The 48,845-nt window shown below is 66.6% G+C and carries 41 protein-coding genes (1 of these 41 only partly in view); 24 read left to right on the top strand and 17 right to left on the bottom strand.

The window, feature by feature from the left end:
• Positions 1-83: 83 nt before the first annotated feature.
• Positions 84-1,325 (bottom strand): phosphoglycerate dehydrogenase, encoded by a 1,242-nt coding sequence (gene serA, locus AC13GA_RS19365; RefSeq protein WP_482998778.1) that lies wholly within the window; start codon positions 1,323-1,325, stop codon positions 84-86.
• 170 nt (positions 1,326-1,495) lie between these two features.
• On the opposite strand from serA, the gene AC13GA_RS19360 reads away from it, so the two are divergent.
• From AC13GA_RS19360 to AC13GA_RS19350, 3 genes are all read left to right on the top strand, one after another.
• Positions 1,496-2,884 carry an FAD-binding oxidoreductase gene (locus tag AC13GA_RS19360; protein WP_482998777.1) on the top strand — a complete coding sequence of 463 codons (1,389 nt, stop codon included), beginning with the start codon at positions 1,496-1,498 and terminating at the stop codon, positions 2,882-2,884.
• Between the two features lie 62 nt (positions 2,885-2,946).
• Positions 2,947-3,246 (top strand): DUF2388 domain-containing protein, encoded by a 300-nt coding sequence (locus tag AC13GA_RS19355; protein WP_046983720.1) that lies wholly within the window; start codon positions 2,947-2,949, stop codon positions 3,244-3,246.
• A gap of 10 nt (positions 3,247-3,256) precedes the next feature.
• Entirely contained in the window at positions 3,257-5,083 is a 1,827-nt protein-coding gene (locus AC13GA_RS19350; protein ID WP_482998776.1) for a DUF7844 domain-containing protein, read from the top strand.
• Here AC13GA_RS19350 and AC13GA_RS19345 read toward each other — a convergent pair.
• On the bottom strand, positions 5,061-6,137 hold the full coding sequence (locus AC13GA_RS19345) for an ATP-binding protein (protein WP_046983722.1): 1,077 nt from the start codon (positions 6,135-6,137) through the stop codon (positions 5,061-5,063). The genes AC13GA_RS19350 and AC13GA_RS19345 overlap by 23 nt on opposite strands.
• Positions 6,137-6,853 (bottom strand): response regulator, encoded by a 717-nt coding sequence (locus AC13GA_RS19340; protein ID WP_136639671.1) that lies wholly within the window; start codon positions 6,851-6,853, stop codon positions 6,137-6,139. Before AC13GA_RS19340 ends, AC13GA_RS19345 begins: the two co-directional genes overlap by 1 nt.
• Before the next feature lie 130 nt (positions 6,854-6,983).
• Between AC13GA_RS19340 and AC13GA_RS19335 the strand changes: the two genes are divergently transcribed.
• The 4 genes from AC13GA_RS19335 (at position 6,984) to AC13GA_RS19320 (ending at position 12,474) form a co-directional block, all read left to right on the top strand.
• Complete coding sequence (locus AC13GA_RS19335) at positions 6,984-8,132, top strand: efflux RND transporter periplasmic adaptor subunit (RefSeq protein WP_482998775.1); 1,149 nt, start codon at positions 6,984-6,986, stop codon at positions 8,130-8,132.
• A gap of 37 nt (positions 8,133-8,169) precedes the next feature.
• A complete protein-coding gene (locus AC13GA_RS19330) occupies positions 8,170-11,319 on the top strand; it encodes a multidrug efflux RND transporter permease subunit (RefSeq protein ID WP_482998774.1) in 3,150 nt (1,049 codons plus the stop codon).
• Positions 11,300-11,692, top strand: coding sequence for a nuclear transport factor 2 family protein (locus AC13GA_RS19325; protein WP_046985646.1), 393 nt, complete (start codon positions 11,300-11,302; stop codon positions 11,690-11,692). The genes AC13GA_RS19330 and AC13GA_RS19325 overlap by 20 nt, the downstream gene beginning before the upstream one ends.
• Before the next feature lie 83 nt (positions 11,693-11,775).
• Positions 11,776-12,474: a COG3650 family protein gene (locus tag AC13GA_RS19320; RefSeq protein ID WP_447781361.1), complete on the top strand. Its 699-nt coding sequence runs from the start codon at positions 11,776-11,778 to the stop codon at positions 12,472-12,474.
• Between the two features lie 36 nt (positions 12,475-12,510).
• On the opposite strand, the gene AC13GA_RS19315 is transcribed toward AC13GA_RS19320, so the two are convergent.
• The 6 genes from AC13GA_RS19315 to AC13GA_RS19290 form a co-directional block, all read right to left on the bottom strand.
• Positions 12,511-12,663 carry a hypothetical protein gene (locus AC13GA_RS19315; protein WP_482998773.1) on the bottom strand — a complete coding sequence of 51 codons (153 nt, stop codon included), beginning with the start codon at positions 12,661-12,663 and terminating at the stop codon, positions 12,511-12,513.
• 71 nt (positions 12,664-12,734) lie between these two features.
• Positions 12,735-13,301 (bottom strand): elongation factor P-like protein YeiP, encoded by a 567-nt coding sequence (gene yeiP / locus AC13GA_RS19310; protein WP_005409468.1) that lies wholly within the window; start codon positions 13,299-13,301, stop codon positions 12,735-12,737.
• A 49-nt stretch (positions 13,302-13,350) separates the two neighbouring features.
• A complete protein-coding gene (locus AC13GA_RS19305; RefSeq protein WP_136639666.1) occupies positions 13,351-14,121 on the bottom strand; it encodes an SDR family oxidoreductase in 771 nt (256 codons plus the stop codon).
• A gap of 100 nt (positions 14,122-14,221) precedes the next feature.
• Positions 14,222-15,118, bottom strand: coding sequence for a hydroxymethylglutaryl-CoA lyase (locus AC13GA_RS19300; RefSeq protein ID WP_482998772.1), 897 nt, complete (start codon positions 15,116-15,118; stop codon positions 14,222-14,224).
• A complete protein-coding gene (locus AC13GA_RS19295; protein WP_046985651.1) occupies positions 15,115-15,516 on the bottom strand; it encodes a VOC family protein in 402 nt (133 codons plus the stop codon). The genes AC13GA_RS19300 and AC13GA_RS19295 overlap by 4 nt, the downstream gene beginning before the upstream one ends.
• A 2-nt stretch (positions 15,517-15,518) precedes the next feature.
• Positions 15,519-16,307 carry an enoyl-CoA hydratase/isomerase family protein gene (locus AC13GA_RS19290; RefSeq protein ID WP_046985652.1) on the bottom strand — a complete coding sequence of 263 codons (789 nt, stop codon included), beginning with the start codon at positions 16,305-16,307 and terminating at the stop codon, positions 15,519-15,521.
• 119 nt (positions 16,308-16,426) lie between these two features.
• Between AC13GA_RS19290 and AC13GA_RS19285 the strand changes: the two genes are divergently transcribed.
• From AC13GA_RS19285 to AC13GA_RS19275, 3 genes are read left to right on the top strand one after another with little or no spacing between them, the layout of a single operon-like run.
• Positions 16,427-16,681 carry a FeoA family protein gene (locus tag AC13GA_RS19285; protein WP_046985653.1) on the top strand — a complete coding sequence of 85 codons (255 nt, stop codon included), beginning with the start codon at positions 16,427-16,429 and terminating at the stop codon, positions 16,679-16,681.
• On the top strand, positions 16,678-18,543 hold the full coding sequence (gene feoB, locus AC13GA_RS19280; RefSeq protein ID WP_136639664.1) for a ferrous iron transporter B: 1,866 nt from the start codon (positions 16,678-16,680) through the stop codon (positions 18,541-18,543). The genes AC13GA_RS19285 and feoB overlap by 4 nt, the downstream gene beginning before the upstream one ends.
• On the top strand, positions 18,543-18,797 hold the full coding sequence (locus tag AC13GA_RS19275; protein ID WP_482998771.1) for a DUF6587 family protein: 255 nt from the start codon (positions 18,543-18,545) through the stop codon (positions 18,795-18,797). The genes feoB and AC13GA_RS19275 overlap by 1 nt, the downstream gene beginning before the upstream one ends.
• Before the next feature lie 88 nt (positions 18,798-18,885).
• Here AC13GA_RS19275 and AC13GA_RS19270 read toward each other — a convergent pair whose 3' ends face one another.
• The 4 genes from AC13GA_RS19270 to AC13GA_RS19255 form a co-directional block, all read right to left on the bottom strand.
• Positions 18,886-19,347 (bottom strand): DUF4304 domain-containing protein, encoded by a 462-nt coding sequence (locus tag AC13GA_RS19270; RefSeq protein WP_482998770.1) that lies wholly within the window; start codon positions 19,345-19,347, stop codon positions 18,886-18,888.
• A gap of 157 nt (positions 19,348-19,504) precedes the next feature.
• Entirely contained in the window at positions 19,505-20,086 is a 582-nt protein-coding gene (locus tag AC13GA_RS19265) for an NAD(P)H-dependent oxidoreductase (RefSeq protein ID WP_136639662.1), read from the bottom strand.
• 55 nt (positions 20,087-20,141) lie between these two features.
• Positions 20,142-20,537, bottom strand: a complete 396-nt coding sequence (locus tag AC13GA_RS19260; protein ID WP_046985657.1) for a MerR family transcriptional regulator — start codon at positions 20,535-20,537, stop codon at positions 20,142-20,144.
• 4 nt (positions 20,538-20,541) lie between these two features.
• The gene (locus tag AC13GA_RS19255) at positions 20,542-21,303 is read right to left on the bottom strand and encodes a 3-oxoacyl-ACP reductase (protein ID WP_482998769.1); all 762 of its coding nucleotides are present in this window, start codon (positions 21,301-21,303) and stop codon (positions 20,542-20,544) included.
• Between the two features lie 90 nt (positions 21,304-21,393).
• On the opposite strand from AC13GA_RS19255, the gene dapB reads away from it, so the two are divergent.
• The 5 genes from dapB to AC13GA_RS19230 all read left to right on the top strand — a co-directional run bounded on the left by dapB (position 21,394) and on the right by AC13GA_RS19230 (position 28,366).
• Positions 21,394-22,113 (top strand): 4-hydroxy-tetrahydrodipicolinate reductase, encoded by a 720-nt coding sequence (gene dapB, locus AC13GA_RS19250; protein WP_253079143.1) that lies wholly within the window; start codon positions 21,394-21,396, stop codon positions 22,111-22,113.
• Between the two features lie 335 nt (positions 22,114-22,448).
• A complete protein-coding gene (gene carA / locus AC13GA_RS19245; protein ID WP_046985659.1) occupies positions 22,449-23,576 on the top strand; it encodes a glutamine-hydrolyzing carbamoyl-phosphate synthase small subunit in 1,128 nt (375 codons plus the stop codon).
• Between the two features lie 149 nt (positions 23,577-23,725).
• Positions 23,726-26,968, top strand: a complete 3,243-nt coding sequence (gene carB / locus AC13GA_RS19240) for a carbamoyl-phosphate synthase large subunit (RefSeq protein ID WP_046985660.1) — start codon at positions 23,726-23,728, stop codon at positions 26,966-26,968.
• An 8-nt stretch (positions 26,969-26,976) separates the two neighbouring features.
• Complete coding sequence (greA, locus tag AC13GA_RS19235; RefSeq protein WP_174238326.1) at positions 26,977-27,441, top strand: transcription elongation factor GreA; 465 nt, start codon at positions 26,977-26,979, stop codon at positions 27,439-27,441.
• Between the two features lie 4 nt (positions 27,442-27,445).
• Entirely contained in the window at positions 27,446-28,366 is a 921-nt protein-coding gene (locus AC13GA_RS19230) for a phosphoglycerate mutase (RefSeq protein WP_482998768.1), read from the top strand.
• Between the two features lie 228 nt (positions 28,367-28,594).
• Here AC13GA_RS19230 and AC13GA_RS19225 read toward each other — a convergent pair whose 3' ends face one another.
• Entirely contained in the window at positions 28,595-29,638 is a 1,044-nt protein-coding gene (locus AC13GA_RS19225; protein ID WP_482998767.1) for a DUF1176 domain-containing protein, read from the bottom strand.
• Between the two features lie 122 nt (positions 29,639-29,760).
• Between AC13GA_RS19225 and recJ the strand changes: the two genes are divergently transcribed.
• Entirely contained in the window at positions 29,761-31,518 is a 1,758-nt protein-coding gene (gene recJ / locus AC13GA_RS19220; RefSeq protein WP_136639657.1) for a single-stranded-DNA-specific exonuclease RecJ, read from the top strand.
• An 84-nt stretch (positions 31,519-31,602) separates the two neighbouring features.
• On the opposite strand, the gene AC13GA_RS19215 is transcribed toward recJ, so the two are convergent.
• Positions 31,603-32,652, bottom strand: a complete 1,050-nt coding sequence (locus AC13GA_RS19215; protein ID WP_482998766.1) for a DUF1176 domain-containing protein — start codon at positions 32,650-32,652, stop codon at positions 31,603-31,605.
• Between the two features lie 131 nt (positions 32,653-32,783).
• On the opposite strand from AC13GA_RS19215, the gene AC13GA_RS19210 reads away from it, so the two are divergent.
• A complete protein-coding gene (locus tag AC13GA_RS19210) occupies positions 32,784-35,696 on the top strand; it encodes a DUF2135 domain-containing protein (RefSeq protein WP_482998765.1) in 2,913 nt (970 codons plus the stop codon).
• A 100-nt stretch (positions 35,697-35,796) separates the two neighbouring features.
• Here AC13GA_RS19210 and AC13GA_RS19205 read toward each other — a convergent pair whose 3' ends face one another.
• Positions 35,797-36,042: a hypothetical protein gene (locus AC13GA_RS19205; RefSeq protein WP_248298502.1), complete on the bottom strand. Its 246-nt coding sequence runs from the start codon at positions 36,040-36,042 to the stop codon at positions 35,797-35,799.
• A gap of 839 nt (positions 36,043-36,881) precedes the next feature.
• On the bottom strand, positions 36,882-37,559 hold the full coding sequence (locus AC13GA_RS19200) for an RHS repeat-associated core domain-containing protein (protein ID WP_482998764.1): 678 nt from the start codon (positions 37,557-37,559) through the stop codon (positions 36,882-36,884).
• Between the two features lie 641 nt (positions 37,560-38,200).
• Here AC13GA_RS19200 and prfB point away from each other — a divergent pair.
• The 7 genes from prfB to AC13GA_RS19165 form a co-directional block, all read left to right on the top strand.
• A protein-coding gene (gene prfB / locus AC13GA_RS19195; RefSeq protein WP_097048047.1) for a peptide chain release factor 2 occupies positions 38,201-39,326 on the top strand; the annotation gives its coding sequence in 2 pieces (ribosomal slippage) (positions 38,201-38,275 and positions 38,277-39,326; 1,125 coding nt in all).
• A gap of 45 nt (positions 39,327-39,371) precedes the next feature.
• Positions 39,372-40,154, top strand: coding sequence for a helix-turn-helix transcriptional regulator (locus AC13GA_RS19190; RefSeq protein WP_046985666.1), 783 nt, complete (start codon positions 39,372-39,374; stop codon positions 40,152-40,154).
• A gap of 156 nt (positions 40,155-40,310) precedes the next feature.
• Positions 40,311-41,696 (top strand): NAD-dependent succinate-semialdehyde dehydrogenase, encoded by a 1,386-nt coding sequence (locus AC13GA_RS19185; protein ID WP_295381890.1) that lies wholly within the window; start codon positions 40,311-40,313, stop codon positions 41,694-41,696.
• 63 nt (positions 41,697-41,759) lie between these two features.
• Positions 41,760-43,400: an acetolactate synthase large subunit gene (locus tag AC13GA_RS19180; RefSeq protein ID WP_428709107.1), complete on the top strand. Its 1,641-nt coding sequence runs from the start codon at positions 41,760-41,762 to the stop codon at positions 43,398-43,400.
• A gap of 198 nt (positions 43,401-43,598) precedes the next feature.
• Positions 43,599-45,110 (top strand): lysine--tRNA ligase, encoded by a 1,512-nt coding sequence (lysS, locus tag AC13GA_RS19175; RefSeq protein WP_043398964.1) that lies wholly within the window; start codon positions 43,599-43,601, stop codon positions 45,108-45,110.
• A 205-nt stretch (positions 45,111-45,315) separates the two neighbouring features.
• Positions 45,316-46,455 carry a cyclic di-GMP phosphodiesterase response regulator RpfG gene (gene rpfG / locus AC13GA_RS19170; RefSeq protein ID WP_006364528.1) on the top strand — a complete coding sequence of 380 codons (1,140 nt, stop codon included), beginning with the start codon at positions 45,316-45,318 and terminating at the stop codon, positions 46,453-46,455.
• A 1-nt stretch (position 46,456) separates the two neighbouring features.
• On the top strand, positions 46,457-48,845 hold the 5' portion of the coding sequence (locus tag AC13GA_RS19165) for a response regulator (protein ID WP_136639728.1). Its footprint extends 335 nt past the window's final position; the window shows 2,389 of its 2,724 coding nt (coding positions 1-2,389); it begins with the start codon at positions 46,457-46,459; its stop codon lies off the right edge, out of view.

Here is a 48,845-nt window from a genome sequence, read left to right as displayed (position 1 = left end):
TCAACGCCCGCAAAAGGGATGCGGAGGCCCAGATGGCCTCCGCCTGACAAGACAGTTGCTACAAGTGCACGGCGGGATCCGCGTCAATACAGGATGCGCGTGCGCAGCGTACCCGGAATCGCGGCCAGCTCGTCGCGCACCGCAGCAGCCTGTTCCTCGCTGGCGGTGATATCGATCACCACGTAGCCCACCTTCGGGTCGGTGCGCAGGAACTGGCCGTCGATGTTGACGTTGTGGCGCGAGAAGATCTCGTTGACCTTGGACAGCACGCCCGGCACGTTCTGGTGGATGTGCAGCAGGCGCAGGCTATCGGCGTGCTCGGGCAGGGTCACTTCCGGGAAGTTGACCGCCGACAGGGTGCTGCCGTTGTCGCTGTAGCGCACCAGCTTGGCCGCTACTTCAATGCCGATGTTGTCCTGTGCTTCCAGCGTGCTGCCACCCACGTGCGGAGTCAGGATCACGTTGTCGTGGCGGGTCAGTGACGATTCGAAGATATCGCCATTGCCCTTCGGCTCGACCGGGAACACGTCCAGCGCTGCGCCGCCGAGGTGGCCGCTGGCCAGGGCTGCATCCAGCGCATCGATGTCGACCACGGTGCCGCGCGCGGCGTTGATCAGGTGCGTGCCCTTGCGCATCTTCGCCAGCTCGGTGCTGCCGATCATCCACTGTGTGGACGGGGTTTCCGGCACATGCAGGGTGACGATGTCGGCGCGTGCCAGCAGGTCGTCCAGGCTGGCGGCCGCACGGGCATTGCCCAGTGACAGCTTGGTTTCCACGTCGTGGAAGATCACCTGCATGCCCAGCGATTCGGCCAGCACACCCACCTGGGTGCCGATGTGGCCATAGCCGATGATGCCCAGTGTCTTGCCGCGCACCTCATGGCTGCCGCTGGCCGACTTCGACCAGCCGCCGCGATGGCATTCGGCGTTCTTCTGCGGAATGCCGCGGGTCAGCATGATCGCCTCGGCGATCACCAGTTCGGCCACGCTGCGGGTGTTGGAGTAGGGTGCGTTGAACACCGGGATGCCGGCCAGTTCGGCCGCGTCCAGGTCGACCTGGTTGGTGCCGATGCAGAAGCAGCCCACCGCGATCAGACGCTTGGCCTCGGCCAGCACTTCGGCGCTGAGCTGGGTGCGCGAGCGGATGCCGACGATGTGCGCCTCGGCGATGCGTGCCTTCAGTTCGTCCTCGGGCAGCGCCTTGGTGTGCGCTTCGATCTGGCTGTAGCCGGCGGCGCTGAACACCTCCACGGCGGTCTGGCTGACCCCCTCCAGCAACAGCACACGGATATCCTGCTTCGGGAACGAGGTCTTCTTCGGCGACATGGGGCAACACGGCCAGTGGGACAGGGGCTGACCACTATGCCAGATCGTGTCGCCCATGGTGCAGTGCGCAATTGGTTGCATCCGTAGCTATCTGCACGGCTGCGGGGGCTGGACGCTGGCGCGTGCCACTGGCACGCTTGCCCGTTCTTCACGCACCGCGCTGGACCGTCATGACCGATTCCCGCATTGCCTCGCTGCAGCAGGCCTGTCCCGGCCTGAAGCTGAAGACCGACCCGGCCGACCTGGAACATTACGGGCGCGACTGGACACGGCGCTGGACGCCGGCGCCGCTGGCTATCGCGCTGCCGGCCACGGTCGAGGAAGTGCGGGCGGTGATGCGTTGGAGTGCAGCCGAAGACGTGGCGGTGGTGCCGTCGGGTGGCCGCACCGGCCTGTCGGGCGGCGCGGTGGCCGCCAACGGCGAGCTGGTGCTCAGCCTGGAACGGATGAACAAGGCGCTGGCCTACGACGCGGTCGATCGCACCCTGGTAGTGCAGGCCGGCATGCCGCTGGAAGCCGTGCACAACGCCGCGCTGGACCACGGCCTGATCTACCCGGTGGATTTTGCCGCGCGCGGGTCCTGCACGATCGGCGGCAACATCGCCACCAATGCCGGCGGCATCCGCGTGATCCGCTACGGCAACACCCGCGAGTGGATCGCCGGGCTGAAGGTGGTCACGGCTGATGGCGAGTTGCTGGAGCTCAACAAGGGCCTGATCAAGAACTCCAGCGGCTATGACTTCCGCCAGCTGCTGATCGGCTCGGAAGGCACGCTGGGCGTGATCGTCGAGGCGACGGTGAAGCTGACCGACCCTCCGCCGGCCAGCAACGTGATGCTGTTGGCACTGCCCAGCTTCGACGTGCTGATGCAGGTATTTGCCGCGTTCCGCGCGCGCCTGCAGCTGCAGGCCTTCGAGTTCTTCACCGACCGGGCACTGGAGCACGTGCTGGCACATGGCGCACAGGCGCCGTTCGACCAAGTGCACCCGTATTACGTGGTGACCGAGTTCGCGGCCGGCGACGAGGCTCAGGAAGCGGCGGCGATGGCGGCCTTCGAGGACTGCATGGGTAATGGCTGGGTCAGCGACGGCGTGATCAGTGCCAGCGACGCCCAGGCCGCGCAGCTGTGGCGCCTGCGCGAGGGCATCACCGAATCGCTGGCGCGCTACAAACCCTACAAGAACGACGTTTCAGTGCGGATCTCGGCGATGCCGGCGTTCCTGGCCGAGACCCAGGCGCTGATCGGGCAGGCCTATCCGCATTTCGACGTGGTCTGGTTCGGCCATATCGGTGACGGCAATCTGCACATCAATGTGCTCAAACCCGACGACACCAGTGACGCTGATTTCGTGGCGCAATGCGAGCACGTAACCAAGCTGCTGGCACAGGTGCTGGCCCGCTTCGATGGCAGCATCTCGGCCGAGCACGGTATCGGTCTGGTCAAGAAGGGCTACCTGGACAGCACCCGCGGGCCGGCTGAGATCGCGCTGATGAAGGCGGTCAAACGCGCGTTCGATCCCCAAGCGCGGCTGAATCCCGGCAAGCTGTTCGGCGCCTGAGACGGGCAAATCCTTCACGTACCCGTTACGCTCCACGCATTCTCACAACCGGCTTCGAACCGATGACCCGTCCGCTTCTGCTGCTTGCCCTGCTGTCCCTGCCGCTGGCCGGCTTCGCTTCCAGCTTCGCTGGCACTTCGGCCGGCTCGGCCACCGGTGCGTCCTCCGGTTCGTCGGGCAGCAGCTCGGGCGATGACAAGGTGGTACTGGCTGCGCGCGACGATGCGGCTGCGTTCGTCGCCAGCGACGGCCAGATCCGTGGCGCCCGCCTGCAGGCGGCGCTGGTCCACCTGCGCGAGCAGAGCACCGCCGCACAGCAGCAGAGCGACCTGGAACTGGCCCGCACCCTGCTGGCGCGTTGATCCGGGCCGCATGACACCCGTGTTGAATGCCGCCGGGCATCGCCCGGCGCCACCGAAACGCGGGTGGCTTGTCGCATTGGCGTGGCTGGGCATTCCCGCGGCATATGCCGCTGACCGCCTGCAGCTGGACCCTGCCGGTCTCGACCCGGCGCAGCAGCAGCTCGCCCTCCAGACCCTGGCCGACGTGCAGTCGCTGTTGCCGCAAGGCCTGCTGCACGCCTTGCCTGCGCAGGTACGGGTGGCCTGGCGCGATGACCTGCCGGATGACGTGCACGGCCGAACCTTCGCCGGTCACATCGCGCTGCGCCGCGAGTTGCTGGATGACGGCATGCCCGGCGCCCGCCGTGCGCGCCGCAGTGCGCTGGTACACGAGCTGACCCATGTTGCCGACCGCAGTGGCGCGAACTGGTCGCGCAGTGCGCGTTGGCGGGACCTGGCGGGGTGGCAGCGCAAGCCGTGGCACCTCGGCCGTGGCGACAACGACTTCCGTGACCGTAGTCCGGATGTCTATGAACTGAAAAGTCCGGCCGAGTATCTGGCGGTGAACGCCGAGCATTTCGTGCTCGACAGTGAGTTCGCCTGCCGGCGACCGGCGCTGGCGCAGTGGTACCAGGCGCATTTTGGAGCGCCGCCTTCGCTGCCTCAGCCGCACTGCTCTACGACAATGCCGTTGCTGCAGGCCGAACCGGAAGAGGGCGCTGCATCGCTGCTGCAACTTGACCCGGCGCGCGTCTACGCGGTGGATTACCTGTTTGCCGAAGGCAGTGCCCAGCCGATGAGCCGCTGGGGCCACAGCATGCTTCGGTTGGTGATCTGCCGGCCTGACCGTGCGCCGGGGCCGGACTGTCGCCTGGACCTGGAGTACCACCGGGTACTGTCGTTCCGTGCGTTCGTCGGTGACGTGCAGATTTCCAACTGGCGTGGGCTGACCGGCGGTTATCCCTCGCGGCTGTTCGTGCTTCCGCTGCAGCAGGTTGTGGACGAGTACACCAAGGTCGAGCTGCGCGGGTTGCAATCGCTGCCGTTGCAGTTGGAGCGCAGCGAGATCGCCAGCCTGCTTGAGCGCACAGCACAGGTGCACTGGAGCTACGACGGGCGCTACTACTTCGTCAGCAACAACTGCGCGGTGGAAACCGCAAAGCTGTTGCAGGCCGGCGTGCCGAGGTTGGGCGAGGCAGGCCTGGCCCAGCTCAGCCCGCGTGGGTTGAAGCGGCGGCTGTCGCGGCTGCAGGTACTGGATGAGCAGGTGCTGGCTGATCGCGATTCAGCACAGGCGCAGGGTTACTACTTCGCCTCGGCACGCGACCACTACCAGCAGTTGTTCGGCGTGGCGGCAGCCCGGCTGGCATTGCCCGCACGTGATGTACGCGGCTGGTTGAAGCTGCCTGCACAGCAACGGGCACCGTGGTTGCTGAAGGGCGACCTGCGCGCCAGCGCCGGCCTGCTGCTGCTGGAACAGGCCGCACGGCGGCGTGCCGAGCTGCGCGCACGTGACGTGCTCAAGCGCCGGTTGCTGGCCGCGCCCGACAGCGCAGAAACCCGCAGCCTGCGTGGGTTGCTGGAGCAGAGCGGGCAATGGTTGCGCCCAGGAACGCTGCTGCGGGATGCCGGCTACGGGCTGCCGCTGGCCGACGAACAGGCGGTGCTGACCGAGGCCGTGTCCACCGCCAGCGCACAGGCGGTACCGGCGTGGCAGGCGCTGCGCGTGCAGCTGCGTCAGCAGCTGCCGGTGAAGCAACGCGATGAGATGGATGCGATCGATGCCAACCTGGCCAGGCTTGGCGCGCATCTGCGCGAACAGGCCGCTGCACCGGCTACTGGCGCGGCAGTTCGATGACGAAACGGCTGCCGCCGGCACTGCCCGGCGAGCAGTAGACGCGGCCGCCGTGCGCGTCTGCGATGGCCTTGACCACCGCCAGACCCAGCCCGCTGCCGCCGCCCTGGCGTGAGCGCGAGCCATCGGCGCGCATGAACGGGGTGAAGATATCGGCGTGCAAGGCCGGGTCGATGCCCGGGCCCTCGTCCTCGATCGCCACCTGCACATGGCCGGGCGTGTCGTGCACAGCAATCCGCACCTTGCCCGGGCTGGCGTAGCGGCGCGCGTTCTCCAGCAGTGCCAGCAATGCCTGGCGCAGCCGGGTCGGATCGCAATGGGCGGTGTGCTCCTCGCGGCTGGTTTCCAGTTCCAGCACGAAGCCGGCAGCGCGGAACTGGGGGTCGACCAGGGTCATCACCGAATGCACCTCGGCCACTACGTCGGTGCGCGCGCGGCGTACATCCAGCCGTGCATTGTCGGACAGGCTCAGCACGCGCAGATCTTCGATCAGGCGCGACAGGCCTTCGACCTGGGCAAGCAGGCTGCGGAACTGGGATTCGTCTGGCTGGAAGACTCCTTCGGCCAACCCTTGCAGGCGGCCGCGCAGGATCGTCACTGGTGTCCGCAGCTCATGGGCGATGGCCGCATGCCACATCGAACGTTCGCTCTCCATGTGCTGCAGGCGGCGCGCCATCGCATTGAAATCCTCGACCAGGGTGGCCACTTCGCCCGGCGAGTTTTCCTCGACGCTGGCGCGCGCGCCGAGGTCGCCGCCCGCGAGCGCGCGCACGCTGTCGACCAGTGAATTCAACGGTGACAGGATGCGGTGGGCAAGACGGAACGAGGCGGCGATGGCCAGTGCAAGGCCAGTCAGGATCACGCCGACCATCCATGCCAGTTCGGGGCCGGTCGGCAGCCAGCTTTCCGGCTCATCGGTAGTGCCGGGGAAGAATTCGACCAGCACTGCATACAGCAGCCAAGACGACAGGATCATCATCACGATGACGCCGATCACCATCAGCGACATCGAAACGATGATGTGGCGGCTGAGCCCGGAGCGGCGCAGTCGGGCCATCAGCGGTCGGCCATCAACCGGTAGCCGACACCGCGCACGCTGGCAGGAACGTTGACCATGCCAACTTCATCCAGCTTGCGGCGCAGCTTGCTGACATGGCTGTCGACCGTGCGCTCCAGCGCCTCGCTTTCCGGCAGGCATTCGTGCATCAATTCGCTGCGGCTGAAAATGCGGGTCGGCGCCAGCGCCATGCAGTGCAGCAGCTTGAACTCGGTGAGCGTGAGCAGCACCTCGTGGCTGTAGCCTTCGCCCTCGACGTGCACGGCATGGGTGGCCGAATCGATCAGCAGCGGGCCCACGCGCAGTGCGGTGGGCGCGTCCACGCGCGAGGTGCGCAGCGTACGCCGCAGCACGGCACGCACGCGCGCCGCCACTTCGGCGGGATTGAACGGCTTGACCACATAGTCGTCGGCGCCCATGCGCAGCGCGGTCAGCTTGTCCAGGTCCTGGTCCAGTGCAGTCAGCATTATCACTGGCGTCTCGCCGCGCTGGCGCAGCTGGGTCAACACGCTCCATCCATCCAGGCGCGGCAGCTGCACATCGAGCAGGACCAGGTCGGGGCGGGCGCTGCGATGCAGGTCCAGCGCACTGTGGCCATCGGCGGCACGGAGCGTGCGCAGTCCTTCGCGTTCGAGGTAGGCGGTGAGAATGTCGGCGATCTCGCCCTCATCCTCAACGATCAGGACGAGGGCGGCGAGGGCAGGGGAGGCTTGCATGCGGGGGGCGGGGCCTTAAGGTGCTTGCCTCCATCGTATCTCCACAGTTCCTCCATCGAAACCCCATCATCGCCACGCAGACTGCACGCTTCAGAACCTATCAGCCGCCTGCGCGGCATTGTGCACAACAATGAGAACCTTCAGGACTCCGGTCGCGTTGATCGCGGCCCTCGCCCTGGCCATGACGGCCTGTTCCTCTCCCGACGCCACGCCCGAAGCCGCACCGCGCGTCAGCGTGGTCACTGTCGGCCCGCAGGTGGTGCAGCGTGACGACGAGCTGCCCGGCCGCGTGGCCGCGGTACGTACCGCGCAGATCCGCGCCCAGGTGGGCGGCATCGTGCAACGCCGGCTGTTCGACCAGGGCGCGGAAGTCAGCGCCGGCGAGGCGCTGTTCCAGATCGATCCGGCCGCGTTCAAGGCCGACGTCGATTCGGCATTGGCCGCGCTGCAGCGCAGCGAGGCGGCACTGGGCCGCAGCCGCGTGCAGTCGCAGCGCCTGCAGGCACTGGCCGCCGCACAGGCCGTCAGCCAGCAGCACCGCGACGATGCCAGTGCCGAGTACGAACAGGCCCGTGCCGCCGTCAACGAAGCGCGCGCGATCCTCTCCCGCCGGCAGCTGGACCTGCGCTATGCGACGGTCAGCGCGCCGATTGCCGGCCGCATCGACCAGGCGCTGGTGACCGAAGGTGCGCTGGTCGGCGTGGCCGATGCCGAGCCGATGGCGGTGGTACAGCAGATCGACCAGGTCTACGTCGATGTGCGCCAGCCGGCGGCCCAGCTTGAATCGCTGCAGCGCAGCGCCGCCGGTGGCGGCGAGTTGCCGGTGACCATCATCGGCGCCGCCGGCAAGCCGATGCCTGAGCGCGGACAGCTGCTGTTCTCCGGCATAAACGTCGACGCGCGCACCGGTGACGTGATCCTCCGCATCCTGGTCGACAACCCGGATCGTCAGTTGCTGCCCGGGATGTATGTGCGTGCCCGGGTGCCGCGTGGCGCGCCGGCCAGTGCATTGACCGTGCCGCAGCAGGCGGTGTTGCGCAGTGCTGGCGGCCAGGCGTACGCCTGGGTGATCGGTGGCGATGGCAAGGCAGTGATCCGCACGCTGGAGGTCGACGGTAGCGTTGATCGCCAGTGGCTGGTGAGGCATGGCCTGAAGGCCGGCGAGAAGGTGGTGGTCGAGGGCCAGGAGCGCCTGCAGGAAGGCGTGGTGGTCGATGCGCGCGACTGGCGGATGCCGGTCGCCGGCGCCGGTGCGGTGCAGGCCGGCAGCAAGGGCTGAGCCTGTCCCGGGCCAGCCCCTCCAGGAAAAATCCAACATGGCACGTTTCTTCATCGATCGCCCGGTGTTCGCCTGGGTACTGGCGATCTTCATCATCCTGGCCGGTGTGCTGGCGATCCCGCGGCTGGCGGTGGAACGCTATCCGGCGGTTGCGCCGCCCAGCGTCAGCATCTACGCCAGCTACCCGGGTGCGAGCCCGCAGACGCTGAATGACGCGGTGGTCGGCCTGATCGAGCGCGAGCTGTCCAGCGTCAAGCACCTGCTGTACTTCGAATCGTCGGTGGATACCTCCGGTGAGGCCTCGATCACCGCCACGTTCAAGCCCGGCACCAATCCGGAGCTGGCGCAGGTGGACGTGCAGAACCGGATCAAGGCGATCGAGCCGCGCCTGCCGCGCAGCGTGCGACAGAACGGCCTGTTCGTGGAGGCTGCCGATTCCGGCTTCCTGATGCTGGTCGGCCTGCGTTCGCCGGATGCCAGCGTGAGTGAGGCAGCGCTGGGTGACTTCATGGCGCGCAACATCATCGAAGAGCTGCGGCGCATCGATGGCGTCGGCCGTGTGCAGCTGTTCGGTGCCGAGCAGGCGATGCGGGTGTGGCTGGACCCGACCCGGTTGACCGGCTACGGGCTGACCATGGGTGATGTGGCCAGCGCCATCGAGCAGCAGAACCTGGAGATCTCGCCAGGGCGCATCGGTGATTCGCCGGGCGTGCCAGGCCAGCGCATCACCGTGCCGCTCAGCGCCGACGGCCAGCTGTCCACGCCGGAACAGTTCGCGGCGATCGTGCTGCGTGCCGGCGCCGATGGTTCGCGAGTGCTGCTGGGTGACGTCGCCCGCATCGAGCTGGGTGCGCAGAGCTACGCCTGGGGCACCCGCGAGGACGGCCATCCGGCGACGGCGGTCGGCGTGCAGCTGCGCCCCGGAGCCAACGCAGTACGGACCGCCTCGGCGGTGCGCGAGCGCATGGCCGAGCTGGCGCCGCTGCTGCCGCGTGGCGTGCAGTCGAGCATTCCGTTCGACACCGCGCCGTTCGTCAAGATCTCGATCCAGAAGGTGGTGCAGACGCTGCTGGAAGCGATGCTGCTGGTGTTCGCGGTGATGTACCTGTTCCTGCAGAACTGGCGCTACACGCTGATCCCGGCGCTGGTCGCGCCGATCGCGCTGCTCGGCACCTTCGCGGTGATGCTGGCGCTGGGCTTCTCGATCAACGTGCTGACCATGTTCGGCATGGTGCTGGCGATCGGCATCATCGTCGACGACGCGATCGTGGTGGTCGAGGGCGTGGAGCGGATCATGGCCGAGGAAGGCCTGCCGCCGCGCGAGGCGACCATCAAGGCGATGCGCGAGCTGACCGGTGCGGTGATCGGCATCACCCTGGTGCTGACCGCCGTGTTCATCCCGATGGCCTTGGCCAGTGGCTCGGTGGGCGCGATCTACCGTCAGTTCACCGTGGCGATGGCGGTGTCGATCCTGTTCTCGGCGCTGCTCGCGTTGAGCCTGACGCCGGCGTTGTGCGCGACGCTGCTGCGCCCGAACACCCATGGCCACCATGGTCGTGGCGGGCTGTTTGGTGCCTTCAATCGTGGCTTCGAGAGAATGACCGGGCGCTACCAGCGTGGCGTGGCTTCGGTGCTGCAGCGCAGTGGGCGGGTGATGGGCGTGTTCGCCGCACTGGTGGTGGCACTGCTGCTGGGCCTGCACTGGTTGCCGGGTGCGTTCCTGCCAGAAGAAGACCAGGGCTATTTCATGACCTCGATCCAGCTGCCGGCCGAAGCCACCGCCGAGCGCACGCTGGCCGTGGTCGAAGCCTACGAACAGCATGTGGCGTCACGCCCGGGCATTGGCTCCAACCAGTCGATCCTCGGCTACAGCTTCTCCGGTTCCGGCCCGAGCGCGGCACTGACCTATACCATGCTGAAGGACTGGGGCGAGCGTGCAGGGGCCACCGCAGCCGGCGAAGTGGAGGCCGCGCAGAAGGCGATGGCGACGATTGCCGAGGGCGAGGTGATGAGCGTGATGCCGCCGGCCATCGACAGCCTGGGGCGTTCGTCCGGCTTCTCGCTGGCGCTGCAGGCGCGCACCGGGCAGGGCCAGGCAGAGCTGCGCGCGGCCCTGCAGCGGCTGCTGAAACTGGCCGAGGCCAGCCCGCTGCTGTCGGAGGTGCATGCCGATGGCCTGCCGGCCGGCACCAGCGTGCGGCTGGACATCGATCGGGCCAAGGCCGAGGCGATGGGCGTGGGTTTCGCCGATATCAGCAGCACGCTGTCGGCAGCGATGGGCTCGCAGTACGTCAACGACTTCCCCAACAAGGGACGGCTGCAGCAGGTGATCCTGCAGGCCGACGCCTCGCACCGGATGGAACTGGAGGACGTGCTGAAGCTCTATGTGCGCAACAGCGAAGGCGGCATGGTGGCGTTGTCCGAGCTGGTGACCCCGCACTGGACCGAGGCACCGCTGCAGCTGCAGCGCTATCTCGGTTTCCCGGCGCTGAACCTGTCCGGTGCACCGGCATCCGGTGTTTCCACCGGCCAGGCGATGGCGGAAATGGAGCGCCTGGCCAGGCAGCTGCCGTCCGGCTTCGCCCTGCAATGGACCAGCCAGTCGCTGCAGGAACGCGAATCCGGCGCACAGGCGCCGTGGCTGTTGCTGCTGTCGATGCTGGTGGTGTTCCTGGTGCTGGCGGCGCTGTACGAGAGCTGGTCGATTCCGCTGGCGGTGATGCTGGTGGTACCGCTGGGCCTGCTTGGTGCGGTCGTGGCGGTGTTGCTGCGCGACATGCCCAACGACGTGTTCTTCAAGGTCGGCATGATCACGGTGATCGGGCTGTCGGCGAAGAACGCGATCCTCATCGTCGAGTTCGCACGCCAGCTGCAGCAGCAGGGCCGGGGCCTGGTGGAAGCGGCGCTGGAGGCGGCACGGCTGCGCCTGCGGCCGATCGTGATGACCTCGCTGGCGTTCGCGCTGGGCGTGGTGCCGCTGATGCTGGCGCAGGGCGCATCGAAGGAAACCCAGCAGGCGATCGGGACCGGCGTGTTCGGCGGCATGGTCAGCGCGACCGTGCTGGCGGTGTTCTTCGTGCCGGTCTTCTATGTAGTGGTGCAGGGCGCGCGGCAGTGGATCGCGCAGCGCCTGCACAGACGCCGGCCGACGCCGGAAGGATCCGTGGATGGAACGGAACATCGTTGACGATCTGCATGAACTGCAATTGAGGGCGCTGGAGCAGCGCCTGTGCGAAGCGCTGTTGGGCGATGATCACGATGCGCTGACCGCGCTGGTATCGCCGGCCTTGTTCATGATGGACGGGCAGGGTGGGCGCATGCTCGACCTGCCGTGGTTGCGCGAGTGGCTGGGCGGCCGCCTGCAGGTGCATGGCCTGCAGTCCTGCGCGACGGAAACGCTGCTGTGTGGCCGCTTGGCGCTGCTGTCCAGCGACGTGCGCTTGTCGGTGCGTGAGCAGGGCCAGGAGCGCGAGCTGAAACTGCGCCTGCTGCGGGTCTGGACCTGCAGTTCCGGCGGCAGCGGCGCACAGTTGCTGTCGATGGCGGTGCTGGCCGCATGAACGCGGTCAGGCCGCTTTCAGGCCCCGCTCACCGGCAGGTGGTAGGGTCGAACATCTATGTAGTGTCGACAAGGAGTCGAGCCATGCGTGTAGTTCCCAGTCTGTTGGCAGCCTCCCTGGGGTTGGTGCTGGCCGCGTGCCAGCCGGCCCAGCCGCCCGTCGCGGGCAGCAGCAACCCCGAACCGGCTGCTCCTCAGCCAGGTGCCAGTACCGGCGCCAGTGTCGGTAGCGAGACCACCTATCGCTGTGGCGATCTGGACGTGCGCGCGACCTTCAATGGCGAGGATGCGGCCACGGTGGTGATCGGCGACCGTACCTTCGCCATGACCTCCGAGCGTGCGGCTTCCGGCGCCAAGTACGGTGATGGCCAGGGCAACACCTTCTGGACCAAGGGCAGCGATGACGGCCTGCTGAGCCTGAAGGGTGAGGCCGACCGCGAGTGCCATGCGGTGGAAGCCACCGAGGGCGATGGCAGCGCCGGCAATGCCGCGTTCCGTGCCACCGGCAACGAGCCGGGCTGGCTGGCCATCGTTGACGGCGACACGCCCGGTCTTCAAGTGGAAGTCGACTATGGCGAGCGTCGCTTCGACGTCGCCAAGCCCACCGAAGGTGCTGACGGCTGGAGCGGCAAGGCGTCCGATGGCACCGACGTCAAGCTCAGCTTCCAGCGTACTACCTGCCAGGACGACATGAGTGGCGAGGCGTTCGATGCCAAGGTGAACCTGACCATCGGCACCCGCCAGTATCACGGTTGCGGCAACTTCGGCGCGAAGCAGCTGTAAGGCATCTGTAGAGCCGAGCCCACGCTCGGCTCTACATCACGAGGGGTCAGCCCCGCAGGGCTTCAGGTCGAGATCGAAGTCCAGGTCATAGCGGCTGTTGATCCCGATCAGCGCTTTGCGGATCGCACAGTCACCGCGATGGCGCGCGACCAAGCCGGCGAAGATCTTCTCGCGGCCCTCGCAGTGCATCGGCCGTGCTGTCCGTTGCCTGCGGCGAACACGCCGCAAGCAGGGACAGGCAACCGATCAGCGCAAGGCGCTTAGTCGGCACGGCCAGCGAATTCGCCGGTGGCGGTGTTCACCAGCACGCGCTCGCCGTTGACGATGTACTCCGGCACCATGATTTCGATGCCGGTGTTGAGCTTGGCCGGCTTCGGGCGCTTGGTGGCAGTGCCACCCTTCAATTCCGGCGGCGTCTCGATCACTTCCAGCACCACCGAGGCCGGCAGCTGGATCGCCACCGGCTGCTCGTCGATCACCTGCACGTAGATGCCGGTCAGGCCGTCGGTGATGTAGCCGGCGTCGTCGCCGATCACGTCCGCGTCCAGGGTGTAGGGGGTGTAGTCCTCGTCATCGAGGAACACGAACGCATCGCCGTCCTTGTACGAATAGGTGGACTGGCGGCGCAGCAGTTCGACCTCGACCAGGTTGTCGTCGGCATCGAAGCTGGCGTCGAGCTTGTTGCCGCCCGGCACGCTGTACATGATGAAGCGGAAGCGGACGTTGCCGCCGCGACCCTGCGGCGAGCTGCGCTCGATGTCGCGGATCTGGTACACGCCGTTGTTGTACTCGACGACGTTGCCCTTCTTGATGTCGTTGGCTTTCATGGTGATCTAGGTCGTTGGGGGAGGGCGCCGTCCCGGCGCCCGGGGGGAATCACTTCGGAGCGAGCCGGGTAGCGCCGTCCAGGCGGATGGTCTCGCCGTTGAGGTAGGTGTTGCCGAGGATGAAGCCGACCAGGCCGGCGAAGTCTTCCGGCTTGCCCAGGCGCGACGGGAACGGGATCGAGGCGGCCAGCGATTGCTGCACGGCTTCGGGCATGCCGTCGACCATCGGTGTCCAGAACACGCCCGGGGCGATAGTATTGACGCGGATGCCGAAGCGCGACAGTTCGCGCGCCATCGGCAGCGTCATCGACACCACGCCGCCCTTGCTGGCGGCATACGCGGCCTGGCCGATCTGGCCTTCGTAGGCAGCGATGCTGGCGGTGTTGATGATCACGCCGCGCTCGCCGTCCACGCCGGCTTCGTTGTGCTGCATGCGGTTGGCCGCAGCCTTGGCGATGTTGAAGCTGCCGACCAGGTTCACCATCACTGTGCCCTGGAAGCCGGCAAGCGGCATCGGGCCCTCCTTGCCGAGTACGCGGCCGGCACCGAGGATGCCGGCGCAGTTCATCGCGACGTTCAGGCCACCCAGGAAGTCGTGGGCCTGGTCGATGGCCGCAGCCACGGCTGCCTCATCGCTGACGTTGACGTTGAAATAGCGGGCCTTGTCGGCACCCAGCCCGGCAACGGCGGCAGCACCCTTGTCGTCGTTGAGGTCGAACAGGGCCACCTTGCCGCCCTGGGCGACGAGGTGCTGGGCCACGGCCAGGCCGAGGCCGGAGACGCCGCCAGTGATCACGGCACGTACGGAAGACAGCTGCATTGAACGGTCCTGCAGGTTCGAGAACCGCCGATTCTAACGGAAGCCGCGACCGCCGCTGTTGTGCACTGCGCCGCCTTTGCGGGGCGGCGCAGTGCGGTGGTCAACCGGCCGTTGCCAGCGCCTGCCCGGTGCGGCTGGCAGTGGCGCGGCCGAGCAGGCCGGCCAGCCAGCGGCCGGTCTCGGCCAGTGCCGGCAGGTCCACGCCGCTGTCCAGGCCCAGGCCCTGCAGCAGGTAGACCACGTCTTCGCTGGCGACATTGCCGCTGGCGCCCTTCGCATACGGGCAGCCACCGGCGCCGGACACGGCGCTGTCGACCACGCGCACGCCTTCTTCCAGGCAGGTGGCGATGTTGGCGATGGCCTGGCCGTAGGTGTCGTGGAAATGCACGGCCAGCGCCTCCATCGGGATCTCGGCAGCGACCGCCTGCAGCATCGCCCGTGCCTTGCGCGGGGTGCCGACGCCGATGGTGTCGCCCAGCGAGATTTCGTAACAGCCCATCTGGTGCAGGGCGCGTGCCACGCGCACCACGTCGGCCAGCGGTACCTCGCCCTGATAAGGGCAGCCGAGCACGGTGGAGACGTAGCCACGTACGCGCACGCCATCGGCGGCGGCGCGGCGCAGGATCGGCTCGAAGCGGGCCAGCGACTCGTCGATGCCGGCATTGGTGTTGGTGCGGTTGAAGGCTTCGGACGCGGCGGTGAACACCGCCACTTCCTCCACGCCCACCGCACGGGCGCGGTCGTAACCCTGTTCGTTCGGGACCAGCACCGGGTAGTGGATGCCCGGCCGGCGCTGGATGCCGGCATAGACCTCGGCGGCGTCGGCCAGCTGCGGGACCCACTTTGGGCTGACGAAGCTGGTCGCCTCGATGCTGCGCAGGCCAGTGGCCGACAGGCGGTTGATCAGTTCGATCTTGTCGGCGGTGGAGACCGACTGCTTTTCGTTCTGCAGGCCGTCACGCGGGCCGACCTCGACGATGCGGACGTGGTCGCTCATGCGGCCACCTCGCTGACGGGGCGATGGCAGACCGCTTCGATGTTGTTGCCATCAGGGTCGAGCACGAAGGCGCCGTAGTAATCCGGGTGGTACCACGGGCGCAGGCCCGGGGCACCGTTATCGCGGCCACCGGCGGCGAGCGCGGCGGCATGGAAGGCGTCCACCTGCGCGCGGCTGGCGCAGGCGAAGGCCACGTGCACGCCGTGGCTGGCGGTGCCGCCATTGCCAAGCCAGAAGAACGGCTTGCCGTCGCTGCCGAAGCCGATGTGGTCGTGGGCGCCGGTCTGTTCGGCGGTGACTTCCATCACCACGCCGATCTGCAGCGGTGCCAGTGCCTGCAGGAAGAAGGTCTTGCTGCGCGCCAGGTCGGCGCTGGTCAAACCAAGATGATCGAGCATGTTCAGGCTTCCGTGACCCAATGGGGGGCGCGCTTGTCGAGGAAGGCGCCCAGGCCCTCCTGGCCCTCGGCGGACACCCGCAGGCGCGCGATCAGGGCGGCATTATCGCGATCCAGGGCATCGCGGTCATGGCTGTCGCGGACCTGCCGCACCAGCTGTTTCGCTGACGACGAGGCGATCGGGCCGGCCTTGTCGAGCAGGGCCAGCTGGCGCTGCACAGCCTCGTCCAGGCGTTCCGGCTCGACCAGCTGGTGGACCAGGCCGATGCGCAGCGCGGTCTCGGCGTCGAAATGCTCGCCGGTGGCGAACCAGCGACGGGCCTGGCGCGGGCCGATGGCCTCGATCACATAGGGCGAGATCACCGCCGGCAGCAGGCCGAGACGGCTTTCAGTCAGGCCGAAGCGGGCCGAGCTGCTGGCGATGGCGATGTCGCAGCAGGCGACCAGGCCGACGCCACCGCCAAAGGCCGCGCCGTGGACCCGGGCCAGGGTCGGCTTGGGCAGTTCGTCCAGGGTACGCATCAGCCGTGCCAGCGCCAGCGAGTCCTCGCGGTTGTCGGCCTCGCTGGCGGCAGCCATACCGCGCATCCACTGCATGTCGGCACCGGCCGAGAATGAAGCACCGTGCCCGGCCACCACCACCGCGCGTACCGTGCTGTCGCGTCCGGCGGCTTCGAGTGCGGCGGTCAGCCGCGCTATCAGGCCGGCGTCAAAGGCGTTGTGCAGCTCCGGCCGGTTCAGCCAGAGGGTGAGGACGGCGCCACTGCGCTCGATCTGCAAAGCATCGTTCATGGGATTCCAGGGTCACTCCATACCTGTATGGATCATAGCGGGCCATTGGTCATGGGCCATGACGCGACGCGGGAATGTTAGAATCGAGAACCATTTACATCCAGCAGAGAATACGCTAGATGACGCTGTCCGAACTGCCGCTGCACACCTCGGCCGTGGTCGAGTCCGTGCAGGACCTCCATGCCAACGATGCCATCGCCCGTCGCCTGCGCGAGCTGGGTTTCGTGAAGGGCGAGGAAGTGCGCCTGGTGGCCAAGGGCCCGGTCGGTGGCGAGCCGCTGCTGGTGCAGGTCGGGTTCACTCGCTTCGCGCTGCGGATCAGTGAAGCCAAGCGCGTCGTGGTCGACGCCAACCGCCAGGAGCGTCGCGCATGACCGCTGCAGCCTCTACCGCACCGCTGCGCATTGCGCTGGTCGGTAACCCCAACAGCGGCAAGACCGCGCTGTTCAACCAGCTGACCGGCAGCCGCCAGAAGGTCGCCAACTACACCGGTGTCACCGTCGAGCGCAAGGAAGGCCGCCTGCGCGCGCCGTCTGGCCGTGAATTCGCAGTACTTGACCTGCCGGGCGCCTACAGCCTGCATCCGGCCAGCCTGGACGAGGCGATCACCCGTGATCTGTGCCGGGGCTTCTACCCGGGCGAAGCCGCACCGGACGTGCTGCTGTGCGTGATCGATGCCACCAACCTTCGCCTGCACCTGCGTTTCGCGCTGGAACTGCGCGAGCTGGGCAAGCCGATGGTGGTGGCGCTGAACATGGTCGATGCGGCCCAGCGCCGCGGCATCCAGGTGGATGTGGCCGCGCTGGAGCGCGAGTTGGGCGTGCCGGTGGTGGAGACCGTGGCGGTACGCAGGCAGGGTGCCAAGGCCCTGGTCGAGCGCCTCGACGCGATGGTGCCGCACCTGGACGCACCGGTGCCCGGCCCGGAGGGCGGCATCGACTACCACGCCAAGGTGCGCGAGATCCTGTCGGTGGCCGTGCGCATGCCGGCGCGCACTGCGAAGATCGACGACGCGCTGGACCGCTGGCTGCTGCACCCGGTGTTCGGCCTGATCAGCCTGGCGGTGGTGATGTTCCTGATCTTCCAGGCGGTGTACGCCTGGGCAACACCGTTGATGGACGGTATCGAGGCCGGTTTCGCCTGGCTTGGTGCCTTTGTCGGCAGCGTGCTGCCCGAAGGTCCGCTGGCCAGCCTGCTGACCGATGGCATCATCGCCGGCGTCGGTGGCGTGGTGGTGTTCCTTCCGCAGATCCTGATCCTGTTCTTCTTCATCCTGGTGCTGGAGGAATCCGGCTACCTGCCGCGTGCGGCGTTCCTGCTCGACCGCATGATGGCGGCCGCAGGCCTGTCCGGTCGCTCGTTCATCCCGCTGCTGTCCAGTTTCGCCTGCGCGGTGCCGGGCATCATGTCCACGCGCAGCATCCAGGACCCGCGTGACCGCCTGGCCACGATCCTGGTCGCGCCGCTGATGACCTGCTCGGCGCGCCTGCCGGTGTATGCGCTGCTGATTGGCGCGTTCATTCCGCAGAAGACGGTGTGGGGCGTGTTCAACCAGCAGGGCCTGGTGCTGTTCGGCCTGTATGCGGCCGGCATCCTCAGTGCGCTGGCGATGTCGTGGATCATGAAGAAGTGGCGCCGCGACAAGAGCGAGCACCCGCTGATGCTGGAGCTGCCGTCGTACCGCCTGCCGCATGTGCGCGATCTGGCGGTGGGCCTGTACGAGCGCGGCATGATCTTCCTCAAGCGCGTCGGCGGCATCATCCTGGCGCTGACCATCCTGCTGTGGGTGCTGCTGTCGTTCCCGGCGGCCCCGGTCGGCGCCACCATGCCGGCCATCGATTACAGCTACGCCGGCCAGATCGGCCATGCGATGGCGGTGTTCTTTGCGCCGCTGGGCTTCAACTGGCAGATCTGCATCGCGCTGATTCCGGGCCTGGCCGCGCGCGAAGTGGCGGTGTCTTCGCTGGCCACCGTGTACGCGCTGTCGGCGGCCGATGACGATGCCGCCAGCCAGGCACTGACCCCGCTGATCAGCGACGGCTGGTCGCTGGCCACCGCGCTGTCGCTGCTGGTCTGGTACATCTACGCCCCGATGTGCATCTCGACGCTGGCCACCATCAAGCGCGAGACCAATTCGTGGAAGACGATGGCCTTCTCGGCGTTCTACCTGTTTGCTGCGGCCTACGTGGCGGCGCTGATCACCTACCAGGTGACCAAGGCGCTGGGGGGCGGCTGATGGACGGCGGACTGCTGCTGCAGTACCTGATCATTGCGGTGGCCGTGCTGGTCAGTGCCTGGGTGGTGTTGAAGAAGCAGTTCCCCGGCACCGTGCGCAAGCTGCGTGGCGCGCTGGCGCTGGCCCTGCTGAAGCCGGGCCGCGCCGCCTGGATGCAGGCGCTGGGGCGAAAGATCGCGCCACCAGCGAGCGGAGGCAGTGGCGCCTGTGGCGGTTGCGACAGCTGCGGACCGCCGCCGCCCAAACAGCACTGACTCTGCCTTGGTAGGTGCGAGCCTTCGGCCGGTAGGTGCAGGCCTTCGCCCGGTGGGTGCGAACCTTGGTTCGCACGCTTTCCGGGGTTCAGACCTCCCTGCGGATGATTGCCCGGAAGCTTCCATCCTGATTCAATCGCCGCACCGACTCCCGGTCTCCATGGGTTGTCGCGAAGCTCGCCACGTCGGCAAGGGCGCCGAGCAGCAGGCCTTTCATCGCATCGCGATTGCCGGCCTCCAGCAGATCATCAAGATCCTGCTGGATGAAGGCCCGGCGCAGGCCTGGCGTCGCTTCGATCCGCCAGTCGACATGGGGCGTGGGAATGCTGGAGCGGTACCTGAAAGCCGTTTCAAGGTCGTCAGGTGCAAGGGGATACTCGAGCAGCTCTGGAAAGTAGAGCCCGGCATTCACATAGAAGCCCCGGCTTTCACTGGCGCGTTGGTGATTCACGACAAGCAGGGCGGCATCCAGCAAGCGGTAGCGGGTCGTCGACGTGCCGGCAAAGCCGGTCTTCCTTGCGCACTTGCTGAAGACAGTCGAGGATTTCATGGGCTTTGCCTGGGCCGGAAGAGGGCTCTCAGCCTTTAGGTGCAGCGCCTTGGGGTCAATTGGCAAACGCGACACGCGCAACGAGCGCCGCAGGTAGGTGCGAACTTTCCAGGTAGGTGCGAACCTTGGTTCGCACGCTTTACCCATGGCTGCGGATCTACCCGGCCCGCGCTCCCAGCTCCGCTGCCAGTGCCAGCCATTTGTTGCGTTGCGCCGGGCTGCTGCTGCGCACCGCCCCCAGCCGGCTGGCCCGCACCGGGCGGATGCCGCAGAACTCCAGGATGGTGGCGCGGATCTGGGTGATGCCCGGGTCGCGGTAGATCCAGCGGTAGTACCAGGGCGGCGTGTCCAGCGTGGTGATCACGCGCGCGCTGCGCCCGGCCAGCAATCGGTCCCACCACACCGAATCGCGCCGGTAGCGGAAGGCGTACCCCGGCAACAGCACACGATCGAAAAAGCCCTTCAGCAGCGCCGGCATCGCACCCCACCAGGTGGGATAGACCAGCACCAGGTGATCGCAGGCCTCGATCGCATCGGCGGCGTCCTGCAGATCGGCTTCCAGTGGCTGGATCTGGCGATAGCCATGGCGCAGCACGGGATCGAACTCAAGGTCACCAAGTGCGATCAGTCGCACCCGATGGCCGGCGTTCTCGGCGGCGGTGGCGTAGCGCTGGGCGAGGGCGCCGCACAGGCTGTCGCGGTCGGGATGGCCCAGCAGGATCAGGATGGAGCGGGACACGGCAACCTTGGGCAATGGAAAGTGCGCGAGGGTGCGGTCTGCCCCAGGGGCAGAGTCAAACACCGGTGGGGCAGCCGCTGGGTTGCAGGACGCAATCAGTGCCGCCGGAGTGCAGCCATCGCTGCAGTTCATCGCGGACCTGCCGCAGGGCAAGGTCGACCTGTTCCAGCCGCGCCCGCTCACTGGCAATGCGGGTGCGCTGCTGTTCCAGCAAGGCCAGTACCGCAGGCCAGTCGAGCCGTCCATCGCGACCCTGCAGGCCGGATATCGCGGCCAGGGTGATGCCCAGCCCCAACGCCTGGCGGATCAGTTGCACCCAGGCCACGTCCTGTTCGCTGTAGTCGCGATAGCGGTTCAGTCGTGGCACCGGTGGCAGCAGTCCGCGTGCCTCGTACAGGCGGATGGCCTTGGCGCTGGCCCCGGTCAGGCGGCTGACCTCGGAGATGCGCATCGGCTCAGTCCCGCACCAGCCCGCCGTCCACCACCAGGTTCTGGCCGGTCACCGCGCGCGACCAGGGGCTGGCGAAGAACAGCGCCGCATCGGCGAACTCGGCCGGGGTCGTGACGCTGCGCAGTGGTGTATTGGCGGCGATGTAGTCGAATACCGCTTCGGGCGTGGCGGCGCTGGCATCGGTGGTGCGCAGCAGGCCGCCGGACAGCATGTTGACGGTGATGCCGTGCGGGCCGAGGTCGCCTGCCAGAGTGCGGGTCAGCGACAGCAGCGCGGCCTTGGCGGCAGTGTAGTCGTGATAGGGCACCACCGGATTCTGGAACAGGTTGGTGCCGATGTTGATGACGCGACCGAAACGGCGCGCCTGCATCCCGGGCAGGGCGGCCTGCACGGTGTTCAGCGCACCGCGCACACTGCCTTCGAACTGTGCCTGGAAGGCCGGCCAGCCGATGTCGGCAGCGTTGTCGCGGGCGTCGCCATTGAACGAGAAGGCGGCCAGCGCGTTATTGACCACGGTGGTGACGCCCTGGCCGAAATGTGCCAGCGCGTGCTGCAGCATTGCATCGACCTGGGTGCGGTCGGTGACATCGGCCGGCAGCGCGATCGCCTGGCCACCCAGCTCGCTGGCCAGCGCACGTGCGACGGCCTCGCTGCGGTGATAGTTGATGATGACGCGGGCGCCCTGTGCGGCGAAGGCGCGGGCGATGTGCTGGCCAAGGCCGCGGCCGGCGCCGGTGACCAGCACCAGCTGTTCGCTGATCTGCATGGTGGAACTGCCATCCATTGCATGAAAGGGCATGCAGCGTAGCAGCGATGGCGCTTGCCGGAGCGGGTGTGCTGCCGCTAGCCTGCGGGCATGAACCAGACTCCCCTGCGATTGCTCATTCATGGCGCTTCCGGGCGCATGGGCCAGGCCCTGCTGCGACTGGCCGCCGAACATCCCGAAACCCTGCAGATCGTGGCCGCGGTGACCGGCCGTGCACCGGCCCAGCGCGTGGTCGACGGCGTCCCGTTCTTTGCTGCCAGCGAGCTGCCCGGTGCGCCGGCGTTCGACGTAGCGATCGACTTCAGCCTGCCGGAGGGCTTCGACCCGCTGCTGGCGCTGTGCGTGGAGCGGGGTGCGGGCCTGGTTTCAGGCACCACCGGCATCTCCAGCAGTCAGCGCCAGGCGCTGGAAGCCGCGGCAACGACCATCCCGCTGGTCTGGGCCTCCAACTTCAGCCTGGGCGTGGCGGTGCTGGACGAGCTGGTCGAGCGCGCCGCGCAGGCGCTGGCTGGCTGGGACTGCGATGTGGTCGAATCGCACCACACCCAGAAGAAGGACGCGCCGTCGGGCACCGCGCTGACCCTGGGGGCGGCCGCGCAGCGGGGTGGGGCGGAGCCGCATTACGCCAGCCTGCGTGCCGGCGACATCGTGGGCGAGCATCTGGTGCAGTTCACCGGGCTGGGCGAGCGCATCGAGCTGGTGCACCGGGCCACCAACCGCGACATCTTTGCCCGCGGCGCGCTGTTCGCCGCCCGCCAGCTGCAGGGGCGGGCCCCGGGCAGCTATCGGGTGCGGGACCTGCTGCAGTAAGGCGGGCTGATTCCGGGGGTCGGATCCCTTTCCAGTGGAAAGGGCTCTGCCCCCACCCGGGGGCGCCTGGGGTCAGAGCCTTTCCCATCCGGGAAAGGATCCGACCCCGCCTCCGGCCCGCATACGCCGCCGGATTGAAATGAATACGCAATCGCCTGTTCATGAAGCGCGATAACCGCTGGCGCGCGGGCCCCGGCACCGCTACAATTCGCACTCGCCGAATCACGAAAGCCGGACCGGTCCCAGACCGTACGTCCGCGCTTTTTTGCAACCGGATTTCCGTGAAGCGCAGGCGTGACTTCGGCAGCCCCCTCGGTAGCCAAAGTGAGATTCCCGTGACCCAAGCCGCAATCCTCGTCCTCGAAGACGGCACCGTATTCGAGGGCGAATCCGTAGGCGCGCCCGGCCTGTCCGTCGGTGAGGTGGTGTTCAACACCGCCATGACCGGCTACCAGGAAGTGTTGACCGACCCGTCCTACGCCCGGCAGATGGTCACGCTGACCTATCCGCACATCGGTAACACCGGCATGACCGACCAGGACGATGAAGCGTCCAAGGTGTGGTCGGCCGGCCTGATCGTGCGCGATGTGCCGCGCCGCCCCAGCAACTGGCGCAGCCAGGTGTCGCTGCAGGACTGGCTGATCCAGCGTGGCGTGGTCGCCATCGCCGGCATCGACACCCGCAAGCTGACCCGCATCCTGCGCGAGAAGGGCGCGCAGAACGGTGCGCTGATGGCCGGTGACATCGACGTGGAAAAGGCACTGGAAGCCGCCCGCAAGTTCCCGGGGCTGAAGGGTATGGATCTGGCCAAGGTCGTCACTACCGAGAAGACCTACGTCTGGACCGAGGGCCAGCTGGACCTGGATGCCAACGCCTTTGTCAGCGTGCCGGCCAAGCACAAGGTGGTGGCCTACGACTTCGGCGTGAAGACCAATATCCTGCGCATGCTGGCCGAGCGCGGCTGCGAGGTCACCGTGGTGCCAGCGCAGACCCCGGCCGCCGAAGTGCTGGCGCTGAAGCCGGACGGCGTGTTCCTGTCCAACGGCCCGGGTGACCCGGAACCGTGCGACTACGCCATCGAAGCGATCAAGACCTTCATCGAGCAGAAGATCCCGACCTTCGGCATCTGCCTGGGCCATCAGCTGCTGGGCCTGGCCTCGGGCGCGAAGACCATCAAGATGGGCCACGGCCACCATGGCGCCAACCACCCGGTGCAGGACCTGGACAGCGGCCGCGTGATGATCACCTCGCAGAACCACGGCTTTGCGGTCGACGAAGCGACCCTGCCGGCGACCCTGCGCGTGACCCACCGTTCGCTGTTCGATGGCACCAACCAGGGCATCGCCCGCACCGACGTGCCGGCGTTCTCGTTCCAGGGCCACCCGGAAGCGTCGCCGGGCCCGCACGATGTCGGCCCGTTGTTCGACCGTTTCGTGGTGCTGATGGAGCAGGCCAAGGCGTGATCAGTACGCCGCCGGCCCCCCGGTGGCGTCGCGATGGACCGTAAGCCCCCGCATCGCTGCTGCCCCTGGCGCGGCGCTGCGGATCAAGATTCCTGATCGACAGCGTGCGATCACCCCCCTTGTCACGCTGTACTGACTTAGAGAAGAAAATGCCCAAGCGCACTGACCTCAAGACCATCCTCATCATCGGTGCTGGCCCGATCGTCATCGGCCAGGCCTGCGAGTTCGACTACTCCGGCGCGCAGGCCTGCAAGGCCCTGCGTGACGAGGGTTACCGCGTGGTGCTGGTCAACAGCAACCCGGCCACGATCATGACCGACCCGGAGATGGCCGACGCCGTCTACATCGAGCCGATCAACTGGCAGACGGTCGAGAAGATCATCGCCAAGGAAAAGCCCGATGCGCTGCTGCCGACCATGGGTGGGCAGACCGCGCTGAACTGCGCGCTGGACCTGGCCGACAACGGCGTACTGGAGAAGTACAACGTTGAACTGATCGGCGCCAAGCGCGAAGCGATCCGCATGGCCGAAGACCGCGAGCTGTTCCGCGTGGCCATGGGTGAGATCGGCCTGGAATGCCCGACCGCCGCTGTCGCCCACACCCTGGACGAAGCGCTGGAGATCCAGACCCGCGTCGGCTACCCGACCATCATCCGCCCCAGCTTCACCCTGGGCGGCAGCGGTGGCGGCATCGCCTACAACCGCGAAGAACTGGTCGACATCGTCAGCCGTGGCCTGGAGCTGTCGCCGACCACCGAAGTGCTGGTGGAAGAGTCGGTGCTGGGCTGGAAGGAATTCGAGATGGAAGTGGTCCGCGATACGGCGGACAACTGCATCATCGTCTGCTCGATCGAGAACCTGGACCCGATGGGCGTGCACACCGGTGACTCGATCACCGTGGCCCCGGCGCAGACCTTGACCGACAAGGAATACCAGCGCCTGCGCGATGCCTCCATCGCCGTGCTGCGCAAGATAGGCGTGGATACCGGTGGCTCGAACGTGCAGTTCGGCATCAACCCGGACACCGGCCGCGTCGTGGTGATCGAGATGAACCCGCGCGTGTCGCGTTCCTCGGCGCTGGCTTCGAAGGCCACCGGCTTCCCGATTGCCAAGGTCGCCGCCAAGCTGGCCGTCGGCTACACCCTGGACGAACTGAAGAACGAGATCACCGGCGGCCTGACCCCGGCCTCCTTCGAACCGTCCATCGACTACGTCGTCACCAAGATCCCGCGCTTCGCCTTCGAGAAGTTCCCCGCCGCCGATGCGCGCCTGACCACCCAGATGAAGTCGGTGGGTGAGGTGATGGCGATGGGCCGCACCTTCCAGGAATCGATGCAGAAGGCACTGCGCGGCCTGGAAACCGGCAAGGTCGGCTTCGACCCGACCGGCCTGGACCTGACCAATGAAGACGATCTGCAGACCCTGCGCCGCGAGCTGAAGGCACCGGGCCCGGAGCGCCTGTTCTTCGTCGCCGACGCATTCCGTGCCGGCATGAGCGTGGAGGACATCTTCAAGCTGTCCTACATCGATCCGTGGTTCCTGGACCAGATCGAAGAAATCATCGCCGCCGAGACCCAGGTCGCAGCCGATGGCATCGACGCACTGGATGCGGCGCGCCTGCGCAAGCTCAAGCGCGCCGGCTTCTCCGATGCGCGCCTGGCCCAGCTGACCGGCACCAACGAAGCGGCCATCCGCGCGCTGCGCCGTGCGCACAAGGTGCGCCCGGTCTACAAGCGCGTTGACTCCTGCGCCGGTGAGTTCTCCACCGGTACCGCCTACCTGTACTCGACCTACGAGGACGAGTGCGAGGCCGCGCCGAGCAACCGCGACAAGATCATGATCCTGGGCGGTGGCCCGAACCGCATCGGCCAGGGCATCGAGTTCGACTACTGCTGCGTGCACGCGGCACTGGCGCTGCGCGAGGATGGTTATGAAACCATCATGGTCAACTGCAACCCGGAAACCGTGTCGACCGACTACGACACCTCCGACCGCCTGTACTTCGAACCGCTGACCCTGGAAGACGTGCTGGAAATCGTCGAACTGGAACAGCCCAAGGGCGTGATCGTGCAGTACGGCGGCCAGACCCCGCTGAAGCTGGCGCGCGCGCTGGAAGCCAATGGCGTGCCAGTGATCGGCACCAGCCCGGACTCCATCGACCTGGCCGAAGACCGCGAGCGCTTCCAGCAGCTGGTCGACACCCTGGGCCTGAAGCAGCCGCCGAACCGCATCGCACGCAACGACCAGGAAGCCCTGCTGCTGGCCCGCGAGATCGGCTACCCGCTGGTGGTGCGCCCGAGCTACGTGCTGGGCGGCCGCGCCATGGAAATCGTCTACGGCGAATCCGACCTGGCCCGCTACGTGCGCGACGCGGTGAAGGTGTCCAACGATTCGCCGGTGCTGCTGGACCGCTTCCTCGACAACGCCGTCGAGTGCGACGTGGACATCATTGCTGACAAGGATGGCAACGTCCTGATCGGTGGCGTGATGGAGCACATCGAAGAGGCTGGCGTGCATTCGGGCGATTCCTCGTGCTCGCTGCCGCCGTACTCGCTGTCGGCTGGTACCCAGGCTGAACTGCGCCGCCAGGTGGTGGAGCTGGCCAAGGCCCTGAACGTGGTCGGCCTGATGAACACCCAGTTTGCGATCCAGACCAGCGATGAGGGTGATGACACCATCTACCTGCTGGAAGTGAATCCGCGTGCCTCGCGCACCGTGCCGTTCGTGTCCAAGGCCACCGGCATGCCGCTGGCCAAGATCGCCGCCCGCTGCATGGCCGGCAAGACCCTGGAAGAGCAGGGCGCAACCAAGGAAATCGTGCCGGACTACTACTCGGTGAAGGAAGCGATCTTCCCGTTCGCCAAGTTCCAGGGCGTCGACCCGATCCTCGGGCCGGAGATGCGTTCCACCGGTGAGGTGATGGGCGTGGGCCGCACCTTCAACGCCGCCTTCGCGCGTGCCCAGGAGGCGGGCGGCATCAAGGCCCCGCCGATCGGCAAGGCCTTCGTTTCGGTTCGCGACCCGGACAAGAAGCGCGTGCTGCCGGTGGCCAAGGCACTGCTGGCGCGTGGCTACAGCCTGGTCGCTACCCGTGGCACCGCCGCGTGGCTGCAGCAGCATGGCATGGACTGCGAGATCATCAACAAGGTGGTCGAAGGCCGTCCGCACATCGTCGACTCGATCAAGAACGGCGAGATCGTCTACATCGTCAACACGACCGAAGGTCGCTCGGCGATCAACGATTCGTTCTCGATCCGTCGCGAGGCGCTGCAGCATCGCGTCACCTACTCGACCACCATTGCCGGCGCCAAGGCGCTGGTGGATTCACTGGAATTCCGCGGCACCGGCCCCGTCTGGTCGCTGCAGGAGCTGCACAAGGAGTTGAATGCATGAGAGCCCCCATCACCATGAAGGGCGCGCAGAAGCTGCGCGACGAACTGGATCACCTGAAGTCGGTCAAGCGCCCGAAGGTGATCGCCGCGATCGCCGAAGCCCGTGAGCATGGCGACCTGAAGGAGAACGCCGAGTACCACGCCGCGCGCGAGGAACAGGGCTTCATCGAAGGCCGCATCAAGCAGCTGGAAGGCGAGCTGTCGCATGCCGAGATCATCGACGTGAGCAAGCTCAATGCCGGCTCCAAGGTGGTGTTCGGCGCCAGCGTGACGCTGGCTGACGTGGAAACCGACGAAGAACGGAAGTACCAGATCGTTGGCGACCTCGAGGCGGACATCAAGCAGGGCCTGATCGCGATTTCCTCGCCGGTGGCGCGCGCGATGATCGGCAAGCTGGAAGGCGATTCGATCGTGATCGACGCCCCGGCAGGCCAGCGCGAGTACGAGATCGTCAGCGTCAGCTACCTGGACTGACCAGGTGGCGACGGCGACCCTGCTGTTGCCCGCGCGCAGCCGCTTTGCGGCGGCTGCGCTGCCCGATGACGTGGCCCGTGCCCTGGGTCGCGCCAACGCCTCGCAGCATGAGGCGGGCGAGCGCGCGCAGCTGACGCGCCATTTCATGGTCGCCGCGTCGCATTGGCCGGTGGCCGCATTGACCCGCCAGCGTGACGTCGGTGATGCCGCTGGCGCCAGCTGGCTGCGTGCCGATCCGGCCTGCATGGTGCCGGACATGCACGGTGCGCGGATGATGGCATATGGCGAAACGCTGCGGCCGACGCTGGCAGACTGCCTGGCACTGCTGCCGGTGCTGCAGCCGTTGTTCGCCGACGCCGGGTTCGCGCTGGATGCACCGGACCCTTCGCGCTGGTACCTGCGGCTTCCCATCGACAGCGAGCTGCCGGACTTCGACAGTCCGGACGAGGTGCTCGGCGATGACCTGTTCGCGCACCTGCCCGAAGGCGAGGTCGGCCGCCGCTGGCGTGCATTGATGACCGAGGCGCAGGTGCTGCTGCACAACCATTCCTGGAACCAGCAACGTGCGGCCCAGGGGCAACAGCCGATCAATTCACTGTGGTTCTGGGGCGGCGGCGTGATGCCGGTGTCGGTCAACACACCGCACGCGCAGGTGCGCAGCCGCGATGCATTGCTGCAGGGTCTTGCGCTGGCAGCGGGTGTGGCGGTGGATGGCGATCAGTCCGTGGATGCGCTGGTCGATCTGCGCCAGCTGCGATCACTGCAGCAACTGGGTAACGACGCGATCCGGCCACTGCTGGTCGCGCTGAAGCGTGGCGAGCTGCAGCGGCTGGTGCTGGATTTCGAGGATGGCATGCAGTTCCAGCTGGACCGCGGACAGCGCTGGCAGTTCTGGAAGAAGCCGCGGCAGCTTCACGACGCCTGAGGCAATCTGCGCACGCAGGCCATGCCTGGCGGAATCCGGTGATTGTGGTAGCGCCGGGCCATAGCCGGGGTGAGCTTTGCATGCTCCGTGGCTGACTCAAGTGCCCCGATGCTGCCCACGCGTTTTCCGTCCAGATGCGCCAACCGGAACCGTGGCCCAGGCAGGCGAAGACATCGCCAGCAATCCCAGCAGGAACATCGGCAATTGCGGCAGAGCTGGGCAGCGCATTCAACGAACCTCGCTGACCAGGGTCGGCAGCATCCAGTGTCCGCCCGGCATGCCACGGCATAGCCCGGTGCTGAAAGCACTGCTTGGCTGGAATCGGCGGCCATCCCATGTCCAGTCCGAGCCGGAGACGCAGTCGCCGATGCCTCTGCCTTTGGAGCGTGCGTACAGCGTGCGCTCGAAGTGCGAAAAACCCTCCGCTTCGAGCGTGACCGTCTGCGGGGCGAACGGAGGACGATCACGCGCGATCCAGAAACCATTGCTGTAGTTGTATGCACCCATCTGGCACAGCGCCTGCACCAGTACATGGCTGTCGTCCAGCCGCTCGATCACCATTTCCGGGGTGCCCTTGTACTCGATCAGACGCGGACAGTCGTCACCGTCGTCGAGCGTGGCAATCAGCGCGTCGCGCAGCGCTTCGCTGCTACCCAGTTTGCTGTCTCCGGGGCGAGTGGCCAACAGCGCGGCGCGCATGATCACGGGCCTGGTCTGCGCAGCCGGCACACTCGCTTCAGCACGCGTGCCACGCCGTACCAGGGCGCCGGGCGTACCAAGGCGCCCTTGTACTTCGTCCATCTTCAACAGCACGGCGGCGGCACCACGATCGGAAATCGGCCAGCGCGTGGCCCTGCTGTCGATCACCTCGATGCGCGCCTTGCCGGGCAGGGCGGCCAGCAGCGCAACAACCTGCGCCGGCCGCAGCGTCACGGATTCGTCGGCACCGGTGTCCTGCACGGGCCCCAGATCACGGCCGTTCACCTGCAGGCGCATCGCGCCTTCGGGCATGGCACTTTCGCCATCCTCGCCCACGCGCAGCCGCGCCTTCACGGTTGTGCCGGGGCCGCCGGCTCGTTCCAGCATCAGGCCCAGCGAGCTGTCTGCGCTCTCCGGGCCATAACCGGCGGCGCGCCAGGTGCCGGTGTTGTCGCAGGCCAGGAACCAGTCGTGATGCACGAACTCGATGCCGGGTTCCAGTGGCGTATTTCCGGCATGGCCGGCGAGCGGCAGCAACAGGCCGACATTCAGTGCGGACAGCAGGCGGTACATGGCGAATTCCATTTCAGAAGCGGACAAGCATGGGTGATCACCGCGCCTGCGCCAAGCCCGGGAAGAGCCTGGCAAGCCGGGCGGGGTATCATGCGCGGGTCTTCCGTAACCCGGCGATGCCGATGTCCCTTGCCGCCGATGCCGTGCAGCCCTCCTCTGATACGCCGACGATCCGCCGCCGCGATGCGGTCGCGCCCGCCAACTGGCCGGAGGGCACGCTGCCACTGCTGGCGCGGCTCTACGCCAGTCGCGGTGCCGGTACCCCGGAGCTGGCGCTGCCGAAGCTGGGCAGCCTGCATGCGCCCGAGCTGCTGACCGGCATCGAGGCTGCGGTGGGCCTGCTGGTCGAGGCCATCGCCAACGACAAGCGCATCCTGGTGGTCGGCGATTTCGACTGCGATGGCGCCACCGCCTGTGCGGTCGGCGTGCGTGGCCTGCGCATGCTCGGCGCACAGCACGTCTTGCACGCGGTGCCGAACCGCATGGTGCACGGCTACGGCCTGTCGCCGTCGCTGGTGGAGGAGCTGGCCGAGCTGCAGCCGGACCTGCTGGTCACGGTTGACCACGGCATTGCCTGCCACGCGGGTGTGACTGCAGCCAAGGCGCGTGGTTGGCAGGTGCTGGTCACCGACCACCATCTGCCCGGCCCGCAGCTGCCACCGGCCGACGTGATCGTTGATCCGAATCTGGATGGCGATGCGTTCCCCAGCAAATCGCTGGCCGGCGTCGGCGTGATCTTCTACGTGCTGATGGCGCTGCGCCGGCAGATGCGCGAGGCCGGGGTCTTCGCCGATGGCAAGGGCCCGGACCTGACCACACTGCTGGACCTGGTGGCAGTCGGTACCGTCGCCGACCTGGTGGCGCTGGATTCGAACAACCGTGCGCTGGTCAGCGCGGGCCTGCGCCGCCTGCGCGCAGGGCAGGGCTGTGTCGGCCTGCGTGCGCTGATCGAAGCCAGCGGCCGTGACGCCGCGCGACTGACCGCCACCGATATCGGCTTCGCGCTCGGCCCGCGCCTGAACGCCGCGGGCCGGCTGGAAGACATGGCGCTGGGCATCGCGCTGCTGCTGACCGAAGACCCGCGCCAGGCGCGCGAGATCGCGCAGACGCTGGAGCAGATCAATTCGGAACGGCGCGCCGTGCAGCAGTCGATGACTGACGACGCCGAGCAGGCGTTGACCCGCGTGGTGCTGGACATGGCCGGCCAGCGTCCGGTGGCCGCCTGCCTGTTCGATGCCGATTGGCATCCGGGCGTGGTCGGCCTGGTCGCGTCGAAGATGAAGGATCGCCTGCATCGCCCGGTGATCGCCTTCGCGCCTGCAGAACCCGGCGCCGACACCCTGCGTGGCTCCGCCCGCTCAATTCCCGGCCTGCACATCCGTGACGCACTGGCATTGGTCGATGCGCGGCATCCGGGCCTGATCGAACGCTTCGGTGGGCATGCCATGGCGGCTGGCCTGAGCATGCGGCTGGATCACGTCGATGAATTCAAGACCGCCTTTGTTTCGGTGGTGCTGGAAATGCTCGACCCGGCGGCACTGCAGCAGCAGGTCCTCAGCGACGGCGAACTGGCCGCGGACGAGCTGGACCATCGCCACGCCGATGCGTTGCGCCTTGCCGGACCGTGGGGCCAGGGCTTCCCCGAGCCGCTGTTCGACGGCCACTTCGAAGTGGCCAACTGGCGCGTACTGAAGGAGCGCCACCTCAAGCTGGAACTCCGCCTGCCGGGCGTACCCGGCACGATCAACGCGATCCACTTCGGTGGCTGGCACGGCAATGCACCCGGCCGTCATGTGCATCTGGCCTATCGACTGGCCTGCGATGACTATCGTGGCGGCAGCGCCATCCAGCTGATCGTGGAGCACTGCCTCCCTGCATGAAAAAAGGGGACGGAGGGGATTAAGTCGCTTGTGCCTTGTTTGCCACTTGCGACTTAATCCCCTCCGTCCCCTTTTTCTGTGGCGTCAGCGGACCTCGCTGACCAGCATCGGCAGTTCCCAGGTGCCGCCGGGCACGCCCCGGCATAGCCCAGGTGCCACCTCGGACGTCGCGATGAAGTGCGTCCCGTCCCACGTCCAGGCTGCGTGCGACATGCAGTCAGCGAGGCCGCGGCCCTTCTGCGCGGCAATGATCTGGCCGTCGGCGTAGTCGATCGCATCGCTGGTCACCCATTGCGCCCGGAACGGCGCCTGCGGGCGCGCGACCCAATAGCCATCGCCGATGTTGTAGGCCCCGCGCCAACACGGGACCGTGACCAGCACATGCTGCGCGTCCAGGCGCCGGACCTGCAGCGGGGAGTTGCTGAGCGGAACGTCGGCATCAGTTTCCTGCAGGCCTTCGCAGCTGTCGTCCTCCAGCGTGGCACGCAGTGCTGCGCGCAGGGCGGGTGAGGCGGCCAGCCGAGCAAACGCGGGATCATCCGGAGTCGAGTCCAGGGTAGCGGCCTTGCGCACAACCGGCACCGGCAGTGCGGCGGGGACGCTGGATTCAGGCGTGCTGCCCTTGCGCATCACGGCGCCGGGCGTGCCGAGGCGGCCCTGGTACTCATCGATCTTCAGCAGTACCGCTGCGGCACCCTTGTCCGACAGCGGCCAGCGATGGCCAGCGCCATCGGTCACGCTGATCCCTCCATCGCGTACAAGTGCGGATAACAACGCGCTGGTCTGCGCGGCATTCAAGCTGTGCGTGCCTTCGCCCTTTGCCGGGGTCAGCACGCCCAGGTCCTGTTGCTGGATGCGCAGATGCAGCGCGCCCTTGGGCTGGGTTTGGCCTTCTTCCGGCTGCAGCGACAGGCGCCCCTGGATGACCTGGCCGGGGCCGCCCATGCGGGTGAGCAGCACGCTAAGGGTGCTGTCATCGTCGGCGGCGTAGCCGGCGGCGCGGCAGGTCAAGGTGTTATCACAGGCTACGACCCAGTCGTGGTGCTGGAAATACAGGCTCTTGGCCGGAGCTGTCGCAAGGGCGGTCAGGGGGCAGGGAAGGGCCAACAGAGTGGCCAGCAGGGGCAATCGCATCGGCATCCTTGCGCGTGTGGGAGAGTGGGGCATGGTGCCTGTGGGTGGGGCCAAAGAAAAGCCGCGCACGGTCCAACCCCATTCCGGCTGTCCGTGCGTTCAGACGTCCACGATCCCACTGGAGCCCTGTCATGGTCTTCGTCCGTTGCTGCGCTGTGTTGTTGCTGGCCCTCGCGGCCGGGCCTGTCGGCGCTCAGTCGCCACGTATTGCCAGGCCGCAAGCCACCACCCCGCTGTTGATTGCGCCCGCCGCCGAACAGCCGGTGCAACTGCAGCGTGCCCGCATCGAAGGCGAGGTCCAGGCCGGCATCGCCCAGACCCGGATCACCCTGGAGTTCCACAACCCGAACCGGCGCGTGCTGGAGGGCGAGCTGCAGTTCCCGCTGGCCGATGGCCAGCAGATCACGGGCTTCGCACTGGATATCAACGGTGAACTGCGTGACGCGGTGCCGGTGCCCAAGGACCGTGGCCGCCAGGTATTCGAGGAGATCGCCCGCCGTGGTGTGGACCCGGGCCTGCTGGAACAGACCGCCGGCAACCAGTTCCGCCTGCGCGTCTACCCGCTGCCGGCCGGTGGCAGTCGGCGCGTGCAGCTGGTGATTCGTGAGCCGTTGGCCTTCGCCGGACAGGGCTGGCAATGGACGCTACCGCTACAGTTCGCTGCCGGTGCTTCATCGGTTGAGCTGAAGCTGGAGGCGTCGGGCGCGGCCACCGCAGGTACGGCTCCGTTCCGCATCAATGCGGGCCAACTGCAGTGGCAGGGCAACGGCGCACAGTTGCCGAAGCAGCTGCAGTGGAGCCTGCCGGCAGCCCGCCAGGCACAGGTGCAGGTGGCGCCCTGGGAGGATGGCCATTACCTGCTGGCGCAGCTGCCGGTGGCGGCCAGCAGCACGCCCCGCACGTTGCCCAGCGAAGTCGGCCTGCTGTGGGACGGCTCCGGTTCGGCGGGCCAGCGCGATCGCACACGTGAGTTCGCGCTGTTGGATCGCTACTTCGCCGCGATGGGTGACGGTACGGTGGCATTGACCGTGCTGCGCGACCGTGCCGAACCGGTGCGTCGCTTCCGTATCCGAGCCGGCAACTGGAACGAGCTGCGCGCAGCGCTGCAGGCCGTACGCCCGGACGGTGCCAGCGCGCTGGCGCAGTGGCAGCCGCAGCCGGGAGTGAAGGAATACCTGCTGGTCAGCGATGGCCTGCTGACCTATGGGCTGGAACAGCTGCCGGCGATGGCGGCGGATCAGCGCCTGTTTGCGATCAGCAGCGCCGGTGCGCGTACCGATGCCGTGCGACTGCGTGGTTGGAGCGAAGCGCATGGTGGCCGCTTCGTCTCGCTGGGCAAGGATGTCGAATTGGCCGCCCATGAGCTGCTGTCGTCGCCGTTGGATGTGCAGGTCGATGCAGGGCGCGGCGTGCAGGACGTGGTGATCGATCGACGCAGTGAGGCCCAGGGCTGGTTGTGGCTGCACGCACGACTGGCGGCCGACGGTGTGCCGATGCGGGTGCGCGTGGGCGGCGGTGAATGGCAGGCACTGCCGGCAACGCAGAAGAGTGACGATGGTGAACTACTGGCCGGCTTGTGGGCGCAGGCCCGTCTGCAGCAACTCGGCGCCGACCGTCGAGGCAACCGCGAGGCTATGCAACTGCTGTCGCAGCAGTTCGGCCTGGTCGGTCCGGACACCTCGCTGATCGTGCTGGAAACGCTGGAGGACTACCTGCGCTATGCGATCCGCCCGTCCGGCAAACTGCGCTCCGAGTACGATGCCCGCTTCGCACGGCAGGTGAGCGATCGCGCCGCTGCCGATCGCCAGCGCCTGGACCAGGTTGCCGCACGTTGGAAGGAGCGCCAGCAGTGGTGGAACCGAAGCTGGCCGAAGGGAGCGCCTCCGCAGTTGAAGGCCGAGGCGCTGGAAGTTGCATCCGCGGACTACGCGATGGACTCGGCGCCGGTGGCGATGCTCGCTGCGCCGGCCCCCGCGGCACCGCCCGCGCCGGCACCGATGGCCGCCGCCGTCGAGCAGCGCATGGAAGCCAGCAGTGCGCGTGCACGTCGCTCAGCGCCTGCATCGAACAAGGCCCTGGATTCAATCACGGTCACTGGTGGCCGTGTCGCTGCGCCCGCTGCCGCCAACGAGGGCGAGCTCGGCATCCAGCTGGCGGCCTGGCAGCCGGACTCGGCCATCGCCAGACGCCTGCGCCAGGGCCCGGCGTCGCAATTGTATGACCGCTACCTGGCCGAGCGCGATGCGCATGCCGACAGCAGCGCGTTCTTCCTCGACGTGGCCGATCTGCTGCTGGAGCAGGGCCAGCGCGAACTGGCACTGCGTGTGCTGTCCAACCTGGCCGAGATGGACCTGGACAACAGGCACCTGCTGCGCGTGCTCGGCTACCGCCTGATGCAGGCGGATGCCCCGGCGCTGGCGGTGCCGGTGTTCGAGCAGGTGCTGGCGATGGGCCAGGAAGAACCGCAGAGCTTCCGCGATCTTGGCCTGGCACTGGCGGCTGCGGGCAAGCCGCAGCAGGCGTTGGCGCCGCTGTACCAGGTGGTGGTGCGGCCGTGGGACAACCGCTTCGACGGCATCGCCCTGATCGCATTGGACGAGCTGACCAACCTGGTGGCACGCAGCACGCCACGGCTGGATACCCGCAGCATCGACCCACGCCTGCTGCAGGCGATGCCGCTGGACCTGCGCGTGGTGCTGTCGTGGGATGCCGACAACAGCGACATGGACCTGTGGGTGACCGACCCGAACGGCGAGCGCGCGTACTACGGCAACCGCCTGACCTACCAGGGCGGGCAGATGTCGCAGGATTTCACCGGCGGCTATGGCCCCGAGCAGTTCTCGCTGCGTGACGCCAAGCCGGGCAAGTACAAGGTGGAGGCCAATTACTTCGGCAGCCGCCAGCAGCTGGTGACCGGTGCGACGACCCTGATGCTGCGGCTGACCACGCACTGGGGCACGCCGAAGCAGAAGGACCAGGTGGTCACGATGCGATTGAAGGATCGCGCTGAAACCGTGCTGGTGGGCGAGTTCGAGGTGCGGTAGCGCCGGGCCATGCCCGGTGCCGCTGGAAGGTTGAAGTAGAGCCACGCCATGCGTGGCTGTTGGTTGGGGTCGGGATGGCCTATCCACGCATGGCGTGGATCTACCGCACGTCTTCGACTGCCGGCAGGCGCTGGCGCGGAATCCACAGCGCCAGCGCTACGCCGCCGCCAAGGATCAACAGCGTGCCGACGGTTTGCCACAGCAGCTCGGTCGCCGGTACCTCCGGCAGTGCCGCAGTTCCGGCCAGTCGATCAACGGTCGCGCCAGCAGGTAGATCAGCACCATGCCCAACACGCGTAATATCCGCTGCACGATACCCTGCGGGTCCTTCGGCCAGCCACGCCATTGCAGCCACGCCACCAGCAGACCCAGTGCGAGCAGTCGACCGGCTTCACCGACCGGAACGTTGTTGTGGCTTTTATAGAATCTGGCCCGATTCGAGCGGGAATCTGCCTTTCATGCTCTTGCGCGGTGGTGATCTATAAAACGGTATCGAAGCCTGCACTCGTTTGATGAGGTACTTGATCCAAGGCATGTAGAAATCGATAGGTGAGCGCCGCCAATCGTCCTGATTCGCGTATGAATCACTGGCATCGAAGTGCTTCCACGCCATCAATAACGTGCTTGTCCAACGACTCAAAGGACGTAGGTAGTTCTTTTCCAGAAAAGAACGAATACGTGATGCCATAGTCCTTCCCGTGAATCACACGACTGCAGGTTATGGCGCCCTTCTCATCGCAGGTTGCCATCAGCTCACTACCAGCGAGTGGGGTTGTCGCCACCGGTTCGCTGGCACCCCATAGGTAAACCGTTGTCGGGTCCAGACGGTCAGGAATAGCCAGAACTCCGCGCCCGAGATGTCGAGCTTGGCCCCATCCCTCTGTAGCTGCTTGAAGTAGCGGTGAGGTTGGGTGGAGATCCTCAAGCCGCCGACCAGGGAAGTAAGGCTTAGCGACCACCGCCACCGAAATGAGATTCTTTGGCCCAATGCACGTGCTTCCGGCCGGGGAGTAGCAGCCATCGAGTGTGAATCCACCGGTGATAGTTTTCCCCTTTTGAAAGCGGGAGGGGGTCACATCGATATCATTCGGCACACAGAAGTTAGTCGCTGCTCCGTCCGGATGATACGTAGTCGCCTTGCTCCCGCATCCACAGAGAAGCAGGGCGCAGACAAGTCCAAGTACCTTAATTTCCACAGCTAGGGGCTGGGCAGTAGTCATAAATGTCTCGAGTCGTTCCACCAAAAAGGTTAGCTGCGCGCTCTGCGGCGTCCGTTTTGTAGCCGCCAAAGGCTTTCGGGTCGGCACCGTTATTCTCAAAAACTCTTTCGTGGAAATCGCCGATTACACCTCTATCCAGCATGACAGGGTTGTCAGGCCTAGCGCCTGCATCTTCCAGGGCTTGAACGTGAGCCTTTGCCAGATCAACCCGAATCGATTCCATCTTGAAGGCAACGGCGATGCGCTGGCTGTTGGTCATTGCCTGGGGATTGGCGCCCATGTTGAAGGCGATGCTGTCTGACAGGATCTTGTTTGTAATCGCCGAAAGTCGTGCATTCAACAGCGTGGCACCTGTGTTTCCAGCAACTTCACCTGCGCGCTGAGCATATCTGTCGCCTCCGGAGCCAGCCAGACGATAGTATGTCCGCCAGTCTCCCGTGAGCGCCGCGGCTCGCTCTTGGGGCGTTACCCAGCATCCACGTCCGTCACACTCGCGTCCATCAGGGTCGGTGTTGGTATACGGATTGTTGTTGGCGTACCAGTAGCGATTGAAGTTGTCTCCGAGCGCGCGCGTTGCCACCGGATCAGAGGAAAGAAACCGTCCTATCTCGGGATCATAGTAGCGCTGCTGCATGTAGATCATCCCCGTGGTCAGATCTGGTCATCGCTTGCGGAGCTGGGGTAGGAGCCTGCCGACTTTCTTGATGCCAGCAAGAGCCGAGTGACGCGGATGCTGAACGCGGGGAGTCTGTGTCGATCTCATTCTGGTCGATGGCTGGCTAGGTCATATGGTTCGGCGCATTTGTTGCGGCGCGGGTAGCTCAGGCGTGATCGCCGTCTAGGTGAGATGGCCTTTCCCGGGAGAAGGGCTGGGTCTGTTCTTCGCTGCAGGTTGCCCGCGGTTGCATCCAAGGGGGTGTCAACGGCGGAGCTGATCCCCAGCGCCATCTGGGCTGGCAGCGTCGGGAGCGATGGAGTCTGCCGGGATACTCCGGGAGGTTGGATCCGGCGGTCTCCATAGGAGAGTGTGAACGGAGGGCGACGTTGGGGGGGGCATGGCCGGGCATGGGCTGGGTGCACCCCGGTCGTTGCGGCTTGGTTTGTTCCGCTAGGATGGGCTTTGCTGGATGTGGCTCCGATGGTGGGATAGGGAGCCGCCTTGCAGCGGGCACTCCCATTGGGGGCCGTTGTGGGGGAAATGCTTGACGCGGCCAGGTAACGCTTGCTGGATCAAGGGCTTGGCGCTATCCTGAACAGTCATCTTTTGAATGCATAACCGCCGACATGATCGAACTGAATCCTGTCCGCCAGCGCATCACCGATCTGACCGATCGCGTGCTGTCGCTTCGGGGGTATCTTTGACTACGACGCCAAGAAAGAGCGTCTTGAAGAAGTAACGCGGGAGCTGGAAAGCCCCGACGTCTGGAACAACGCCGAATACGCCCAGAACCTGGGCCGCGAGCGCTCCAGCCTGGAAAAGACCGTGGGCGGCATCGCCTCGGTGCTCGACGGCCTGGCTGATGCCACCGAACTGCTTGAGCTGGCCGAATCCGAGCAGGATGAGGACACCGCGCTGGCCGTGGTCGCCGACCTGGACAAGCACCAGTCGCACGTCGAGAAGCTGGAATTCCAGCGCATGTTCTCCGGCGAGATGGACAATGCTGCCGCATTCGTCGACATCCAGGCCGGTGCCGGCGGCACCGAAGCCCAGGACTGGGCCGAGATCCTGCTGCGCATGTACCTGCGCTGGTGTGAATCGCGCGGCTGGAAGACCGAGCTGATGGAAGTCTCCGGTGGCGACGTCGCCGGCATCAAGTCGGCCACGCTGCGCGTGGAAGGCGACTACGCCTACGGCTGGCTGAAGACCGAGACCGGCGTGCACCGCCTGGTGCGCAAGTCGCCGTTCGATTCGGACAACCGCCGCCACACCAGTTTCACCTCGGTGTTCGTGTCGCCGGAAATCGACGACAACATCGATATCACCATCAACCCGGCCGACCTGCGTACCGACGTGTATCGTTCGTCCGGTGCCGGTGGCCAGCACGTGAACAAGACCGAGTCGGCGGTGCGTATCACCCACATCCCGACCAACATCGTCGTGGCCTGCCAGACCGGCCGCAGCCAGCACCAGAACCGCGACAACGCGATGAAGATGCTGGCCGCCAAGTTGTACGAGCTGGAGATCCAGAAGCGCAACGCCGAGAAGGACGCCGTGGAAGCCACCAAGTCCGACATCGGCTGGGGCAGCCAGATCCGCAACTACGTGCTCGATCAGAGCCGTATCAAGGACCTGCGCACCGGCATCGAGCGTTCGGATACGCAGAAGGTGCTCGACGGCGACCTGGACGAGTTCGTCGAGGCCAGCCTGAAGGCCGGCCTGGCCGTGGGCTCCAAGCGCGTCGATGCCTGATCGACGCGCCTGCGCGGATATCATCGCCCTCCGTGATGGAGGGAGATGATGCGCAGCGAAAGTGAACGCAAGGAACTCGGCGGCTTCCTCAAAGCCTGCCGCGCCCGTGTCGACCCCGCCACGCTCGGCCTGCCGGCCGGGCGCCGGCGTACCCCGGGCCTGAAGCGCGAGGAAGTGGCACTGGCGATCGGGGTCAGTGTCAGCTGGTACACCTGGATCGAGCAGGGCCGCGAAGTGCGCGCCTCGCCGGAGGTGCTTGAACGCTTGGCGCAGGTGCTGCGCATGAGCGACGACGAGCGCGCCTATGCGTTCGCGCTGTCCGGCTACGGCGTGCCGCTGGAGTCACCGGACGAGACGGTCACCGATGGCCTGCGGCAGCTGGTGGAAGCCATGCAGCCGATCCCGGCCTACGTGCGCAATACCCGCTACGACATCCTGGCCTGGAACCCGGCCATCGCCGACCTGTTCGTGGATTACAGCCAGCTGGCGCCGCACGAGCGCAACACGCTGCGGCTGATGTTCCTGTATCCGCCGTACCGCACGCTGATCCTCAACTGGGAAGAAATGACCCGCGGGCTGCTGGCGGGCTTCCGCGCGGCGATGGCGCAGGCGCCGGACAAGGCTCCGTTCCTGGCGCTGGCCGAGGACATCGCCGCGCACAGCGAGGAGTTCCGCCAGTGGTGGCCGGAGCACGATGTGCGGCGGTTCGATGAAGGTGCGAAGAAATTGAACCATCCCACGCGCGGGTTGCTGGACCTGCAGTACGTAGCGCTGGTGCCGGAGAGCCGGCACGATCTTTCCTTGGTTACTTACCTGCCGCGTAGGTAGGTTGGTCGGCAGGGCTGCGCCCTGCCGATGACCCCATTCAGGCAGGTAAGTGCAGGTCACAGGATAAGCAGACGCCTTGTTGTGCCCGTCCATCGGGTCCACATTCCTGTGCAGGAGACGGGCTGTCGCCCGTTGTCGAGACACCAGGAGACCTGCATGTCCGCTGCCCCCACCACTGCCATTTCCCGCGATCCGGCCACCGGCCAGCAGATCGCCAGCCATCCCTTCGCCACCGACGCCGAACTGGAGACCATCCTCGATCGCGGTCAGACCGGCTTCGCGGCCTGGAGCGCCAGGAGCCTCGAACAGCGGGCCGAGGTGCTGCGCGCGATGGCTGCCGTACTGCGTCGTGACCGCGAGAAGCTGGCTGCACTGGCCACCGCCGAAATGGGCAAGGTCCAGGCCGAATCCCTGGCCGAAATCGAGAAATGCGCCGTGCTGTGCGACTGGTACGCCGACAACGGTGCGCAGTTCCTGCGCGACGAACCGACCCAGGTGCCCGACGACAAGGCTTACGTGTCCTACCTGCCGCTGGGCGTGGTGCTGGGCATCATGCCGTGGAACTTCCCGTACTGGCAGGTGATGCGTGCGGCGGTGCCGATCCTGATGGGCGGCAACGGCTTCCTGCTGAAGCCGGCCGAGAACATCGTCGGTACCGCGCAGCTGCTCGACGCGGCGTGGCGTGATGCCGGGCTGCCGGAAGGCACCTTCATCGCCGCCAACATCAGCCGCGACGGCACCAGCCGTGCGATTGCCGATGACCGCATCGCGGCGGTGACCCTGACTGGCAGTGTGGCCGCTGGCCGCAGCATCGCCGCCCAGGCCGGGCAGGCGCTGAAGAAGGTGGTGCTGGAACTGGGTGGATCGGACCCGTTCATCGTGCTGGCCGACGCCGATCTGGACGCTGCCGTCGAAGCGGCGGTGGCTTCACGCTTCCAGAACACCGGGCAGGTCTGCATCGCCGGCAAGCGCATCATCGTTGAAGACGCGGTCTACGACCGTTTCGTGGCGCAGTTCTGCCAGAAGGTGCAGGCGCTGACCGTCGGCGATGGCCGCGAGGCCGGCAACCGCATCGGCCCGATGGCCCGGCAGGACCTGCTGGAACAGCTCGACGCGCAAGTCCGTGCCTCGGTGGACGCGGGCGCGAAGCTGCTGGTCGGCGGCCATCAGCTGGATCGCCCGGGCGCGTTCTACGCCCCCACCGTGCTGGCCGACGTGGAGCCGGGCATGCAGGCCTTCGATACCGAGACCTTCGGTCCGGTGGCCTCGATCAGCCGCGCCCGTGATGCCGACCATGCAGTGGAGCTGGCCAACCAGAGCGAGTTCGGCCTCAGCGGCAACCTGTGGAGCGGCGACCGCGCGCGGGCCATGCAGCTGGCGCGCCGGCTTCAGACCGGCGGTGTGTTCGTCAACGGCTTCTCCGCTTCGGACCCGCGCGTACCGATCGGCGGCGTGAAGAAGAGCGGCTTCGGCCGCGAGCTCTCGCACTTCGGCATCCGCGAATTCGTCAACGCGCAGACGGTGTGGTTCGACAAGCGTTGACGCGCAGCTTCCATCCTTCCTGCAACGATCCATCATCAGTCCAGCGAAAAGGACGGCATTCCAATGTCCAAGGGTTCAGATCTGCTTGTCGCCGCGCTTGAGAACGAAGGCGTCGAGCGTATTTTCGGCATCCCCGGCGAGGAGAACCTCGACGTGGTCGAATCACTCCGCCATTCCAGCATCGAGCTGGTCATCACCCGCCACGAACAGGCAGCCGTGTTCATGGCAGCCACCTATGGCCGCCTGACCGGCAAGCCGGGTGTGTGCCTGGCCACGCTCGGCCCGGGCGCGCTCAACTTCACCACCGGCGCCGCCTACGCGCTGCTGGGTGCGTGGCCGGTGATCATGATTACCGGCCAGAAGGGCATCGTCGCCAGCAAGCAGGCGCGTTTTCAGATCGTCGATATCGTCAGCACCATGAAGCCGCTGACCAAGCAGGCGCGGCAGATCGTCTCCGCGCGCACCATCCCGACGATCGTCCGCGAGGCATTCCGTACTGCGCTGGAAGAGCGCCCGGGCCCGGTGCTGCTGGAGCTGCCCGAAGACATCGCGGCCGATGAGGTCGGGGACGTAGCGCTGATTCCGCCGCACGCGGTGGATCGTCCGATTGCCAGTCCGGAAGCACTGGACCGCGCGGCGGACATCATCCGCAACGCCAGGCGCCCGCTGCTGATGATCGCCTCGGCGGCGTCGCGGCCGCAGTCCAGCGAAGCGTTGTCGGCCTTCGTGCTGCGCGCTGGTATTCCGTTCTTCACCACGCAGATGGGTAAAGGGGCGGTGGCCGGTGGTTCGGGGCTGTACATGGGCACCGCCGCGCTGACCGAGCGCGACTACGTGCACATGGCGATCGACCAGGCTGACGTGATCGTGACCATCGGTCATGAGGTCACCGAGAAGCCGCCGTTCGTGATGCGCCCGGGCGGACCGACTGTGATCCATATCGGCTACTCGCAGGCGGCGGTGGAGCAGGTGTACTTCCCGCAGGTGGAAGTGATCGGCGATATCGGTCGCTCGCTGACCCAGCTGGCCGACCGCATCGAAGGCGCGGTGCCGAACGCCGACGCGCTGCTGCCACTGCGCGCAACCATCCTCGAACATCTGGCCGACCGTGCCGAAGAAGCCGGGTTCACCCCGCAGCGACTGGTGCACGACGTGCGCCAGGTGATGCCGCCGGACGGCATCGTGGCGCTGGACAACGGCATGTACAAGATCTGGTTTGCGCGCAACTACCGCACCCAGGTGGCCAATACGCTGCTGCTGGACAACGCGCTGGCGACGATGGGCGCGGGCCTGCCGTCGGCGATCATGGCCTCGATCCTGTACCCGCAGCGGCGGGTGCTGGCGGTGTGTGGCGATGGCGGTTTCATGATGAACAGCCAGGAGCTGGAGACCGCGCGACGGCTGGGCCTGAACCTGGTGGTGCTGATCCTCAACGATGGCGCCTACGGGATGATCCGCTGGAAGCAGGCGGTGGATGGCTTCACCGACTACGGCATGACCTTCAGTAACCCGGATTTCGTGAAGTATGCGGAAGCCTATGGCTGCAAGGGCCATGAAGTGACGGCCATCGAGCAGTTCATCCCGACGCTGGAGGCGGCGTTCAGCGAGGGTGGGGTGCACCTGGTGTCGGTGCCGGTGGACTATTCGGAGAACCAGCGGGTGCTGGTGGATGAGCTGCGGCAGGCATTCCCCGGGAACGGGTGAATCCGGGGCATGGCCCGGTAGGTGTCGACCTTGGTCGACACGGTGGGCGCCAACCAAGGTTGGCGGCTACCGGAGCAGGGGCGGCCCGAGGCCGGGCCTGGGCGCGTGCGGAGGCCGGGGCTGGGCGGTTTTGGTATGCTGGGCAACCGGCTGTGCCGGGCGCAACATCCCCCCTCACTACACGATTCCCGCAGATCCATGAGCGAAGCTACCGATACCCCCCCCGTTGACGAAAACAAGTTGATCGCCGAGCGCCGCGAGAAACTCAAAACGCTGCGTGGGCAGGGTATCGCGTACCCGAACGACTTCCGTCGCGAGGACTTCGCCGGCCGCCTGCAGGAAGAATTCGCCGACGCCGAACAGTGGACCGCCGAGGCCCTGGAAGGCAACGGCCGCCAGGTGAAGATGGCCGGCCGCCTGATGGCCAAGCGCATCATGGGCAAGGCCAGTTTCGCGCAGATCCAGGACGAGTCCGGCCGCATCCAGCTTTTCCTGCAGGGCACGGTGCTGGGCGATGCCTATACCGCCTTCAAGGGCTGGGACGTGGGCGACATCATTGCTGTCGAAGGCGGCCTGACCCGTACCAAGACCGGCGAGCTGTCGGTCAAGGCCGAATCGATCCGCCTGCTGACCAAGTCGCTGCGCCCGCTGCCGGACAAGTGGCATGGCCTGGCCGACGTCGAGCAGCGCTACCGCCAGCGCTATGTCGACCTGATCGTGACCCCGGAGTCGCGCGCGGTGTTCATCAAGCGCTCGAAGATCATCCGCGCCATGCGCGCGTGGCTGGACAACCGCGACTTCCTGGAAGTCGAAACGCCGATGATGCATTACATCCCCGGCGGCGCGGCGGCCAAGCCGTTCACCACCCACCACAACGCGCTGGACCTGGACCTGTACCTGCGCGTGGCGCCGGAGCTGTACCTCAAGCGCCTGACCGTGGGCGGCCTGGAGCGCGTCTACGAGATCAACCGCAACTTCCGCAACGAAGGCGTCAGCACCCGCCACAACCCGGAATTCACCATGATGGAACTGTACGAGGCCTACGCCACGTACAACGAGATCATGGACCTGACCGAAGGCGTGATCCGCGACGTGGCCAAGGCCGTCAACGGTGGCACCGAGGTTGAGTGGGACGGCGCGAAGATCGACCTGGGCCCGGCGTTCCGCCGCTGGCGCATGGACGAGGCGGTGCGCCACCACAATCCGGAAATCTCGGCCGCCGATTGCACCGACCGCGATGCGCTGCTGCGCCATTGCGAGCGTTTGAAGATCCGCGTCAAGCCGTCCTACGGCTGGGGCAAGCTGCTGCTGGAGATCTTCGAAGCCACTGTCGAGCACACGCTGATCCAGCCGACCTTCATCACCGATCATCCGGTGGAAGTCTCGCCGCTGGCCCGCGCCAACGACAACGATCCGGGCTACACCGACCGCTTCGAGCTGTTCGTCAACGGCAAGGAGCTGGCCAACGGCTTCTCCGAGCTGAACGACCCGGAAGACCAGGCCCAGCGCTTCCAGGCCCAGGTGGCGGCGAAGGAAGGTGGCGATGACGAGGCCATGCACTACGACGCCGACTACATCCGTGCGTTGGAGTACGGCATGGCCCCGACCGGCGGCCTCGGCATCGGTGTCGATCGCCTGGTGATGCTGCTGACCGGCAGCAGCTCGATCCGTGACGTGCTGCTGTTCCCGTACATGCGTCCGGAGCAGTAAGTCGTCTTTTTGACTCCTGTTTGTGCGCGCCGTCGCGAAATGAGACGGCGCGATTGACGCCTCCCGCACTCGGCGTATCGTTAATGCACTACCTTGACGTCTGTTGTGGCTTGATCGGCGCCAGGGGGAGTGCGCACTGTGGAGAGTCCGCTTCACAATGTGATGACGATCATGAACCGGGACGCATGACACGGGAGTCAGGCCGATGCAGGGTGCGAGCGTTCGCAGCGGCAGGGTATCCTCGCCTGCTGATGATCCAGCATGGTCGAGAAACCAGGCAGAGTACGCGTTGAACATCGTCATTGTTGACGACCAGACGTCCGCGCGGACGATGCTGCGTCACGTCATCGAAGATATCGCGCCGGAACTGAGCGTGTATGACTTCGGTGATCCGTTGACCGCATTGGCCTGGTGCGAGGCGCATCCGGTCGACCTGCTGCTGCTCGATTACCGCATGCCGGAGATGGACGGGCTGGAATTCGCCCGTCGTTTCCGCCGCCTGCCCAAGCACCGCGACATTCCGGTGATCCTGATTACCGTGGTCGGCGACGAGCCGATCCGGCAGGCCGCGCTGGAAGCGGGCGTCATTGATTTCCTGGTCAAGCCGATCCGCCCGCGCGAACTGCGTGCGCGCTGCTACAACCTGCTGCAGCTGCGCCAGCAGACCGAGAACGTGAAGCAGCGGGCGTTGTCGCTGGAGCAACGCCTGCTGGCGAGTATGCATGAGGTCGAGGAGCGCGAACGCGAGACCCTGTCGCGATTGGCTCGGGCGATCGAGTTCCGTGATGCCGGCACCAGTGCCTACCTGGAGCGCATGGCGCGCGTGGCCGGGCTGATTGCCGAGCAGCTGGGCCTGCCCGAAGACGACGTGCGCCTGATCGAGATGGCCGCGCCCCTGCATGACATGGGCAAGATCGCTATTCCCGATGCGGTGCTTCTCAAGCAGGGCAAGCTCAACGACGAAGAACTGGCGATCATGCGGCGGCACCCGCGCATCGGCCATGAGCTGCTCAGCGGCAGCCAGAACCGCTTCATCCAGGTTGGTGCGCTGATCGCGCTGCGTCACCACGAGCGGTATGACGGCAGCGGCTATCCTGATGGCCTGGTCGGCGAGGCGATTCCGCTGGAAGCGCGCATCGTCGCCGTTGCCGACGTTTTTGATGCCCTGATTTCGCCCCGTCCGTACAAGGAAGCATGGACCATGGAAGCCACACTGGCCTATCTGTACGCCCAGCGTGGCCGACTGTTCGACCCGCGCTGCGTGGATGCGCTGATGCGCGGTCACCAGCAGTTGATGGATATCTGCGCCCAGCACTCGACGGCATCGACGCGACCGGGTGGGTGACATGCAGGACCTGTTCGCACGCGTGAAGCGCCGATTGGCGCAGCGTCCGGATTCGGAGCATGGCCAGGCGATCGTGCGGGTGGCGCTGATCTCGCTGATCCTGGTCTATGTGCTGCTGTCCGGTGCGCGCCTGCACCGTCTGGAGCAGTACCAGGGCGTGCTGGCGACGGTACTGACCGGGTTGGGGCTATCGCTGCTGCTGTTCGGTTGGCTGCTGTGGAAGCCTGAGCGCTCCGATCCGCGCCGGGTGGCCGGGATGCTGGCCGATTACGGCTTGATCGCCATCGGCATGATCCAGATGGGCGAACCGCTGGCCTGGGTGTACGCGGTGGTGATGTGGGTCACGGTGGGCAACGGCCTGCGCTTCGGGCCGCGTTACCTGGCCGCTGCCATCGTGCTGGCGATGGTCAGTTTCGGCACCACCGTGCTGTTGACCCCTTACTGGCAGGCCAACCTGGGCCTGGCCATTTCCCTGTGGTTGGGGTTGCTGGCAGTACCGTTGTGCTGCTCCTCCCTGCTGCGCAGAAGGATGCGACATCCGACCATGGATACGACCCCCGCCGCTGCCTCTCCCAACCGTTCGTTGCTGGCCCGCTTCAAGCAGCGCCTGTCCGGGCGCGAGGACAGCGAGCACGCGCAGAACCTGATCCGCATCATCATCACGGCGCTGTTCATCAGCTACCTCGGCTGGCGCTCGCTGAGCGGCGGCGGTGAGGCGCTGACCGCGACCTGGTTGATCCTCGCCTTCGAGCTGACCATCTCCGCCGGCCTGCTGACCGCGATCCTGGTCAATCCGGGTGTGTCGCATGTGCGCCGGGTGATCGGCATGCTGACCGACTACACCTGCATGGCCTGGATCATGACCATCCAGGGCGAGCCGGCCGCGCCGCTGTATGCGGTGATGCTGTGGGTGACCATCGGCAACGGCATGCGCTACGGCAGCACCTATCTGCGCGTGGCCACCGCCATGGGCTGCCTGGCGTTCCTGTGTACGGTGATGCTGTCGCCCTACTGGCGTGGGCACGACTATCTCGGCTGGGGCCTGCTGCTGGGCCTGGGCGCGATCCCGCTGTACTTCGATTCGCTGCTGCATGCGCTCACCCGTGCAGTGGCCGAGGCGCGCCAGGCCAACGAAGCCAAGAGCCGCTTCCTGGCCAACATGAGCCATGAGTTCCGCACGCCGTTGAACGGGCTGGCCGGCATGACCGAAGTGCTGGCCACCACCCGCCTGGACGATGAGCAGCGCGAGTGCCTGAACACCATCCAGGCCTCCACCCGCAGCCTGCTGGCGCTGGTGGAGGAGGTGCTGGACATCTCCGCGATCGAGGCGGGCAAGGTGCGGGTGGAGTGGCACGAGTTCGCGCTGGCCGATGTGCTGCAGGCGATCAACCTGATCCTGACCCCGCAGACCCGCTCCAAGTCGCTGGACTACCGCGTGCATGTGGACGACAACGTGCCGCCGCGCCTGCTTGGCGATGCCGGTCATCTGCAGCAGATCCTGCTCAATCTGATGGGCAATGCGGTCAAGTTCACCGACAGCGGCTACGTGCATCTGCGTGTTTCCAGCCTGGACGCAGCGGGCAGCGAGCGGGCGCGCCTGCGTTTCGAGATTGTCGACAGCGGCATCGGCGTGCCGGTGGCGCTGCGCGGCCGGCTGTTCAATGCCTTCGAGCAGGGCGATGTCGGCCTGGCCCGTCGCCATGAGGGAACCGGACTGGGCACCGCCATTGCCAAGGGCCTGGTCGAATCGATGGGCGGGCAGGTCGGTTATGCGCCGAACAGCCCGCGTGGCAGCGTGTTCTGGGTGGAGATCACGCTGGACGTGGCAGAGACCTCATCAGCCCCGGCGGTTCCGTCCGAGGTGGCTGAAGCCGGCAATGTCATCGCATTTTCCAATCCCTTCCTGCGTCATCGTGCACGGGTGCGCAGCCTGCGGGTGCTGGTGGCCGACGACCATGAAGCCAACCGCATGGTGCTGCAGCGGTTGCTGGAGAAGGCCGGCCACAAGGTCACCTGCGTCAATGGCGGCGCCGAAGTACTCGATGCACTGGAGCAGGCCAGTTACGACGCAGCAATCGTCGATCTGCACATGCCCGGCATGAGTGGACTGGACCTGCTCAAGCAGCTGCGGGTGATGCAGGCCAGCGGCATGCCCTATGTGCCGGTGATGGTCCTCAGTGCCGATGTCACCCCCGATTCGATCCTGCGCTGTGAACAGGCCGGCGCACGCGCCTTCCTGGCCAAGCCGGTAGTGGCAACCCGGTTGCTGGAAGTATTGGCCGATGTTGCTGCCAACACCCGCCCGGAATCCGGCATCCAGTCGGTTCCCGCGCTGCCGGTGGGCGATGGCGTGCTTGATACGGCAGTGCTGGATGAACTGGCGTCGCTGG

The organism is Stenotrophomonas sp. 22DLJC03, assembly GCF_056861405.1.
This window is presented reverse-complemented; position numbering and strand designations above follow the sequence as displayed.

What these genes read in the sequence shown, in the direction of transcription:
- AC13GA_RS19285 (WP_046985653.1), top strand. Translation starts at nt 16,427, where the DNA reads ATGACGCTGTCCGAACTGCCGCTGCACACCTCGGCCGTGGTCGAGTCC.
- serA (WP_482998778.1), bottom strand. Translation starts at nt 1,325, where the DNA reads ATGTCGCCGAAGAAGACCTCGTTCCCGAAGCAGGATATCCGTGTGCTG.
- AC13GA_RS19190 (WP_046985666.1), top strand. Translation starts at nt 39,372, where the DNA reads ATGATGCGCAGCGAAAGTGAACGCAAGGAACTCGGCGGCTTCCTCAAA.
- AC13GA_RS19315 (WP_482998773.1), bottom strand. Translation starts at nt 12,663, where the DNA reads ATGCACTGCGAGGGCCGCGAGAAGATCTTCGCCGGCTTGGTCGCGCGC.
- recJ (WP_136639657.1), top strand. Translation starts at nt 29,761, where the DNA reads ATGTCCCTTGCCGCCGATGCCGTGCAGCCCTCCTCTGATACGCCGACG.
- AC13GA_RS19290 (WP_046985652.1), bottom strand. Translation starts at nt 16,307, where the DNA reads ATGAACGATGCTTTGCAGATCGAGCGCAGTGGCGCCGTCCTCACCCTC.
- AC13GA_RS19300 (WP_482998772.1), bottom strand. Translation starts at nt 15,118, where the DNA reads ATGAGCGACCACGTCCGCATCGTCGAGGTCGGCCCGCGTGACGGCCTG.
- AC13GA_RS19275 (WP_482998771.1), top strand. Translation starts at nt 18,543, where the DNA reads ATGGACGGCGGACTGCTGCTGCAGTACCTGATCATTGCGGTGGCCGTG.
- feoB (WP_136639664.1), top strand. Translation starts at nt 16,678, where the DNA reads ATGACCGCTGCAGCCTCTACCGCACCGCTGCGCATTGCGCTGGTCGGT.
- dapB (WP_253079143.1), top strand. Translation starts at nt 21,394, where the DNA reads ATGAACCAGACTCCCCTGCGATTGCTCATTCATGGCGCTTCCGGGCGC.
- AC13GA_RS19260 (WP_046985657.1), bottom strand. Translation starts at nt 20,537, where the DNA reads ATGCGCATCTCCGAGGTCAGCCGCCTGACCGGGGCCAGCGCCAAGGCC.
- carB (WP_046985660.1), top strand. Translation starts at nt 23,726, where the DNA reads ATGCCCAAGCGCACTGACCTCAAGACCATCCTCATCATCGGTGCTGGC.
- AC13GA_RS19360 (WP_482998777.1), top strand. Translation starts at nt 1,496, where the DNA reads ATGACCGATTCCCGCATTGCCTCGCTGCAGCAGGCCTGTCCCGGCCTG.
- AC13GA_RS19180 (WP_428709107.1), top strand. Translation starts at nt 41,760, where the DNA reads ATGTCCAAGGGTTCAGATCTGCTTGTCGCCGCGCTTGAGAACGAAGGC.
- AC13GA_RS19185 (WP_295381890.1), top strand. Translation starts at nt 40,311, where the DNA reads ATGTCCGCTGCCCCCACCACTGCCATTTCCCGCGATCCGGCCACCGGC.
- AC13GA_RS19200 (WP_482998764.1), bottom strand. Translation starts at nt 37,559, where the DNA reads ATGATCTACATGCAGCAGCGCTACTATGATCCCGAGATAGGACGGTTT.
- AC13GA_RS19205 (WP_248298502.1), bottom strand. Translation starts at nt 36,042, where the DNA reads ATGGCGTGGCTGGCCGAAGGACCCGCAGGGTATCGTGCAGCGGATATT.
- AC13GA_RS19330 (WP_482998774.1), top strand. Translation starts at nt 8,170, where the DNA reads ATGGCACGTTTCTTCATCGATCGCCCGGTGTTCGCCTGGGTACTGGCG.
- AC13GA_RS19325 (WP_046985646.1), top strand. Translation starts at nt 11,300, where the DNA reads ATGGAACGGAACATCGTTGACGATCTGCATGAACTGCAATTGAGGGCG.
- AC13GA_RS19355 (WP_046983720.1), top strand. Translation starts at nt 2,947, where the DNA reads ATGACCCGTCCGCTTCTGCTGCTTGCCCTGCTGTCCCTGCCGCTGGCC.
- AC13GA_RS19270 (WP_482998770.1), bottom strand. Translation starts at nt 19,347, where the DNA reads ATGAAATCCTCGACTGTCTTCAGCAAGTGCGCAAGGAAGACCGGCTTT.
- AC13GA_RS19335 (WP_482998775.1), top strand. Translation starts at nt 6,984, where the DNA reads ATGAGAACCTTCAGGACTCCGGTCGCGTTGATCGCGGCCCTCGCCCTG.
- AC13GA_RS19215 (WP_482998766.1), bottom strand. Translation starts at nt 32,652, where the DNA reads ATGCGATTGCCCCTGCTGGCCACTCTGTTGGCCCTTCCCTGCCCCCTG.
- AC13GA_RS19345 (WP_046983722.1), bottom strand. Translation starts at nt 6,137, where the DNA reads ATGGCCCGACTGCGCCGCTCCGGGCTCAGCCGCCACATCATCGTTTCG.
- rpfG (WP_006364528.1), top strand. Translation starts at nt 45,316, where the DNA reads ATGCAGGGTGCGAGCGTTCGCAGCGGCAGGGTATCCTCGCCTGCTGAT.
- AC13GA_RS19305 (WP_136639666.1), bottom strand. Translation starts at nt 14,121, where the DNA reads ATGCAGCTGTCTTCCGTACGTGCCGTGATCACTGGCGGCGTCTCCGGC.
- AC13GA_RS19225 (WP_482998767.1), bottom strand. Translation starts at nt 29,638, where the DNA reads ATGTACCGCCTGCTGTCCGCACTGAATGTCGGCCTGTTGCTGCCGCTC.
- AC13GA_RS19340 (WP_136639671.1), bottom strand. Translation starts at nt 6,853, where the DNA reads ATGCAAGCCTCCCCTGCCCTCGCCGCCCTCGTCCTGATCGTTGAGGAT.
- lysS (WP_043398964.1), top strand. Translation starts at nt 43,599, where the DNA reads ATGAGCGAAGCTACCGATACCCCCCCCGTTGACGAAAACAAGTTGATC.
- yeiP (WP_005409468.1), bottom strand. Translation starts at nt 13,301, where the DNA reads ATGAAAGCCAACGACATCAAGAAGGGCAACGTCGTCGAGTACAACAAC.
- AC13GA_RS19210 (WP_482998765.1), top strand. Translation starts at nt 32,784, where the DNA reads ATGGTCTTCGTCCGTTGCTGCGCTGTGTTGTTGCTGGCCCTCGCGGCC.
- AC13GA_RS19320 (WP_447781361.1), top strand. Translation starts at nt 11,776, where the DNA reads ATGCGTGTAGTTCCCAGTCTGTTGGCAGCCTCCCTGGGGTTGGTGCTG.
- AC13GA_RS19295 (WP_046985651.1), bottom strand. Translation starts at nt 15,516, where the DNA reads ATGCTCGATCATCTTGGTTTGACCAGCGCCGACCTGGCGCGCAGCAAG.
- AC13GA_RS19350 (WP_482998776.1), top strand. Translation starts at nt 3,257, where the DNA reads ATGACACCCGTGTTGAATGCCGCCGGGCATCGCCCGGCGCCACCGAAA.
- AC13GA_RS19255 (WP_482998769.1), bottom strand. Translation starts at nt 21,303, where the DNA reads ATGCAGATCAGCGAACAGCTGGTGCTGGTCACCGGCGCCGGCCGCGGC.